The organism is Acinetobacter sp. NyZ410, from assembly GCF_022828975.1.
GTDB classification, from domain to species: Bacteria; Pseudomonadota; Gammaproteobacteria; order Pseudomonadales; family Moraxellaceae; genus Acinetobacter; species Acinetobacter guillouiae.
In genome coordinates this window covers 3515445-3573115 of the sequence record NZ_CP094620.1, presented here as the reverse complement: position 1 = coordinate 3573115, position 57671 = coordinate 3515445, and the positions used below count along the sequence as shown (strand labels likewise).

Here is a 57671-nt window from a genome sequence, read left to right as displayed (position 1 = left end):
GTATTCAACAAGGCGCGTGTATGGTGCGTGCACATGATGTAAAAGCAATGTCGGATGCAATTAAAGTATGGCAAGCCATGCGCTCTGCAATTTAATGATGAATGATCAATAGTTCCTGATACTGTTTGATCTTTTTTAAAATTTAGATCATCTACATCTGAAAAATTAATCAGTTAAATTGCTCGATCAATTTGGTGAATTGTATGGTTTGTGTTATATAAGCGCGTGAATTGCTGTTTTATTTTAGGTTGCAATGTTTAACGATCTACTTCTCCCAATGTTCGATGATGAATATTATCCAGATATTCTAGTTGCTGAGGTTAAGCAACTTATTGAAAATTTTGCTAAAAAAGTGGCAAAAACCAGCTTTAGTGATGCAGAAATTTATTCTATGGCAAAACTGACTGTGACTGAAATTAATGAAATGAAGCCACAGTTTGAGGATCTTGATTCTTCTTTGGATGGTACTGCAGCTGATTATATTGCTGAAGCAATGATGATGGTGGTACAAGACCAAGGGTATCTCGATATTGAAATGGAAGAGCTTGTTGCAAATAGAGAGTGGTAAGCCACTCTCTTTTTTTTGCTATCGATTTTTAGAGATAAATAGGGGAGAGAGCTTAATTCCTTACTTATTTATGCTGCTTATTAAGCTGATTTTTTCGATAAAAACATAAATATGTATTAAATTTAAACATTTAAATATCAATTGCTTAAAGTATGAGCATTGGTGTGTTTGAATGCTTGACGTAGGGTAGATAACTTTAGATAATGCGCACACAGTTTATGGCTATGTAGCTCAGTTGGTTAGAGCACCGCACTCATAATGCGGGGGTCACAGGTTCAAGTCCCGTCATAGCCACCATTTTTATAGACCATGCTCACTGCATGGTCTCTTTTTTTGTGCATCATCAAAAGATCACTAGATACAGATAAAAATTATCATCGTGCTATGAATATTTAGAATACTGAAAAAATCCAGTGGAATGTTTGATTAAGCTTTTTCTGCTAAATAATTTTCTATAAATCTTTGTGTTTGCGTGTCAAGGTAGAATGGCGCAATCAAGGATTGAATGATCTCATCCAATAAGCCATGCTGATCTAAAGCACCTAGTGTATGTGGAATAAAGCGATCTGCTTCGATAAATAAATCGTTTTGATCTAACCCAACCGAGTGTAGTAATTCTTGTAAGCTATATTCGCCAAAGTATTCATAAAATGCTTCGACAACATTTAAAATAACCTGTTGCATATATTCTGTTTGACGTAATTCTTTCCAAGTTTCATAAACAAGAATAAAGAATTCTTCAAAATCAATCGATTGAACTTGAGAGAAAGCCTCTTTTAATGAGCGTTGCTTAACTTCATTCCAAACATGTGTAGCGATATCTGCCAGGTCTTCATTAGGCAGTAGAATGATATTGCTGAGTTGGCTACGGATAGCAGTTGCAAGTTGCTGTTCTAATTTAAGCTCAATATTGTGTTGCTGATCTTGAATAAAGTTAATGACTTTCGCGCCAATACGGTTGTGTTTAACGGTGTATTGACGCAGCTGGTTGAGCCAAGGCGTGTTGCTTTCTAAAATCTGGTTGGCAAGCTGTAGGCTAACCTGTTGAATCTGCGGGTTGTGCTGTAAGTTTTCTTGAATATAGTCTCTTAATTGTTCTAATTCTAAGATTTTAAACATCCACAGTTCAAAAGACTCATCTGAGAGTAGATCATTGAAAATGGTTTGACTATGAATGGCATATTGATGAATTTTTTGAGCGACGACACCGATAAATTCAAGAATATCTGCGCCTAAATTCAATTCAAAAGCATATTTTTGCACTACAGACTGCAGTTGCTCAAGTTGAATCACATTTTTTAAAAGGATTTTGTCTGCATTTTGATAGGTTTGGGAAATAAAATTTTGAATAAATTGCGGATTTTTTTGATCTAAGAGTTGTTTTTTAATAAAGCGAACTTGCTCAAGCAAGAGTGCTTGAGCAAGTTCCTGAGCAAAGCTCGAAGGTGGAGGTGAATTATTCACATTCACGAGGCTTATACACCTGCTTTCCAGCCATTTACAATCGGATAACGGCGTTCACGGCTAAATGCGCGTGAGCTGATACGTGGTCCAATTGAACCTTGACGACGCTTGTATTCGTTGCGGTCGACAAGCTGAATGACTTTTTCGACGATTGCACGTTCAAAACCTTTGGCAATGATGTCTTCTTGGCTTTGTTCTTCCTCAATATATGCATATAGAATGGCATCAAGTACATCATAAGCAGGTAAAGAGTCTTGGTCTTTTTGATCAGGACGAAGTTCTGCTGATGGTGGACGAGAAATAACCCGTTCAGGAATCACCGGCGTTTCAGAAATACTGTTACGGTACTTAGCCAATTCAAAAACAATGGTTTTATAAACATCTTTGAGTACAGCAAAACCACCTACCATATCGCCATACAGTGTGCAGTAACCGACAGAAAGCTCAGACTTATTGCCTGTTGCAAGCACAAGGTTACCAAACTTGTTGGATAAGCCCATAAGCAATGTACCACGTGCACGCGCTTGAAGGTTTTCTTCAGTTGTATCCGCAGGTGAGTTACCAAAGAATGGGAACAAGGTCTGCATAAAGCTATTTACGATAGGATGAATTTCGGCAATACCAAAAGTAACACCCATACGTTTTGCTTGTTCAGTGGCATCTTCCACACTAATTTGTGATGTGTAGGTATAAGGCATCATCACGGCTTGAACTTTATCTGCGCCAATCGCATCAACTGCAATTGCCAAGGTTAAAGCTGAGTCGATACCGCCTGATAGGCCTAAAATCACACCTGGGAAACCTGAGCGTTGTACATAGTCGCGTGTTGCTAAAACCAACGCTTGATAGATCTCAGCCATAGTGTTTAATGCTGGCGCAGCTTCAACCACTTGATAGGCTTTGTTTTCTATTTGGTAGTTAGCAAAGTAGAGATCTTCTTTAAAGCTTGGTGCTTGTAACGCAACTTCACCTGAATGGTTAATGACAAAACTGGTCCCATCAAAAATGAGATCATCTTGACCGCCCACTTGGTTGATATAAACCACATTGAGGTGGAGCTGTTTTGCCAACTCTTTTAATGTTTCAATACGATGTTGCGGTTTGCCGACTTCATAAGGTGAAGCATTCAAGACCAAAACACTTTCCACATTGAGTTGAGCAAGCTGTTGAACTGTATTTAAAGACCATACATCTTCGCAAATCAGGACTCCGAACTTATGACCTAAGTACTCAAATACAAGATGTTGATGTCCTTCATTAAAATAACGCTTTTCATCAAAAACGCTGTAATTAGGAAGATTTTGTTTGTTGTAAACCCCTAAAACTTGTCCATCTTTCATCACTGCAGCAGCATTGTAGCGTTGACCATCGTCAGTAAGATTGGCAAAACCAAATACCATCACGATGTCTTTAACAGTAGACAGTTTCTCGAAAGCTTGTGCAGTACGCTTTGCTAGGCTTGGGCGTAAAAGCAAATCTTCGGCAGGGTAACCGATTATAGAAAGTTCAGGGAAAACAACAATTTCAGCATTCTGTTTTTTTGCATCATTGGCTTGTTCAATCATTTTTTGAACGTTCGACTCAATATCACCAATGAATGGAGAGAATTGCGCGAGAGCAATTTTAAAACTTTTCATTTAAACCAAATCCTATTCCAATAGGGTAATTTATATACAAATTGTTGATTTTTAAAATGTAGTTATTCAACATATGTATATAGATATCACAGAAATTGCCAAAGGGCGAAACTATAAAATCATTAAAAATCATCAAAAATCTTTATTTTCTTGCAAGGCAAAAATTTCAGACATTGAGTATTTTAACTAAAAAAACGTCAGAAGCTAGTGATTCATTAAGTTTATTCAGTACACCATCAATGACCTCATGAATTTAGTGTATTTTTTTTATAGAAACTAGTGATTTTTCATTATTTTTTGGATTTTATATTGGAAAAAATCAGCTTTAAATATTTTTTGTGAAATGTATCACTTAATTTGTATAAGTTAGCATCAAAATAAAGCGCTTAAATTGAAGGATTGACTGAATTTTTATCCAGAATAATATTTTCAATTCGATTTAAATAAATATCTTTGGCGATATCACCTTGTTGCTCAATATTGTAATCGAAATAAGCTTTTCCTTGAATGAGGGTGTAGCGATAAGGGTTATATTTACCCAAACTCAGGTAAAGTGCGGACTGTAAAATCGCCCCCTTAAGTAATACATTCTCATGACGCTGATATTGATAAACATGGGCCATTTCATGAATAAAAACAGCTTGATAACCCAAGCTCATACAGGAGAAGTCTTCACAATAGTCTGCATCTTTTAAGTGGATATAACCATTGGGCGCCATCAAAATACCAACAGGCTGCCACGGTAAATAAGGATGATTCATCACCTTGACTTGGCTGTAGTCAATTAAATCTCCAAATACACTTTGGCTAATACGAATTTCGCCATCTGTCAATTTACGATATTTGAATTGATCCAATCGAAGAAGTTGTACAAAGCGCCAAATGAAATTGAACATTGTTTTATTTTGTGCTGTGTAAAAAGTACATCCATAAGTTTAGCACTGATTCAGTTTGACCCAAAGATTAACTGTGACCCAGATACACCACGATAAAAAAACTGTCTATTGTATATATGCTGACATGAAACTTTTCTTGTTGCCTGATTTCAGTTATGTAGCGTATCCGTAGTTAGGGTTCGGTACACCCAAAAATTAAATCATGATTTAAGTAAGCCAAAGCTAATGACTTGTCCGCAAAGGTCATTATTTATCAGTAGAGGCAAGCTCAGCCCTTATTTGTCAGACACTTTATTGAATAGTCATAAATTGCCAATGGATTGACCTGAAATGTCAGTGGTATTTGAATCCAGATGGCTTACTTTTCCAACATAAATAGGATTTTTTACTTGAAATGTGAATTTGAACTGGTTTTCAGTCAAATCCTTGATCCCTAAATAAACAATAGGTGCTTCATATGTTACTTGCTAAGCCTGTCAAAAAAGTGTTTGCAAAAGCTTTTCCAAGTCGATTGCCTAATTTAAAAGATCAGATTGCGAATATCCCGATTCGTCACTTCAATTTTAAATTTAGTCCAGATGAGTTGGATGTTAAATTTTTTATGCAAAAAGAGTGGGCGACTGCTTATTTTGCCGCATTGTCAATTTTTTTAACCTATGGTGAAGAATTGGTGATCGAAACCGCACGACATCATCGTGATCAAATACAAGACCCAGTTTTAAAACAGCGTTTAACCAGTTTGATTGGACAAGAGGCAATTCACTCCAAAGTCCACGAAGAATACAATGAAACCATGATTCCAAATAATTTGCCTGTGCAGTTGTATCGGTTTTTAGCAGGACAAGTTTTTAACCATACTTTTTTAAAATTCCCACAGCCTTTAAAGCTTTCAATGATGGCTGGGATTGAGCATTTCACCGCTGTCTTTGCTCAATATGCCATGACGCATCAAGATATCTTTAATCATTCTCTTGATGAAAAGACACGTGCTTTATGGTTATGGCATATGCTGGAAGAGTCTGAGCATAAAGATATTGCTTATGATACTTATCAAGTGCTTTCTGCAAATTATCCATTACGAATTTCAGGATTCTTTATTGCGTTGATTACTTTGGGTTTAGGCGTGGGTGCTGGCGCATTGATGTTGCCATTTTTACGACGTCCAATGAATACTTTTAGTCTAAGTTTTTGGAAAGAGGCAAAGGGCAGTTGGGATTTATTATTTAGTCGAGACAATGGTGTTTTTGGTAGCAGTTTAGGTCATATTTTTGATTATTTGCGCCCAGACTTTCATCCTAATGATCATGATACAGCTGAGCTTTTAGACTATTTCAAAAAAGAATTACTTGATCCTGAAACAGGCACACTCACCCCTTATTTTGTTAAAGCGTTTACCCCTGCTTTACGGATGTAATTTTATTCAATCTTAGCGTTCAAGTTTTCTATTCAATATAAAAACGATGTTGTAGATCGATACTGAGCTTTTCCATCAATTTTTTGAAGGAAAAGCTTTTTTTAAAGCTGTGATTTTAACCAAGCACTTTATAAAAATTGTTTTTAAGGGACATTCTTTATCAGTGGAGGCAACTCTTAAAAGTGATTGTCTGACAATTATCTAAGGTTGTCATAATTTGCAAACCGAATGAATGCATGTGCCAATGGTAATTGACAAAGCATGTCGTAATTTTTAGCCATCAAAGTAGAGTTTTTACTCAAAAGGCGATCTGTAGCTCATCAGCGTAAAGACGATGAAATGGATTGCCATATTAAATGAATAAAGAGTACCAGCTATGTTCGCTAAGCCAATTAAGAAAGCCGTTGCTAAAGTTTTTGCTGCGGCGCCATTCAGTCTGGAAAATCAAACGCCGATTATTCCAATTCGACATATGAAGTTTGATTTTGACCCAGCGCAAGTAGATCACCGATTTTATATGGATGCAGAATTGGCAAGTGCATATTTTGCCTCACTGTCGATTTTCTTAACACGTGGTGAAGATCTTGTGATTGATACTGCTCGTTATCATCGTGATTTCATTACCGATCCATTATTGAAGCAACGTGTCACTTCATTGATTGGTCAAGAGGCGATTCATTCAAAAATGCATGAAGAGTTAAATGACGCTTATTTAATTCGTGATTTGCCAGTAAAGCTGTTTCGTACTTGGGCTGGCTGGGCTTTTGAATATGGGTTTGAGCGTCTTCCACAACCGATGAAATTGTCGTTGATGGCTGGTATCGAACATTTTACTGCGGTACTTGCAGAATACATGATGAATCATGAAGAAGTGTTCTTCCGTTCGCAAGATGAAAAACAACGGGCAATCTGGATGTGGCATATGCTTGAAGAATCAGAGCATAAGGATATTGCTTTCGATGTGTTTCAAGAATTATCCAATAACTATTTATTACGTATTGCTGGATTCTTTCCCGCATTAATCACGATTTTGGTGCTGATTTCAGCTGCATCATTTTTAGTTCCTTTTTATCGCAATCCTAAGAACCTGATTAGCTTACGTTATTGGAAAGAGATTCCATATAATTTTCGCCTGATCTTTGGCTTAAAAGATGGTGTTTACGGCAGTAGCTTTAAACATATTTTTGATTATCTTCGTCCCGATTTTCATCCAAATGATCATGATACATCTGAATTTTTGGACTATTACAAAGAGAAACTACTGAATCCAAAGACAGGTCTTCTTACGCCATATTTGACGAAAGAATTTTATCCTGCATTGCGTTCATAAAAACCTAAAAGAGATGGATTTAAAGTTTATGGGTATTTTTTCTAAAAAAGTTAAGCCGAGCCAAAATGCTTATGCGGTCGTGACTGGCGCAGGCAGTGGCATTGGACGTAGTTTTGCAATGGAACTTGCAAAACGTGGAGGAACAATTGTTTGTGCTGACATAAATCTGGATGCAGCCAAAGAAACTGTCAGTTTGATTGAATCACAAACTTCAGCTAAAGCATTTGCTGTGCAATGTGATGTGGGTGAGAAAGAGCAAGTAAAAGCACTTTCAGAACAAGCCGAAAAATTAATGAATCATCCTGTAAGCTTGATCATTAATAATGCGGGTGTAGGGCTGGGCGGTAAGTTTGATGAAGTGTCACTGGAAGATTGGCAATGGTGTATGCATGTCAACCTCTGGGGGGTTATTCATGGTTGTCATTATTTTGTTCCTCAGTTTAAGCAACAAGGTTATGGAGCAATTATCAATGTTGCTTCAGCTGCGGGCTATACAGCAGCTCCCGAAATGACTGCTTATAACGTAACAAAATCCAGTGTGCTGGCATTGTCAGAAACCCTTTCAGCAGAGCTTCGCGGTGACAACATTCGAGTGAATGTGCTGTGTCCAACATTAGTGCCTACAAATATTATGAAAAATGGTCGTTTGCCTGGTCATTATGCGGGTTTAGCAGATGATTTACTGATGAATCATGCATTTACCACCAGTGATCAGGTGGTGATTAAAACCTTAAATAACTTAGATGCAGGCAAGCTTTACACCATTCCTCAGCCAGATGCAAAACTGTTTTGGATATTAAAACGTGCGTCACCCACCTTATATGCCAAAGCGCTGGGTATCGGATATCCATTATTTAACAAATACATCAAATAAGCTGCGAGTAGATCAATATGACAACAGAAACAACTTTAGCTACGCTGCCTAAAGAGAAAAGCGTAGAGCAAAACTCAACCCAAACTACAGTCGAAGACATTAAACAGGTGACTCAACAGAATACTTTGCAAGACAAATCGCTTGAAGCAAAACAGCTTAAAGAAAAAGTACTTGTAGATAAGCAAGTTGAGGCAAAGACTGTTACAAAGCCAGCGAAAGCAAATCACCCTAAAGCTGAAGTCCAAACTCCAGCTAAAGCTAAAAATAAGCCTGAGGTAAAAGTTGAAACACAAATAAGCGCTCAATCTAAAAAGCTTGAACAATCGGCTGAAGAAAAAGCGCCAAAGACTCAGCACAAAGAAGCTGTGCACATCTATGACACCATTGTGGTTGGTGCGGGTGTTTCAGGGATTGCTGCTGCTTATAAAATGAATCAAGCAGGCTATAACGATTATGTGGTCCTTGAAAAAGCCAGTCGTGTGGGAGGAACATGGCGCGACAATAATTATCCGGGCTGCGGTTGTGATGTACCCTCAGCACTTTATTCATTTTCTTTCTCACCAAGCCATAAGTGGAGTCATTTATTTGCCAAGCAACCAGAAATTCTAAGCTATTTAGAAGAAGTGGTGGAAAAATATGATCTTGGTGAGAAAATTGAATTTAATAATGAATTGATCAGTGCCAAATGGGATGAAGCACAACATATTTGGCACTTAGAAACATCAAAAGGTCAATATCAAGCCAAGACGGTGATCTTTACGACAGGACCGATTACTGAACCTGCTTTGCCGAAATTAAAAGGAATTGAAAGTTTTAAAGGTGAAATGTTCCATTCAGCACGTTGGAATCATGATTATGATTTAACGGGTAAGCGTGTTGCAGTGATTGGTACAGGGGCTTCTGCAATTCAGTTTATCCCACAAGTACAACCTTTAGCGAAACAGCTGATCGTATTCCAGCGTACAGCACCGTGGGTACTACCCAAGGCGGATATGGAGTTAAACGAAACGGCTAAAGGGATCATTTCTCGATTCCCAATCATTCAGCAAACTTGGCGTAATAGCATTGCACAGATTTTAAATGGGATTAACTTTGGATTGCGTAATCCTAAAGTATTGGAACCCGTGAATTTCCTAAGTAAGCAATTACTCAAACTACAAATTAAAGATGAAACCTTGCGTAAAGCAGTGACACCGAACTTTACCATTGGATGTAAGCGCTTATTGTTTGCAAACAATTATTATCCAGCACTACAACAAGATAATGTGAATCTGATTGCACATGGTTTGGTTGAAATTGATGGAAATACAGTGGTTGCAGCAAATGGTGAACGTCATGAAGTGGATGTGATTATTTGGGGAACAGGCTTTGAAGTTTCACATCCTCCGATTGGTAAACGGGTTTATGATAGCAATGGTCAAGTCCTTGCTGAGCGTTGGAAAAATAGTTCACCTGAAGCATATTTGGGCGCCAGTATTGAACATGTACCGAATGCGTTCTTGGTCCTCGGTCCAAACATTCTGGTCTATGATTCATTTATTGGTATCGCGGAAGCACAAGTCGGCTATATTGTTGATGGCTTGTTAAAAATGCGTGAGCAAAAATTCACTCGCTTTGAAATCAAAGCGGATGTGCTTGCCCAGCATAATAAACGTCTGCAGAAACATTTAAAAACCACTGTATTTAATGCGGGTGGGTGTAAGTCTTATTATCTGGATGAAAATGGTCGTAACTTTGCAGCATGGCCATGGTCATTGCAACAATTACGCAACCAATTAAAACAACTAGATTTAAACCATTATAGCGTGAGTAAAAAATAAGTTTAGCATTCAATTGCTGAACACTTTTTATGAGAGCCCTAAATTAATTTAGGGCTCTTATTTTTTGTCTTGTGCGACGATGTAATCGAATAATAATGATTTCAGCTAGGATTAAATTGACCACCCAACCTAACCAAGATTCTAACTGATAGATGTGAATTGGGGTTAACCAATCAAAATAAGGTTGTAACTGATAAAGCACGATTTTCCATGTCCTTAAGCTCAGCGCTGAAAGACTGAGTACAAAACTACGGATCATCCAGTCACGATGTAAAATCCAGCGCTTTTTCAATAAAAAGTACAAAGCGGATAGGGTGGTGATCGCCCAGAGTGAACTTAATAAGACAAAGCTGATTTGTGTGGATAACCCTCCAGCCGCTGAAAAAGCTAAAATTAAGCCACTGGGTAAAGACAGCCCCAAAATGGTGGTGATGTAGAGCCAACCACTCCAGCGATGAATTCGGGGATAACGCGTGCGAAAGACACGGAAAAACTGTGTAAATCCAGCGATGAGTACAAAACTACTGCTGATCACATGGACTTTAAAAGCCGCCTGCCAAGGTTGAGTATTGACTACATCTTGCTTTAACAAGAGAAAATGCTGATCAGTTTGCCATGGGAAATATTGCAAACATATTGCGACCATGAGATAGCATAAATAAGCATAGATCACGAGTGAAATTAGACTCAAGCTTGAATATGCCAAGGCGGTTTTTGTTTTGTTCATCACTGCTTATAATGGAATGGTGATTGAGAAATTATAGTGGAAGATAGGCTGAGACAGCATATTTATGTTTGGGTATGGCATAGATTTTAAAATAAACCACAGAGAATCCTGATTTATTTATCTTAAAGTAGATCACAAAGCAAACAATTTAATCTAAAATCAATGTGAAAATGCATCCAATATCTTCATAACAAATAGGTATAACAATGAATAAAAGTTTAATCGCACTTGTCGGATTAGGAATGATTGGTTTCCAGAATAGCTATGCACTGGATATTCAACAGTTGCAAAAATCTTGGTCTGGAAAATATGATGAGCAGAAAATTGCTGTTTTCATCCAATCTATCGATCGTAATCAGGTCAAAGGCTATAGTGTTCTCGGTAAAAATAAACAAAATTTCTCAGGGAAAGTACAGACAACTTCACAAGGCTATAAAATTACCGCAACAGAAAGTGGTGCTAAAGCAAGTAGTGGTGTGTTTACGTTTACTGTAAAACAGAATCAGCCGAATGTGTTGGAGTCTAGTTGGGAATCTACAACGGCTAAGGTTAAACCAAAATATTTTGACTTAACGCCGCAACAGTGTCGCTATCAAAAAGATGTCGGTGATTATCCAGTTGCATCACAACGTTTATTAAAAGATGAGGATCTACAAATTCCTCCTGAAGAACTGGACTGGATGCGTAATGAAATTTATGCGCGTCATGGTTATTCATTTGCCAATAAAGAGATTGCCTCTCAATTTGCTAACGATAATTGGTATATGCCATGCAGTACCAATGTTGAAAATCAATTAACTCAGATTGAAAAGACCAATATCCAACGTATTAAAAAAATTCGTCCGTATATGGCGAAAATGGAATGGGGTCGTTGATCCATATTTTGATTATATCTGGTTTAAATGATAGCTAAAGCAAAAGCATTTTAATTTGATTTATATCATTATTTTTGCTTTAAAAAGCCCAAAGTCAGGTACTTTGAGCTTTTTAAATTTTACGGAAAATGTTAAATAGCTTGGGTATTTTCATTTAGCCAGTTTAAAACATCACCTTCTAAGTGAGGTGCTAATCGCTCTCTGACTGTTTGATGGTACTGATTCAACCATGCTTTTTCATCATGACTGAGTAGGTCTAAAACGATACACGTCAGGTTAATCGGGCACAGTGTTAGTGTTTCAAATTCTAAAAATTGACCATAGGTCGTATCTTCAAAATGCTTAATTTTGTTGACGACAAGATTCTCAATTCGAATGCCGTACTTGCCTTGATGGTATAAGCCTGGTTCATTAGAGGTAATCATCCCTTCACGCATCTTGGTGGATGGTGTGACTGGGGCATAATATGAAATCACTTGTGGGCCTTCATGAACATTCAATGCATAGCCGACACCGTGACCTGTACCATGACGATAATCCAAACCATATTTCCACAGGGTTTGACGTGTGATCGAATCTAAAAGAGGTGATGCAATGCCTTCAGGGAAAACGCTTTGTGCAAGCGCAATATGACATTTTAATACAAGTGTATAATCGCGCTTTTGTTCAACGCTTGCGGTGCCTATGGGAACAACACGGGTAATATCTGTGGTTCCTTCATCATATTGTGCGCCTGAATCAATCAGCAGCAAACCATCACCACTAATCTCGCTAAAGCTTTCTTCTGTAGCGCGATAGTGTGGTAATGCACCGTTTGCATTAAAGCCTGCAATTGTCGAGAAGCTTAATCCAATAAAACCTGCTTGTTGTGCGCGAAAGCCTGAAATTTTTTCGTCGATGGTGAGTTCATTGATCGATTCTTTATCAGCCAATGCGTTATCTAGCCAATGAAAGAAATGACATAGGGCAACACCATCTTTGGTCATCGCACTGCGCACATGTGCAATTTCTGAAGGATGTTTACATGATTTAAATAAACTGCTTGGATTAATGTCTTGGACTAAATGACTTTGCTGCTCAATGGCCTGTGCAGATGAAATTGAGACTTTAGCAGGATCAATTAAAATATTTTGTTTAAGTTCGAGTAAAAACTCGATGCTTGCGTTATAAGCTAAGATTTCAATGTTATCCAAAGCAAATCTTTGCTGCATTTCAGTTGAGAGCTTTGCATCATCAATAAAAAGCACAGTTCGAGAATGGTCAATATATAAGTGTGCTAAGAACACGGGGTTATATTCAACATCACGCCCCCTACAATTCAAAATCCAAGCAATATCATCAAGTGCAGAAATAAAATGCCCCGTTGCTTTTTTCTGAATAAGTTTGTGACGGATCGCAGTTATTTTTTCTAAGCGTGTTTGCGCATTTAAATCATCTGCCATTTGCCAAATGGGTTGTAGGGGCAGTGCTGGGCGTTCAGTCCAAATTTCATCAATTAAATCTAAGTCTGTTCGGATTTCAAATTGCTGGGATTGAGCAACTTGACTTAGCGCATCAAACTGTAATGCGGAAATGGTGTGTCCATTGACTGAAATTTTTGCATCTTTGGCTAAATGTTGTGAAAGCCAAGCCAAATGTGTTGATGATTCATCAGGTGTCTGCTTTTGTAAAACGTAACCTGTATTTTCCAGTTGCTGTTCAGCTTGTACCCAATATCGACCATCTACCCATAAACCTGCGAAGTTTTGAGTGACTACAATTGTGCCGACTGAACCTGTAAAGCCTGTTAGCCATTGACGTATTTTCCAATAATCAGGTAGATATTCTGACATATGTGGATCTGCACTCATGGCGATAAAGGCATCCTGCTGATATTTCTTCATAATTGTACGAAGGTTTTCTAATTTGTTGGCAGGTGACAAACTGTTCATACTTTTTCCAATTGCATATCAATAGATTTTGAGAGGGGGTCGATGTTTGATTGAGTAATTTACGAATCGGTTTTCTCATTAACCATAGAACGAGTGCGCCAAGAAGTAAAGCGATGACACATCGCACAAATAGCAAGGGTAATTGGTCAACTTCATGGATAGAAACATGACCACCGATTAAACCTGCCATTAAGTTTCCTAAAGCAGATGCTGTAAACCAAAGCCCCATCACTTGTCCACGAATGATGGTTGGAGCAAGTTTAGTCATCGTTGAAAGACCAACAGGGCTTAAGCATAATTCACCTAGTGTTAAAAGCAGGAGGCTTGATGCGATCCACAATGCAGAAACAGTTCCACCATTTTGGGTGATCAAGTAACTGGCAATGCTCATCACGAGAAAACCACCCGCAGCGAGAAGTAAAGCAATAATGAATTTGGTGATATAGCTAGGGTCACGATTTTGTTTGCCTAATTTAACCCAAAGCCATGCGATGATCGGTGCGAAAATAATAATGAAAAGCGGGTTAATCGATTGAAACCAAACTGCGGGTATTTCAAAGCCAAAGAATTGGCGATCTGTAAAGTCTTGGGCGAAAAGATTGAAAGATGTTGGTTTTTGTTCAAATGCTGACCAGAAAAGTGCAGCGGTGATGAGTAAAATAAAACAGATGATGATTTGTTTTTTCTCAGTATTATTCAAACCAGCAAAGAGCAATAGATAGCTGAAATATAAGGCAATACAAATACAGATTGTGATCGTGAAATATGTGGCAATCTGAATTGGATTGATGTTAACTATCCCAAGAGAAACTAGACCGATAATCAAGCCAACAACGGCAATAAAACCTATGATCATTTGAGGTGCTTTAGGATTGTAATGTACAAGACGAGCCCAGTTATTTTCATTGCCTTGCACATGATTAAATTGTTTTAATTGAGGCACAGTTATTAACTTAAAAATCAGTAAGGCGATTAACATTCCAACGCCACCGATTCCGAATCCCCAGTGCCAACCATGTTCTTTAACCAATAAACCAGTCAATAGTGGGGCAATCAACGAACCTAGATTAATTCCCATATAAAAAATGGAAAATCCTGCATCACGCCGTGAATCTTGAGCCTGATATAAAGTGCCAACAATGACGGAAATACAGGTTTTAAATAAACCAGAACCGATCACAATCAAAACTAAACCAAAATAAAAAAAGAAATGTCCAAATAAAGCTGCCAATGCAATGGATAAATGTCCGAGTGCGATGATCAGTGAGCCGTACCACACAGCGCGCTCCTGACCGAGATAATTGTCAGCAACCCAACCACCCAATACAGTCATTAAATACATACTGCCTGCAAATAAGCCGACAATTGCTGATGCTGTTGGGCGATCTAAACCGAGACCGCCATCAGCAACTAAAGCCGCCATATAGAGGATTAATAAAGGGCGAATACCATAATAGGAAAAACGTTCCCAAAGCTCGGTAAAAAATAAGCCTTTTAATGGTTGGGGGTGACCAAGAAAAGCTTGATCTGGGTCGTGTACTTGTTTGGATAAATGTTGAGGCATCTTCAAGTCCTTTGAAAATGTATGATTAAAAATTTTTAAACAATATATAAAATAAAGTTATTTGTTAGGTATTTTTTAAAGTAGTGATTTGTAAGTTTTATCGTAAAAATATAAATTTCAGTCTTCTATGTCTATATTGGTATTGTTATGTTTTGATTTTAAATGAATTTTAAAATAAATAGATTATACCAATTGGTATGAAAATTGGTATGAATATGTAATAAAAAACCACCCCAAAGGGTGGTCTCTTGTTCGATCTGAACGCGTAACGAATTAACGTTTGATATCGCGTTGAGTTTCGCCAGTATAAAGCTGACGAGGACGACCGATTTTGTACGGGCCGCTGTGCATTTCTAACCAGTGGCTGATCCAACCAACTGTACGTGCAAGCGCAAAGATTACCGTAAACATTTCTGTTGGGATACCAATCGCTTTAAGGATGATACCTGAATAGAAGTCTACGTTAGGATAAAGTTTACGTTCGATGAAGTACGGATCGCTTAATGCAATACGTTCAAGTTCCATTGCAAGCGCAAGTTGTGGATCATTGATACCAAGTGCACTTAACACTTCGTCACAAGTCTCTTTCATTACTTTTGCACGTGGATCGAAGTTTTTATAAACTCGGTGACCGAAGCCCATAAGTTTAACTTCTTTCGTTTTTACTTTTTCCATGAACGGTGCAACATTTTCTACAGAGCCGATTTCATCGAGCATCTTAAGAACAGCTTCGTTTGCACCACCATGCGCAGGTCCCCAAAGTGCAGCAATACCCGCAGCGATACATGCATAAGGGTTAGCGCCTGTAGAACCAGCTAAACGTACTGTAGACGTTGATGCATTTTGTTCATGGTCAGCATGAAGCGTAAAGATACGATCCATTGCTTTAGCAAGAATAGGGTTAACTTTGTAATCACGATCTGCTGGAGTAGCAAACATCATGTACAAGAAGTTTTCAGCATAGCTTAAATCGTTACGTGGATATACGAACGGTTGACCGATTGTATATTTGTAAGTCCAAGCAGCTAGAGTAGGAATTTTAGCAACTAAACGAACTGCAGTGATTTCACGGTGGTCTACGTTTTCAACGTCAAAACCGTTGTGATAGAACGCAGATAACGCACCCACTACACCACACATAACCGCCATAGGATGAGCATCACGACGGAAACCATTGAAGAAACGGCTAACTTGATCGTGAACCATTGTGTGGTTGCGGACTTTGTTTTCGAAGTCTGTTTTTTGTTCAGCAGTTGGAAGCTCACCGCTTAACAATAAATAGCAAGTTTCTAAGTAAGAAGCTTGAGTTGCAAGTTGAGCAATCGGATAACCACGGTGTAAAAGAACGCCTTTATCACCATCAATGAAAGTGATTTTAGACTCGCAAGAAGCTGTCGCCATAAAACCAGGATCAAAAGTAAAGTGACCTGAAGCCAACACATCCTTAACGTCGATTACATCTGGGCCCAATGTGCCGCTGTAAATTGGTAATTCAATTTTTTTGCCATCAAGCTCTAGAACGGCTTTCTTGCCAGTTGCTGCAGACATTCAATAGATCTCCTGTCCTGGTGGATATTTTATCTAACTTGCTGAGTCATCTTGTAATGTACAAGTCAGACGGATCAAAAATTGCTATTTAGCTTAGTGAGTACTGAAATTTTGTCAATTATACTTATGGATGAAAAAACAATGTTTTCATCAGTAGTTAGTCTAACTTTAACCAGTAAGATTGATCATTAAATTTCAGAGTCGGTCAGTATAATAAGGTAAATTCTAAAGAAGGTGCAGAAAAATAATTGTGATTGCTAGACAGGAAATGGCATTTTTGACCAATATTTTGTGGCTTTTGTAAGTTGCGAAATGCATTGTTGCTGTTTTAAAACCATCTGAATTTCACGACTTACATAGCTTTTGCCATTATTTTTGTGTAAAAAACACCCAAATGAGTTGATGAAATATTTATTTTCATTTTAATGCTTAATTGATTAAAAAATAGTTTTTATTGAAGCTTTTAAAGGATAAAAAATAATCGAATCAGTATAAAAATAGGCATTTAGTTGCCTTAGGAATAATCAAATACCATAAAATCTTGCAGCTAAATTATGAATTATTCACAAACTAAGTCTTTCTTTCTTATTATAAAGCTTTCAGTCAAATCACTGAATTAAATGGCACCCATTTAAAATAGGAATAAAGGACTATTTTAAAATAACATGTTGGGTATCTACTAAAGCTTAACCAGCTGATGAAAAATAAAACAGCAGGGAGAAATCAACCACAGGACGATTTTGTCCGTAATGTTGTGCTTTAGTCTAAATTTATAAAAATAATATAAGTCGTAATTATGTGTAAAAGTAATATGTTTAAATGTCATAAAAAATAACGAGATAGCCTTGAAAAACAGAGGTGGGGGATCTGCTTTATTTTTCAAATGGGTGTAAATGATTCTTATTTGAGTGATTTTTAAAGAAAAAGCCAATTTCGATGGTTTGTATTTTGACAGTGCACGTTTTATAATTCAGTGTCGTTTAAAGTTCAGGCAATTAAATTTGTCTGACAATGCTAGCTTTCCTTCGAATTAATTCCAACAAACTCCGGATGGAGTTTTTACTTACAGGATGCCCGCTGTGAAAAGCAACAGACCTGTCAATTTGTCCATGGGTCAAGTTTTAGATGTAAACTTAAAATCCCCTGTGGCTATTGCATCAATTCTACACCGTCTATCAGGTGTCATCGTATTTTTACTCGTACCGGTACTTTTGTGGCTTTTAGACAAGTCTTTGTCTTCGCCTGAAGGCTTTGCTCAAGTTCAAGCAATCTTTGGTGGCTTCATTGTACGTTTTATCGTATGGGTATTTGTCGCTGGTTTATTATTCCATTTCATTATGGGTATTAAGCACTTACTTGCTGACCTAGGCTTTGCTGAAGAGTTGCAAAGCGGTCGCGTAGCAGCAACTATTGCATTAATCTTGGCTGCGATATCAGTTATCGCTTCATTTGTATGGATCGTTCTCTAATGAAAAGTGCTACAGGTTTAACGGGTTCAGGTTCTCGTGATTGGTATATCCAACGCGTAAGTGCTGTAGTTCTAGCTGTTTATACTGTTGTGGTATTAGGTTGGATTCTGTGCAATGGCGGATTTAACTATGAGCAATGGTTTGGCTTTATGATGACACTTCCGATGAAGATTTTATCTTTATTGGCAGTCTTATCTCTTGTTGCGCATGCTTGGATTGGTATGTGGCAAGTATTCACTGACTATGTGACTACTCGTCAGATGGGTCCTTCAGCTTCAGGTTTACGCATCGTGTTAACTTCAGCAGTGATTATTGCTGTTATTGCATATGCGATCTGGGCAATCCAGATTTTTTGGGCGAATTGATAGGAAAATGTCATGGGCGCTTTAACCCCTAAAGAAGATTATTCAAATATTCCAAGCCAGTTCTTCGATGCAGTCATCGTTGGTGGTGGTGGTTCAGGTATGCGTGCTTCATATCAACTTGCTCAAGCAGGTTTGAAAGTTGCAGTGCTAACTAAAGTATTCCCAACACGTTCTCACACTGTTGCGGCTCAAGGTGGTATTGGTGCATCGCTTGGTAACATGCAAGACGATAACTGGCACTATCATTTCTATGACACGGTAAAAGGTTCTGACTGGTTAGGTGACCAAGATGCAATCGAATTTATGTGTCGTGAGGCGCCTAAAGTTGTTTATGAGCTTGAACACTTAGGTATGCCATTTGACCGTAATGCTGACGGTACAATTTATCAACGTCCATTTGGTGGTCACTCTGCGAACTATGGTGAAAAACCAGTTCCGCGTGCTTGTGCTGCTGCCGACCGTACAGGTCATGCGCTTCTTCATACGCTTTATCAAAGTAACGTGAAAATGGGTACTCAATTCTTCGTTGAATGGATTGCATTAGACTTAATCCGTAACGAAGCAGGTGATGTACTCGGTGTAACAGCAATTGACCAAGAAACAGGCAAAATTGCTGTATTCCAAGCCAAAGCAACATTGTTTGCTACAGGTGGTGCTGGTCGTGTTTACCGTGCATCTACCAATGCTTATATCAATACTGGTGATGGTCTTGGTATGGCTGCTCGTGCGGGTATTCCATTACAAGATATGGAATTCTGGCAATTCCACCCAACGGGTGTTGCTGGCGCAGGCGTATTGTTAACGGAAGGTTGTCGTGGTGAAGGTGCAATCCTTCGTAACAAAGATGGCGAACCGTTCATGGAACGTTATGCTCCAACTTTGAAAGATTTGGCTCCACGTGACTTCGTATCACGTTCTATGGACCAAGAGATCAAAGAAGGTCGTGGTTGTGGTCCTAAAGGTGATTATATCCTACTTGATATGACTCACTTGGGTGCAGATACCATCATGAAGCGTTTACCATCTGTATTTGAGATTGGTAAGAAATTCGCAAACGTGGATATCACCAAAGAACCAATTCCAGTTGTACCAACAATCCATTATCAAATGGGTGGTATTCCGACCAATATTCATGGTCAAGTGGTTATTCCTGAAACAGCGAAAAATGCAGCAGATTTCTATGCAGGTTTTGATAAAGCTGCAAACGAATACACAACCAACGGTACAATGAATTATACAGTGCCTGTAAAAGGGTTCTATGCAATTGGTGAGTGTTCTTGCGTGTCTGTACATGGTGCAAACCGTTTAGGTACAAACTCATTACTTGACTTGGTTGTATTTGGTAAAGCTGCTGGTGAACACATCATCGATTACGTGACTAAACATCACGGTGATGAATACCAACCACTTCCAAATGATGTACTTGTGAACACTTTGAAACGTATCAATCATTTAGATGATTCTACTTCTGGTGAAAATGCACAAGAAGTTGCGGATGCGATTCGTGATATCGTTCAAGACCACGCGGGTGTATTCCGTACTCAAGCCTTGCTTGATGAGGGTGTTAAGCAGATTCTTGCGATTGAACCACGTGTGCGTAACATTCATTTAAAAGACAAATCTAAAGTATTTAATACTGCACGTATTGAAGCTTTGGAAGTTGAAAACTTATACGAAGTAGCGAAAGCAACATTGATTTCTGCTGCTGCACGTAAAGAATGTCGTGGTGCACATACTGTTGTAGATTATGAATTGCCTGCTGATGATGAGCACTATTCATATGGTCGTCGTGACGATGAGTGGATGAAACATACTTTATGGTATTCAGCGGATAATCATCTTGAATACAAGCCAGTACGTTACAGCCCATTGTCTGTAGACCCAATTGAACCTAAACCACGTACATTCTAATCGGGAGAAATAAGATGAGTAGAGGTACACGTACATTCGAAATCTACCGCTATGATCCTGATAAGGATAAAGCACCGTATATGCAGACTTTTAAACTAGAGTTGACGGATAAGCATCGTATGTTGCTTGACGCGCTTTTAGCATTAAAAGTTCAAGACGAATCATTAACATTCCGTCGTTCTTGCCGTGAAGGTATTTGCGGTTCAGATGGTGTGAATATCAATGGTAAAAATGGTCTTGCGTGTTTATGGAACTTGAACGATTTGCCTGAAAAAATCGTCATTCGTCCATTACCTGGTCTGCCAGTAGTGAAAGATTTAGTTGTGGATATGAATCAGTTCTACGATCAGTATGACAAAATTCATCCATTCTTAATCAATAATCAACCTGTACCACCAAAAGAGCGTTTACAATCTCCAGAAGAGCGTGAGCACTTAAATGGTTTGTATGAATGTATTCTTTGTGCATGTTGTTCAACATCATGCCCATCATTCTGGTGGAACCCGGATAAATTCTTGGGTCCTTCAGCATTGTTGAATGCATACCGTTTCATTATTGATTCTCGTGATACTGCGACACAAGATCGTTTATCACGTCTTGATGACCCATTCTCATTATTCCGTTGTAAAGGGATTATGAACTGTGTGTCTGTATGTCCGAAAGGTTTGAATCCAACAAAAGCGATCGGTCATATCCGTAGCATGTTGCTCGATCAAGCGGGTTAATACGATGTGAAAAAAGGGCGTACATCTTGGGATGTACGCTCTTTTTTTATTGGATTTTTAATGAGATGGTTGTTTTTTGTTCGAGTGAATGGGATCTAAGCTTTAAGCATTGAAAAAGTATCAACAGACCCGATATAAATGGATGGATAATAATAGATTATTTCTTGTATGTATTTCGCTAATTTATAGGTGGTATGTGTCAAAAAAATCAATTGAAGTGACAGATCATGTTACGATTTAACAAACCACTATATGTGAAAAACACACCATGTTTTTGGTACATTTTTTCTACATAAGTGTGATCCAGATCAGTTTATAAATAATTTTATAAGCAAAGATTAGAACCGCTTTAGAAAAAGCAAAAAAGCCTTTGTTTTTTCTAAGTCGATTTGCAAAAAATTGCTCAGCTTCGGTTGAGTATATAAGTGAGTGATGATGCCATTGAGGGCGTTATGATTCATTGTATGCATTAGTAAAAGCTAATGTTTATAACGCCCCTTGGTCATGAGTATCTGATGGGTGAATGTCAATTTACCGATTTGGCATTATCAATCATGGGAGTGCTTAAAAAGCACCCTCTAATGTTTTTGCAATAGGAAATGGGTCCACAAATGCAAGAAGTTGCTGACGCATTGCGTCTTGATACTGAACTTTCCGCTGATAGTGCAGCGTATATTGAAGAGCTTTACGAACAGTACCTTTCTTCTCCAACCTCAGTAGGTGAGGATTGGCGTCAATATTTCGATAAATTCCCTAAAGGTGACCAACCACACGGAAACATTCGTGAGCAATTCTTATTATTAGGTCGTAATTCAAGTCGTGTTCAGCCTGTTGTACAAAGTGAAGTAAGTACTGAGCATGAACGTCGTCAAATCGGTGTTTTGCAACTGATTGCAGCATACCGTAACCGTGGTCATCAAAAAGCGAAGCTTGATCCACTAGGTTTGGCTAAACGTGAAGATGTGCCAGATTTAGATCTTGCTGCACATGGTTTAACCAAGTCTGACCTAGATACAGTTTTCAATGCTGGAAATTTGGCGATTGGTAAAACTGAAGCAACTTTAGGTGAGATGGTTAGCGCAATGGAGGCAACATACTGTGCTTCTATTGGTGCTGAATATATGCACATTGTTGACACCAAAGAAAAACGCTGGATTCAACAACGTCTTGAAGGTGCACGCGGTCAGTTCGGTTTCTCGGCAGATCAAAAGAAACACGTACTTGAACGTTTAACTGCTGCTGAAGGCTTAGAAAAATTCCTCGGTAATAAGTATGTTGGTGCGAAGCGTTTTGGTGTAGAGGGTGGTGAATCTTTCATTCCAATGGTAAACGAACTTATTCAACGTGCAGGTTCTGTAGGTTGTAAAGAAGTCGTAATTGGGATGCCACACCGTGGTCGTTTAAACTTACTTGTAAACATCATGGGTAAAAACCCAGCTGATTTGTTTGGTGAGTTTGAAGGTAAAACTTTAGCTAAAAAAGGTTCAGGTGACGTTAAGTATCACCAAGGTTTCTCATCAAATGTGATGACACCTGGTGGTGAAGTTCACTTGGCTTTGGCATTTAACCCATCGCATTTAGAAATTGTTGGTCCTGTGGTTGAAGGTTCAGTTCGTGCACGCCAAGTACGTCGTAAAGACATTGGTGGTGATGACGTATTGCCTGTAATCGTACATGGTGATGCTGCATTTGCTGGTCAAGGTGTTAACCAAGAAACCTTCCAAATGTCACAAACGCGTGGTTATACCGTAGGTGGTACGGTTCATATCGTAGTCAACAACCAAGTTGGTTTTACTACATCTGATCCACGTGATGCACGTTCTACCGAATACTGTACTGACATTGCAAAAATGATTCAGGCGCCAATTTTCCATGTCAATGGTGATGACCCAGAATCTGTATTGTTTGTTGCGCAATTGGCACATGATTTCCGTCATACATTCCGTAAAGATGTTGTGATTGACATGTTCTGTTATCGTCGTCGTGGTCATAACGAAGCAGATGAGCCAGCAGCAACACAACCAATGATGTATCAAGTGATCAATAAAAAAGCGACTACACGTACGCTTTATGCGGATCAATTGGTACAAGAAAAAGTATTAGATCGTTCTGATGCAGATGCTTTAGTTGAAAAATATCGTGAAGATCTTGAAGCAGGTAACCATGTTGCCAATGCTTTAGTGCTTGAACCAAATGATAAAATGTTTGTGGACTGGAAACCGTATCTAGGCCATGAATATACAGATGTTTGGGATACGACTTTCCCAATCGAACGCTTAAAAGAAATTGGTACAAAAATGCGCGAATTACCGGAAGGTTTCGTGATGCAACGCCAAGTGTCTAAAGTGATCGATGAACGTTTGAAAATGCAAACTGGTGAAATGCCATTAAACTGGGGTGCAGCAGAAACTTTAGCTTATGCTTCTATCCTTGATGATGGTTTCTTGGTGCGTTTGACTGGTGAAGATGTTGGTCGTGGTACATTCTCACACCGTCATGCCAAGCTACATAACCAAGTTGATGGTTCGGTTTATATTCCACTGTGTCATATCAAAGAAAACCAGCCACGTACTGCAATTTATGACTCATTATTGTCAGAAATGGCTGTGCTTGCATTTGAATATGGTTATGCAACAACATTGCCAAAAAGCTTGGTAATCTGGGAAGCTCAGTTCGGTGACTTTGCAAACTGTGCCCAAGTGGTTATTGATCAGTTCATCTCATCTGGTGAAACCAAATGGGAACGTGTGTGTGGTTTAACATTGCTTCTTCCACATGGTTATGAAGGTCAAGGTCCTGAGCATTCATCTGCACGTCTTGAGCGTTTCTTACAGTTATGTGCTGAAGAAAACATGCAAGTGATTACACCAACGACACCTGCACAGATTTTCCATGCAATGCGTCGTCAGGCAATTCGCCCAATTCGTAAGCCAATGATCGTGACTTCACCGAAGTCATTGCTTCGTCATAAACTTGCAACTTCAACTTTGGAAGAGCTTGCAACTGGTACATTCCAGACTGTGATTGATGAAGTGGATCAAATCAACAAACAAGATGTAACACGTGTTGTACTTTGTGGTGGTAAAGTTTATTACGACTTACTTGAAAAACGTCGTGAAGAAAACTTGAACATTGCGGTGGTACGTGTTGAACAATTGTACCCATACCCAGAAAAACGTCTTGCTGAAGTGCTTGCGACATATCCAAACATAAAAGAACTTGTTTGGTGTCAAGAAGAACCGAAGAACCAAGGCGCATGGTTATTCATTGCTCCTCGTTTATACGAAGGTGTAATGAAGTCTGCTCTACAAGTTCAAATTAGCTATGCAGGACGTGAAGCTTCAGCTGCACCTGCATGTGGCTCACCATATTTGCATGCAAAACAACAAGCTCAGCTCGTGAATGACGCACTTGCGATCGTAGCTGAACAATCAGGAGAATCTAAATAATGGCAACCGAAATTAAAGCACCGGTGTTCCCAGAGTCAGTTGCTGACGGAACAATTGCAACTTGGCACAAACAACCAGGTGAAGCGGTATCACGTGATGAAGTCATCTGTGATATTGAAACGGATAAAGTTGTTTTAGAAGTTGTTGCTCCTGCTGATGGTACTATCTCTGCAATCATCAAAAATGAAGGTGACACAGTTCTTTCTTCTGAAGTTATTGCAACATTTGAAGAAGGTGCTGTTTCTGGCGCTACTCAAACTCAAGCAGTTCAATCTGAAGAGAAAGTAGAACAAGCTGCGGCACAAACTCAAGCGGGTAATGCACCTGTTGTTGAACGTGCTCAAGTACAAGATCAAGCACCGGCAGTGCGTAAAGCTTTAACTGAAACAGGTATTGCTGCTGCGGATGTAGATGGTACTGGTCGTGGTGGTCGTATCACCAAAGAAGATGTTGCAAATCATCAAACTAAACCAGCTGCTGCAGCTGTAACACCATTAAGCGTTGCTGTTGGTGAGCGTATCGAGAAACGTGTTCCAATGACACGTTTACGTAAGCGTGTTGCTGAACGTCTTCTTGCTGCTACACAGCAAACTGCAATGTTGACTACGTTTAACGAAGTCAACATGAAACCTGTGATGGAAATGCGTAAGCAATATAAAGATGCTTTCGAAAAACGTCATGGTGCACGTTTAGGCTTTATGTCATTCTTCGTTAAAGCTGTAACTGAAGCACTTAAACGCTATCCTGCGGTAAATGCTTCAATCGACGGTGATGATATTGTTTATCATGGTTACTATGATATCGGTGTTGCGGTTTCTTCTGATCGTGGTTTAGTGGTTCCAGTATTACGTAATACTGACCGTATGAACTATGCTGAAGTTGAATCAGGTATTGGTGCATATGCTGCAAAAGCACGTGAAGGTAAATTAGCAATTGAAGATATGACTGGTGGTACTTTCACAATTACCAACGGTGGTACTTTCGGTTCACTACTTTCAACACCTATTTTGAACCAACCACAAACTGCTATTTTAGGTATGCACAAAATCCAAGAGCGTCCTATGGCTGTAAATGGTCAAGTTGAAATTCTTCCAATGATGTACTTAGCGCTTTCTTATGACCATCGTATGATTGATGGTAAAGAAGCAGTAGGTTTCTTGGTAACTGTTAAAGAGTTACTTGAAGAGCCAGCTAAACTAATCCTTGACCTTTAATTCTTTAGAATAACAACACGAGTTTAGAGTGATCCTTTAAACTCGTTTTTGGAGATAAGCATGTCTCAGTTTGATTTAGTGGTAATCGGCGGTGGGCCAGGTGGTTATGAAGCGGCAATTCGTGCTGCTCAACTTGGTTTCAAAGTTGCGTGTATCGAAAAACGTGTACACAAAGGTAAGCCATCTTTAGGTGGTACTTGCTTAAACGTAGGTTGTATTCCTTCTAAAGCACTTTTGGATTCTTCTCATCACTATGAAGACACTCTTCATGGCTTAGATGTTCACGGTATTACAGTTGAAAATGTCCAACTTGATCTTCAAAAGCTTCTTGCTCGTAAAGACAAAGTTGTAGATAACTTAACTGGCGGTGTTGCTCAATTGCTGAAAGGCAATGGTATCGAGTGGTTACAAGGTACAGGTAAATTACTTGCTGGTAAAAAAGTTGAATTCACACCATTAGAAGGTGGCGATGTTCAAGTTTTAGAACCTAAATTCGTAATTCTTGCAACTGGTTCTGTACCTGTAAATATTCCTGTAGCAAAAGTTGATGAAGACCTTATCGTTGATTCAACAGGTGCGTTAGAATTCCAAGAAGTGCCTAAACGTTTAGGTGTAATTGGTGCAGGCGTAATTGGACTAGAACTTGGTTCAGTATGGCGTCGTCTTGGCTCTGAAGTTGTTGTGTTTGAAGCATTAGATGCATTCTTACCAATGGCGGATAAAGCGTTGGCAAAAGATTATCAAAAACTTTTAACAAAACAAGGTTTAGATATTCGTATTGGCGCTAAAGTTTCAGGTACTGAAGTGAATGGTCGTGAAGTGACTGTTCAATATAACCAAGCAGGCGAAGATAAAACTCAAACTTTTGATAAATTAATCGTTTGTGTTGGCCGTAAAGCCTATGCAGAAGGTTTATTGGCTGAAGATTCAGGCATTAAATTAACTGAACGTGGTTTGGTTGAAGTGAACGATTGGTGTGCAACGTCTGTTGACGGTGTATATGCAATTGGTGACTTGGTACGTGGTCCAATGCTTGCGCATAAAGCAATGGAAGAAGGTGTAATGGCAGTTGAGCGTATGCATGGTCATGCTGCTCAAGTGAATTATGACACTATTATTTCAGTGATTTATACACACCCTGAAGCTGCGTGGGTAGGTTTGACTGAAGAGCAAGCTAAAGAGAAAGGTCACGACGTTAAAACCGGTCAATTCCCATTTGCGGTAAATGGTCGTGCTTTAGCTGCCAATGAATCTGCTGGATTTGTGAAGTTTGTTGCAGATGCAAAAACTGATCGTTTATTGGGTATGCATATCATTGGTCCAGGTGCTTCTGATATTGTTCACCAAGGTATGATTGCACTTGAATTTGTATCTTCAGTTGAAGATTTACAATTGATGACTTTCGGTCACCCAACTTATTCTGAAGTCGTTCATGAAGCAGCGCTTGCTGTTGATGGGCGTGCGATTCACGCGATTCAGCGTAAACGTAAATAACACAAAAAAGAGCGGTTTCGACCGCTCTTTTTACTTTTGATGGTTGTTTTTAATTGAATAATCATCTAAAAATAAAAGAACAAACTTTAATAAATGCCGATAGTTATTGCGATGGAAGTCTAATTATTGGTGTGTCATAACAATGTGAAAAGTAGTAAAAGGTAAAACATGAATCTACATGAGTATCAAGCGAAAACGCTGTTAAAAAAATATGGTATGCCAGTTCAAGAAGGCATTTTAATCACTACGCCCGAAGAAGCATCTGCTGCCTTTGAGCAAATTAGTGGCAAATTCGCTGTGATGAAGGCCCAAGTCCATGCAGGTGGTCGTGGTAAAGCGGGTGGCGTAAAAGTTGTTAAGTCAAAAGAAGAAGCAGCTGAATATGCAAAAAGCCTATTAGGTACTCGTTTAGTCACGTATCAGACGGATGCCAATGGTCAGCCGGTAAATAGTATCCTTGTTTGTGAAGATGTTTATCCTGTAGAACGTGAATTGTATTTAGGTGCAGTGGTTGACCGTTCTAGTCGTCGTGTGACATTCATGGCGTCTACAGAGGGTGGTGTAGAAATTGAAAAAGTTGCTGAAGAAACACCTGAAAAAATTATTAAAGTCGAAGTAGATCCATTGGTCGGTTTACTGCCATTCCAAGCGCGTGATGTTGGCTTCCAATTGGGTTTAAAAGATAAGCAAATCAGCCAATTTGTAACCATCATGACAGGCGCGTACAAAGCATTTGTTGAAAATGACTTTGCACTATTTGAAATTAACCCACTTTCAGTTCGTGAAAATGGCGAAATCTTATGTGTAGATGCCAAAGTCGGTATTGACTCAAATGCACTTTATCGTTTGCCTGAAATTGCAGCGATGCGTGATAAATCTCAAGAAAATGAGCGTGAGTTAAAAGCATCTGAATTTGACCTTAACTATGTTGCTTTAGAAGGTAATATTGGTTGTATGGTGAATGGTGCTGGTCTTGCGATGGCAACAATGGACATCATCAAACTGTATGGTGGTCAGCCAGCAAACTTCCTTGATGTTGGTGGCGGTGCGACTAAAGATCGCGTCATTGAAGCATTTAAAATTATTCTTTCAGATTCATCTGTACAAGGTGTATTGATCAATATTTTTGGTGGTATCGTACGTTGTGACATGATTGCTGAAGCGATTATTGCAGCGGTTCAAGAAGTAAATGTAACCGTACCTGTAGTTGTTCGTTTAGAAGGGAACAATGCAGAATTAGGTGCTAAATTACTTGATGAATCAGGTCTAAAATTAATTTCTGCGAACGGCTTAGCTGATGCTGCAGAAAAAGTTGTTGCTGCTGTGAAAGCGTAAGGAGTATCAATCATGAGCGTATTAGTTAATAAAGACACAAAAGTATTGGTACAAGGCTTTACAGGTAAGAATGGTACATTCCATTCTGAGCAATCAATTGCATACGGTACAAAAGTAGTTGGTGGGGTAACACCGGGTAAAGGTGGTCAAACTCATATTGGTCTACCTGTTTTCAATACAATGCGTGAAGCAGTAAAAGAAACGGGTGCAAATGCAACATCAATTTATGTGCCTGCACCATTTGTACTGGATTCAATTGTTGAAGCAGTCGATTCTGGTATTGAGTTAATCGTGGTGATCACCGAAGGTGTTCCAACCTTAGACATGTTAAAAGCGAAACGTTACCTTGAAACTTATGGTAATAATGCACGTTTAATCGGTCCAAACTGCCCAGGTATTATTACACCGGGCGAATGTAAAATTGGAATTATGCCAGGCCATATCCATCAACCAGGTAAAATCGGGATCATTTCTCGTTCTGGTACATTGACTTATGAAGCAGTTGCTCAAACGACTAAGCTTGGTTTAGGTCAGTCTACGTGTATTGGTATCGGTGGTGACCCAATTCCGGGTATGAACCAAATTGACTGCTTAAAACTTTTCCAAGAAGACCCACAAACAGAAGCAATCATCATGATTGGTGAAATTGGTGGTAGTGCGGAAGAAGAAGCTGCTGAGTATATTCAATCTAATGTGACTAAACCTGTTGTTGGTTATATTGCGGGTGTAACAGCGCCTAAAGGTAAGCGTATGGGGCACGCAGGAGCGATTATCTCTGGCGGTAAAGGTACTGCTGAAGAGAAGTTTGCTGCATTTGAAAAAGCGGGTATGGCATATACGCGTAGCCCAGCTGAACTTGGTTCAACTATGTTTGATGTCTTAAAAAAGAAAGGCTTAGTTTAATTCAAAGTTTAAATTTTTAAGCTAAAAAATGGGAGCCAATCGGCTCCCATTTTTATTGGTTGTAGAGTATTGGTTGTCGCTTCTTGATGGTTAGTGTTTAATCTTGTGATCAAGATAAAGGAGATTTATATAAGATGGGTGATCTGTGATTAGCCTTTGACTAAACCACCATCCACAATCAAATTTTGTCCTGTTACAGCGCGTGACCACGGTGATAAAAACATCAGCACGGCATCTGCAAACTGCTCAGGTGTGGTGACTTCTTGCAAGGGCGTAGAGGCAGCGATCAAATCAAACACTTGATCAGGTGTTGCACTGCTGGCATCAGTCTTGCGTAATAGACCACCTGAAAGCATATTTACATTAATGCCATACTGACCTAAATCGTGTGACGTTGTGCGGGTAAAGGCCAAAAGTGCTGCTTTAGCCGCAGTATAATCATGATAGGGAACCACAGGATTCTGCACAAGATTGGTTCCAATATTGATGATTCGACCAAAATGATCTTTTTTCATATCTTCTAATGCAGCTTGGGTGGTGTTTAAAGCGGCTTTAACTGCACTGTCCAATTGCTGTTGCATACTGTGCCAGCTCAACGTTTCAACTTTTGGACGTAGATCACCATCAAATTTAAATGCCAATAGCGCATTATTAATCACTGAGGTGATTGCATGTCCATAATGCAGTTTTGCTTTTTTAAACATCGTGTTGACTTGATCTGCATTAGTTACATCTGCTTTGTAAATAAAAACCTGTTCGGCATGTTCCTTGGCAAGTTGTTGAGCGGATTCTTCACTATTGAAATAATTCACCACAACTCTTGCGCCTTCACGAATCAAAGCATGGGTAATTGCAAGTCCTAAACCACGTGCGCCACCAGTCACTAAAATAATTTGATCTCGTATTTCCATGTTCAAATCAACTCATTTGATATCAATTTAATTTTAGCACTTTTATTGATCAGACTCTTCGATTGAGAGATGAGTTACAAAGTTTATCAATTGCACCGATGCAAAATTAAAAATATAAAAAACTTCTAGAGGAATTTAAGCATCTTAGTGCATTAATTACATATGAATATTCAAATAATTAAACTTTTTAAATCCTATCGATGAAATGATGGCTCAGAATGATGGTTGATTGGTTTAACATATTGATCATATTATTTATAATTCAAACAAAGCACATTTGATATTGGATGTGCTTCAGCCATTTTGATCTATATGTAGGCTACAATTAGACGGATCATTTAAATTACTTATAAACAAATAGAGGAGACAACCATCTTGTTTTTTGATTGGTATAACTCCGATAAAAATGATGAATTGATTAGCCCAAACATGCGACCAATTTACCTGCTCAATTTAATGGTCATGTATATATTTTTTATAAATTCAAATGTTTATGCTTATGATGATCTGGCACTTATGCCAGAAGAGGCACAAAATCAAGTTGTAGAATATCAAGATGAATTATTAGGACAACCAGATCAATTGCAAGATGAGCAATTATTTAAAATTGAAAATCAAGAAAATAGCCTAAGTAATACTGAAATGATCACTGAGCGAAATGATATTTTTTTTGAACAAGATCAATTGCAAAAAAAGTTAGCAGAACAGCATGAGCATGAATTGGCAGATTATTCAATTTTAACCAATAAATTTTATGAAAATGAGCGTATTCGTGTGTTTAATTATACTGCTTATAATGTACAACAATTAAAGACCTCATTGCTCAATCCTTCAAATGATAATCCTGCGTCAAGTGAGCTTTATCTTTCTTTTGGTTATGGTATTGAATTTAAGATCAATGCTTTAAACAAAGTGGGTTATGAATACATCTCTAGTTTTCCTTATGATCGTGGTCAATTATTGCGTCTGTTTTGGATTAGAACGCTGACCTATTAACTATAAATATCTTATCGATCATTTTTATTACAATGAAGAAATCATGGTGGAAATACTACAACTTGAAACATAAGCTTGTTTAGCACTACACATTAAAAGACTAACTTAAACAAAATGAGATGAAGAGGTGAGTCATCATGTTAAACAAAGTTATTGTGTTGGGTGTAGTTGCTATTTCATTAACTGGCTGTATTGTTGCACCATTTGATGATGGTCATCGCGGTGGTCATGGTCGTTATGATCAGCGACATGATTCGGATCATCGCTGGGATCAGCGTCGTGATGGTCGTTATGACCGAGATCGCAATGATCGTGACTGGAATTGGAAAGGGCGTTAATTCTTTATCTTCAATATAAAAATGGGCAATGTATGCCCATTTTTTTTAATTTGTTGTTTGAAAATATATGAATGAAGTAACTGATATCATTTCATAAAAACTAATTTATATCTTTGTAGGGTGGCACTGTTGCACTTTACATTGAAAGTTTAAATATATTTGTGTAGGCAATACTATCCTTTTTTGTAGGGGATGCCACACGAAAGCAATACCCTAGATTATTTTTTTAAATAAACCTGCTTGTACTACACCAGCTTTGGTTTGTTTCTGTAATTGCCATGTTGAGGGTAAATTCAGTTGATTTAAGCCACGATCTGCTTCTACATAAATCAATGCTTGATCAGATAAGTATTGATCCGCTTTTTGAGCCAATTCATCCCATAAATTTAAACTATAGGGTGGATCTAAAAACATTAAATCAAACTGTTCATTTAAATTAGATAAGGCTTGTTGTGCTGTTTGAATTTTCAGCTGACAGTTGTCAGCTTTAAGCAACTGAATATTGTCTTTTAAAAATTTAGCTTGCGTGGCATTGGGTTCAATCATGATGACATGACGTGCACCACGTGAAAGTGCTTCAAATCCTAAAGCACCTGAACCAGCACAAAGATCTAAGACTTTGGCATTTTGAATATCCCACATCAGCCAGTTAAACAATGTTTCACGAACTCGATCAGGGGTAGGACGTAAACCATCGATATCAGCAAAAGGAAGAACTCGACGTTTCCATTCTCCACCAATAATACGTAATTGGTTTTTCACTTTATTATTCACTGATATCAGCCTCAGGTACAGGTGGAGGAGTGGGTTGAGCTGTGGTCGTATTATGACCTTGAGCTGGTATACGGTTTTGGCTAGCCGTATTGGACTGTGTATTTGGCTTCGGTTTAGGCAAGGCATTTGGATCTGCTGCAAGTGAAACATCACCACTTGGCAGTTCACCCGGTTTGATGCCTGCTGTCATTAAGCCACCACTGACTTGATGGTTAAGCGGTACAATTGGATTTTTTTTGCGAGTCAGCAACCAGTAATCAAACACAGGACGAGCAATCTTAGCGGCAGAACCACCATGCTTACCATTTTCCCAAATCACGGCAATGGCAATTTCAGGGTTTTCAGCAGGTGCAAAGCCAACAAATAAACCGTGGTCTAACTGGCGTGCTGAAAGTGCAGCTTCATTATAGCGTTTGCCTTGGGCAATACTCTTGACCTGTGCTGTACCGGTTTTACCTGCGATTTGGTACATTGGTGTACGGATACCACGACCTGTACCTGTTTGAATAACATCAACCATTGCATCACGCATTTTAATCCAGTCTTCATCTGTACCACTGAAGTTGATTTTTCCTGTCGGGGCATTGAGTACTTCATGCTTTTTTGCCCCTTTGGATTCACGTAATACATGCGGTGTGACATGTGCACCATGGTTGGCGGTAATTGCTGTTGCCATCGCCAGTTGTAATGGAGTCGCGGTAAACGCACCTTGACCGATACTGACAGAAATGGTTTCACCTTTAAGCCATTTACTTTTTCGGGTACGCATTTTCCATTCAGGACTTGGATATAGACCTGTACTTTCGCTTGGTAAATCTACTCCGGTTTTTTCACCGAAACCAAATTGGCGCATCCATTCATTCATGCGATCTATACCCATCTGGTAAGACAAGATATAGAAGTAAGTATCACAAGAAACCACAATGGATTTATGTAAGTTGACTGAGCCATGTCCAGTCTTTTTCCAGTCACGGAATTTATGTGAATCACCGGGTAAATGGAAATAGCCTGGATCGGAAATTGCAGTTCCCCAATCCACCGTTTTAAAGTGAATACCGCCTAAGCCTTCCATCGGCTTAATGGTAGAGCCGGGAGGGTAAGTTCCTTGGACCGCACGGTTATAGAGCGGTTGATCTAGGTTGTCACGCAAGGCTGTATAGTCTGCATGTCCAATACCTGTTACAAATAAGTTCGGGTTAAAACTTGGGCTTGAAACCAGTGCTAATATTTCACCAGTACGTGGGTCAATTGCCACGATTGCACCACGACGATCTTTAAGCTGTTCTGCTGCAATGGTTTGCAGACCATAATCGAGTGAAAGATATAAATCATTGCCTCGAGTCGACTCTTTACGGCCTAAATGACGTAAGACATTACCATGTGCATCGGCTTCAATCGATTCATAACCAGGAACACCATGTAGTAAATCTTCATAGGATTTTTCTACACCAATTTTCCCGATCAGGTTCGTTCCAGCATAACTATCTTTATCAATTGCTTTGAGTTCTTTATCGTTAATACGACCCACATAGCCAATAACATGGGCAAATAGCTCACCATGTGGATAATAGCGGGTCATTTGTGTTTCGATATCAACGCCCGGAAATTGAAACTTGACTTCACTAAAGCGCGCAATATCTTGTTCTGTTAGGTTTAGCTTTAAGGTGACTCGTTCTGTTTTTTTAGAGGCTTTAATTCGGCTATTAAAACGGTCAATATCTTCTTGATTGAGATTTAAAATTGGAATTAAACGCTTAACCGTATCATCTATATCTTCGACATCGGCCTTGCTGAGGGTTGCAGTAAAAACAGGGTAGTTATCTGCCAGTAAAATCCCATTACGATCATAAATATAGCCACGTGCTGGTGCGATAGGCTGGAGTCGAATACGGTTTTTATCTGATGCTTCACTAAATTCTTGGTGATGAAAAATTTGCAGATAAGCATAACGTGCAACCAGAAGGCACATAAAAAATGAAACTATACCAATCGCAAAAAAGACACGACTACGAAAGATGCGTTTTTCTTGTTGGACATTTTTTAGAGGAAACTGCTGCTTCATACGTCGTCGGCTTTAGTACTTAAAGATGGGTGAATTTAGGGGTCAAACATTTTACCCCAGATTGAGTCTTAAAAATTAAAAAACACAAATAACTCATCAAAATATATTTTAACTCAGTCTCTGCAACAAATTTGTTATGCCTTATACAGGTCCGTTGACATTTCACCTGAAAAATACGCATCGTTGTAAACATAGAGGAATTGTCAACAAAGCCTATATGGATTTGACCTTAGCGACATTAAATTTATAGCGTTTTGTATATGAGTGCCAAAATAATTCTGTTAAAGTCGAGCCTTAAGGATAAATAGATTCGACCTAAGTTAAGATTAGGGATAATGGAGAAAATAATGAAAAAAATCTTTCCCTTATTAATGTTAGTAGCTGTCGGAAATTTCGCGCATGCTGATGTTAAAGATTATTTGCCAGATATGAAGGGAATTTTACCAGAGGCAAAGTTTAAGCCTGAAGATGCTTCTAAATGGAATATCGGTGCGGGTGTAACGCAACAGATGGTCCATGCGAATGGCGAATGGGTAAATCCTTATGGAATTGCGTATACTAAATTAGGTGTTTTTTATAATGGCGACCATGAATTTGCTGGTCAAGTCGGCTATAGAATTCCTGTAGTATTAAATGGTAAAGATAAAAATGGATTCTATCTTGGGGTCTATGGCGGAACACTTAAAAGTAAAAAAGTGGACGGAAGTGATGAAGTCCAATATGGTGGTGGTGCCGATTTATCTTATGTTTTATTGAATAAAGAGCGTATAAGTACATTTAGTGTGGGGATGGGTGCAGGTAGTGAACTTCATAATAAAAATGGAGATATGGTCCTGGAAACTCGTCCACAAATACAATTTGCTTATACCTTAAGTGTCGGGTTCTAAAGTTTTTATGATTTTATCCATATCCTTCGACCGCAAATAGAAATAAATACGAGAGTCATGCATGTTGGAATACGTTAATGGTTTGTGGCACGCTTTTACAGCTCGACCTGATCATCTTGCCATTTTAAGTATCATCCCAGTGACAGCCTTTGTAACGTGGGCACACGTTTGGATGGCACTGAAAATGGTATTTTATCCAATCACGTTTTGGGGATTTCATATTGGTCCCTTACCCGTGGGTTGGCAAGGGATTGTGCCACGCAAAGCTGGGCGAATTTCAGGCATCATCACAGACAATACATTATCCAAACTGGGTTCTTTGCGTGAATTTTTAGATGCAATGGACCCTGAAGATATGGCTCGGATTATCGGTGAACAAGTTGGTTTTGAGCTTGAGCATTTGATTGATGAGGTGATGTTAGATCGTAATGCTGTTTTGTGGGAAAACTTACCTTATTCGATTAAACGACGAATTTATGGTCAAGCGCATAAACAATTGCCGGGTGTCTTAAGAGAACTCGTGACCGAACTGACCATGAACGTCGAGTCACTGGTCAATATGCGGGATATGGTCGTGACTCAAATGGAAGGCGATCGCCGTTTGATGGTCCGTATGTTTTTAAAAGTTGGGCAAAAAGAAATTAACTTTATTTGGCATATTAGTGCTGTAATCGGGAGTTTCTTTGGTATTTTCCAAATGTTTGTGTATGTCTTTGTACCACAACATTGGACTGTACCTTTCTTTGCAGCCGTTTGGGGCTTTTTAACCAACTGGATTGCAATCTGGATGGTTTTCAACCCAGTAGAGCCACATTACGTACGCTATCCCCAATTTTTTGAACGTACAAAAGATCGAAAATTTCCATGGATTAAACCTGTTATTCCAAGAATTGGCACTTATAATGTTCAGGGTGCGTTTATGAAACGCCAAGAAGAAGTGTCAGATGTTTTTGCAAGTGTCGTGACTGAAGATTTGATTACGTTAAAATCAATCATGACTGAAATGATGTATGGTCCTAAGAAAGAAAAAACCCGTCGTATTGTAAAGCGTCATATTAACGAAATTATGGAAACTCCATTGGTTCGGACCTCTTTACAATTGTCTTTAGGACTAAAAGAGTATGCAAAACTCAAGACAGACTTGATTGATCGGTCAATTGAAATTACGATGGTGCCTGTTTGCGACCCTGCGTTTAATGCGAGCCGTGCACAGAAAATTTTTCAGATGTTTAAAGAGCGGATTAGAGAGTTAACCCCAAAAGAGTTTCAAAACCTGTTACGTCCTGCATTTCAGGAAGACGAATGGATTTTGATTGTACTCGGTGGTGTGACTGGATTTTTTGCTGGTCTAATACATTTATTTGTGGCTTTCTTATAAATTTGATGCCATTACGATGATAAGTTTTAATTTGTCATGGCAAACGGTATCATACATATTGTTTTAAATGAGGATGTTTTTTTATGCGCATTATATTACTCGGACCACCTGGAGCAGGTAAAGGTACACAAGCTCAGTTGATCTGTAAGCGCTACAATGTCCCACAAATTTCAACCGGTGATATGCTCCGTGCTGCAATTCGTGAAGGTACTGAATTAGGTCTTAAAGCTAAAAGTGTAATGGAATCAGGTGGTTTAGTATCTGATGAGCTTATTATCGGTTTAGTGAAAGAACGTATTGCACAACCTGATTGTGTAAATGGTTGTATTTTCGATGGTTTCCCACGTACGATTCCTCAAGCTGAGGCTTTAGAGAACGAAGGGATTAGCATTGACCATGTAATCGAAATTGAAGTACCAGACGAAGAAATCGTAAAACGTCTTTCTGGTCGTCGTCAGCACCCAGCATCTGGTCGTGTTTATCACACGATTTATAACCCACCGAAAGTGGAAGGTAAAGATGATGAAACTGGTGAAGATCTTGTGCAACGTCCAGATGACGAAGAAGCAACGATTCGTAAGCGTTTAGGCTCTTATCATAATGAAACTGAACAGCTTGTTGGTTTCTATCAAGGACGTGCAGCTTCTGGGGAAAATGCACCGACTTATAATAAATTGAACGGTTTACGTCCAATAGAAGATGTCCAAAAAGATTTATTTGCGATTTTAGATAAATAAGACCGCATTCAAAGCATTTTTTTAAGCTTTGACAATAACAGAGACCTGATTCATATTAGGTCTCTTTTTTTTGCAAGAGTGGCGTAGAGAGTGAAGTTTGTATTAATTGCCTTGGTCATTTTGAGTATATTGCTTCTTTTGGGCTTATTGTATATGAGCTTTAAATTGTTACGCAAAGCACAAAAAGAAGAGCTTCAGCAACGCCGTGAAATGAGAAAATCAGGCAATTACCAAGTGCATCCACAGGTGGCTGAAGAGTGGAAACGGCTTGAAAAGTTAAAGAAAGATTTGGAAAATAAAAAGTAAAATAATCAGGGAGATTCATGCTGAGGATAAATTAATCCTTATCTATTATCGAGCTTCATTCTTCCAAATTGATGAATTTAATTGATGAATTTGTATGATTGAGATGTGTAAGCAATTAATTCTAAGTGTTTTGTTTATCCATCTACATGCTAAATTCACAGCATTCATATTATAAGAAGACTGTCCAAATGAAATTGATTGCCATAGCAGCACATCGTAGCGAATATTTAGAGCCTATTCATTTTTCAAAGGGGACTTTGCTGAACATAGGCGAAAAGTATCAAGGCTCGGAGAATTGGGACAATTGGTATTTCTGCACAGTCGACAATGGATTAGAGGGGTGGGTTCCTACTCAAATCATTGAATGGATCAATAAGCATCAAGGCTATGCAATCGCAGATTATACAGCGAAAGAACTTAATGTAGATCATGGCGAACTATTGCTTGGAGAAGAACAACTAAATGGCTGGATTTGGTGTAGCAGATTATCTGATGATCAGTCTGGTTGGGTGCCCTTAGAGGTGTTAAGTCAGATTTGATTGAGAACTATTTTAAGATGCTAGCTGTTTCTTCAGAAAATAACTTCCTTAGAAAAATGACAAAGCATGATCTTAATTAAACGATGATTATGCTTTGCTAAAATCTCTTGTTTATTCGCTACTTTGTTTTGACTTCGCGTGCAGCGCCAAACTCATATTTATCAGGCCAATTACAAACATCTGACACAATACATTCATTGCATTTGGGTTTACGTGCAATACAGCAGTAGCGGCCATGTAAAATTAACCAATGATGCGAGTCTATAATAAATTCTTTTGGAATCACTTTAATTAAACGATGTTCGACCTCAAGCACGTTTTTACCTACTGCCAGTCCAGTGCGATTGCCAAGACGGAAGATATGCGTATCTACAGCCATTGTAGGCTGACCAAAGGCGGTATTCAGTACAACATTGGCAGTTTTACGACCTACGCCAGGTAAAGCTTCTAAATCAGCACGATTGTCTGGAACTTGGCTATTGTGCTTCTCAATTAAAATCTTACAAGCTTTAATCACATTTTCAGCTTTGGCATTATATAAACCGATGGTTTTAATATATTGCTTTAAACCGTCTACACCCAATGCATAAATCTGTTCAGGAGTATTGGCGATAGGGAATAACTTATCAGTGGCTTTATTGACACTTACATCTGTGGCTTGAGCCGATAAGGTAACGGCAACAAGTAACTCAAACGGGTTTGAATAATTGAGTTCTGTTTTAGGATTTGGGCGTTGCTCACGTAATCGTTCAAAGAAAATCTGAATCTGCTTTTTGGTCATATTCTTTACAGTCATGATGCATCCTCTTGCAAAACAGATAACTGTTGAATCAATTCATTTAATTGATGTTGCTTATTTTCATCTGCTCGAACACTCAATTGTTTTTCTAGTTTTTTAATTTGAGTCCGCAGCTTAGCCAATTCAATGGTGGTTTTCGCATCTGTAACAATTGGATTTTTTATTGTGGGTTGGTTGATTTCAATGGTAGGTAAAGCCTGACTTTGCTGTGTTATTTGTGCAAAGAGTTCAGTGTCAATTTCTGCACGAACCACAGGACCTTTACGATGGATGCGTTGCTTTTCTTCACGTTGAATATGTGCATAGTAACGACCACGTAAGTCATTTTGTTCTAAGAGACGTTGTTCGTCATTTGGAATAGGCTGAATGTCTTCAACTAAATCAATGCAATCTACTGGACAGGGAGCAATGCATAGTTCACAGCCAGTGCATAGATCTGTAAGTACAGTATGCATCAGTTTTCCAGAACCAATAATGGCATCTACAGGGCAAGCACTGATGCATTTGGTACAACCAATACATTCATCTTCACGAATAATGGCTTTCATGCGTTGTGGACGGCCATCGCTTTGAATTGGCCAGACACTTGGTTCAGCAATGAGTTTATTACGATTGAGTATATCCGCAAGCGCATCTGCAACAGGTTGCCCACCTGGCACACATTTATTGGCTTCTTCGCCTTTTTCTACAATAGATTTTGCATAAGGTAGACACCCATCACGGTGACCACAGAGTCCACATTGTGTTTGTGGCAAAATGGCATCTATTTGCTGAATGAAGGAAAGCGATGAATTCATGTGAATAAAACTTTAAAGAAAAATGAACAAATGCTTGGTAAAAGCGAAGAATATTTTGCAATTTTAGCATGTTTTGTAGTGAAAATCTTTGCTCTAATTTGGCGCTAAAAATGCGCTAATTTAGATCAAAATATCGAATATTTTTTGGTTAAAAACGCCAACAAATTGACATTTTATTTGAGGGTGATTAGAAATTATCATATTGAATTTAAATATTATTTGAAAAAACATTTGAAAAAAGGTTGTGGATTATATACAAAAGGGATTAAATACTTTGCGCCAAAATTTATCATTTTATTAAAAGGGTTGACCTTTTTTGTATCATTTTCTGCTGAGGAATGAGCGTTGAAATATAATAGCCTGAATGACTTTTTAAATTACGTTAAAGCACGTGATCCAAATCAACCAGAGTTTTTACAAGCTGTGGAAGAAGTTATGACCAGTTTGTGGCCATTTATTGAGAAAAACCCAGAGTATGCTGAGCACGGTTTGCTTGAACGTCTTGTTGAGCCAGAACGAGCGATTCAATTCCGTGTTTCATGGGTAGATGACAAGGGTCAAACTCAAGTTAACCGTGCTTTTCGTGTTCAATATAATTCTGCTATTGGTCCATTTAAAGGCGGCATGCGGTTTCACCCATCTGTAAATCTCTCTATTTTAAAATTTTTAGGTTTTGAGCAGACGTTTAAAAATGCCTTGACCACACTGCCTATGGGCGGTGGTAAAGGTGGTTCTGATTTCGATCCGAAAGGCAAGTCAGACGGCGAGATCATGCGTTTTTGCCAAGCATTAATCATCGAACTTTACCGTCACCTTGGTTCTAATACTGATATTCCAGCAGGGGATATTGGTGTGGGTGGTCGTGAAGTAGGTTACATGGCGGGTATGATGAAAAAGCTCAGTAATGACACTTCATGTGTATTTACGGGTAAAGGTTCATCATTCGGTGGTTCTTTGGCTCGCCCAGAAGCAACAGGTTTTGGTACAGTTTATTTTGCTGAAGAAATGCTAAAAACTCGTGGTGAAAGCTTCAAAGATAAAATTGTGGTGATTTCAGGTTCGGGCAATGTGGCGCAGTTTGCTGCAGAAAAAGCCATGTACTTAGGTGCGAAAGTGGTTTCATTGTCTGACTCAAACGGTACAGTACATGTAAAAAATGGCTTTACCAATGAGCTTCTTGCTGAAGTGATGGAACTTAAAAACGTAAAACGTGGACGTATTTCTGAGTTTGCTTCAAAACACGGGTTTGAATATTTAGAAGGTCAACGCCCTTGGTCAATTCAGTGTGATATTGCATTGCCATGCGCAACGCAAAATGAATTAAATGAAGAAGATGCAGATGTACTGCTTGCCAATGGTGTAATCTGTGTTGCTGAAGGTGCCAATATGCCTTCAACACTAGAAGCTGTAGAAAAATTTGTAGAAGCAAAAATTCTTTATGCACCTGGTAAAGCATCTAATGCAGGTGGTGTTGCCACTTCTGGTCTTGAAATGTCACAAAATTCGATTCGTTTGGGGTGGACATTTGAAGAAGTGGATGAGCGCCTACATGCAATTATGAAAGAAATTCATCGTAACTGTGTGAAATACGGTACTCAAGCTGATGGCACAGTGAACTATGTAAATGGTGCAAATATTGCTGGTTTTGTTAAAGTTGCCGATGCAATGTTAGCGCAAGGCGTGTTCTAATCTCAGTTTGATTTTGAACTTAAAACCGATGCTTTTGCATCGGTTTTTTATTTGAGCGATTTAAAAAACAGCGACAAGCTTATTTGCTCGGAATGGTTTCAACAATTGAGTCGAGTTCATATTGGTATTGAGACTGATCAGCTGCAGGATTGGCAATTTCTGTGCGTTTGACCTTAATAATTTGAGTAGACTTTGAATTATGGGTAAAGCCGTCAATAGAGTCATAAAAATAACTCGCTTCTTTCTCAGTATAATTCTTTTGACCAGTTTCGCTCAATGTTAATTCACGGACTAAAAGACAGGTTTGTGGTGCAACACCAGTACAAGGTCGAGTTTCAGGACTGACCTCTAAAAAAATAATTTGTGGTTGAGTTGCTGTATTTGAAACTTGGGTCTCTATAGATGCAGGCGTTGGAACTTTTTGAGTTGTGGATTCTTGGCTACATGCCATGACGAGCAACGGTAAGAGTAGTGCAATGCTTAATTTGTGATTCATGATTTTACCTTTATCGATCTTGCTGTATTAAAAAATGAGCTTTGCTGCAATCACTATGGATTGTTAAGTTTCTATTATTGAGTGTATATATTCACTGCTTTTTTTAATTATTGTTGAATATTAGATGTTCTGCATCGATTAAAATAAAGATGCAAAGTTTAAGATAGAAATGTTTTGATAGTCTGATTGAAAAAGCATAAAACTGATTTAAATCTAGGTGTTTATAAATAGTTAAACAAAGAAAAGCTGAAGTTAAACTTCAGCTTTTCTATACAATTATTTTACAGTTTCACGTTCGATAATCATGTCTTGTACATAAGCGTATTTAGACTGATCAGCAGCAGGGTTTTTAATCTCATAACGTTTTACACGAACCACTTGGCGCTCAGCAGGGCTATGAGTAAAGCCTTCGATTTGGTCATAGAAATATGTCCAATCTTTATCTACTTGGGTTTTTACACCATTGTCAGCATATTTGATTTCGCGTACTTGTAAACACTGCATTTTTCTTACACCAGCAGAACATTCTTTAGTTTCTGGGCTGATTTCTAAGAAAATTGTTTCACCTTGGCTTTGGTATTTAGTTTCAGGTGTCATTTTACCTGTAAATACAACTTTACCACCTGTCGCGTTTACCAAAGTAAGCGTTGGGCTTTCAGTGTTTGCTGTATCGAGTACAAATGCTGTTTTATTTGATTGGAACAATGCCGCAGCAAAACTTTCTTGTTTCATTAATTCAGGAGAACACATCATATTGGTTGATGCGATATTGCCAGTAACCAATAAACCGTTTTCAACTTTTGCACTGGTCATTAGTCGGTTACAGCCAGTCGCAACACTTAGACGTTGGTCTGCAAAATTAAGTACGATAGGTTGTTTGGTATCTGCTGGTTGATAAGACCATTGATAAGCATTTAATGTTTGCTCTGCATTACCTTGTTGTTGTAATACTTTCACAGCGGTATCACCCAATTTTTGAATATCGCCAGATTGGCAAGCCGCTAGGGCTAAAGGAAGTACAGCTAATGCTAAATATTTGAATTTCATATTCTATTCACGTTTTAAAAAACTATGCATAGGATAAACCATGAAACACTAAAAGATATGGATACAATTTATTAATTCGGTTTCAATATGTATCCATATAACTAAAAGTTAAACAATAATTAACAAATTGTTATCATTTCTGCTGAATTTTGATCAATCAGGTTCTTTAGTCAAAACGATAAATATCCATACCTAGCGCACCCATTGAAAAACTACTGTGCACAATACTAAAGCGATGACCCGTACCCATTGCAAAGAAAAGAGGCGCAAAGTGCTCAAGTGTTGGGTGATTTTTCTGTAGATAAGGAATGCTATCCCATTCCAATACTGCATCATAATTACTATGGTTGAGTTTGCTCACCACATAATTTCTAAATGTAGATGCCCATTCAGGCACATTCTCATCTTTGCCGTTCCATGACAATTCTCTTAAATTGTGAGTGATGCTGCCTGAACCAATCAATAAAATTTGTTTTTCACGGAGTGGGGCAAGTGCTTGACCAATTTGGTAGATTTGATCAGCATGCATATTCATCGGTAAAGAAATTTCAATGACTGGAATATCTGCCTCAGGATACATATGTAATAAAGGCATCCATACACCATGATCACGAGGTCGAGTACTATTTGCATGTGCAGGGAGGTGAGCTTCAGCCAAGAGATGTAGAATTTCTTCCGCCAATTCAGGATTTCCTGGTGCGGGATAGCGAATCTCATACAACGCTTGAGGAAAACCACGAAAGTCATGCCATGTTTCAGGGCGTACACCTGTATTGACTTCTAAAGCCTCACTTTCCCAGTGGGCAGACATCACCACGATGGCTTGTGGTTTTGGCAAATTTAGACCAAGACGATGTAGTGCAGGACCGACTTGTTCAGGATCTAGCGCAAGCATGGGAGAGCCATGTGAAATGAATAAACCTGGGAGTGTTTGTAAGTTCATATCTTTGTGCCTAAATGATCATTAAATACAGCGTGAATTGCCCATTCTAGCTAAAATGCATGCTCTCAATAAGCCTTTTATTTCAACAGACTGTTTCAACAATGCAACTTTTGCCCAATTATATGACTAGCCAGCACGATGATACGGATGATTATGGTTAATACTCATCGCACGATAAAGTTGTTCAATCAGCATAACCCGAACCAATGGATGGGGCAGAGTCAGTTTTGACAGTGACCAGTGCCAAGCAGCAGCTTTTCGCACAGCTTCAGAATGCCCATCTGGTCCGCCAATGGCCAGTGCAACATCATAACCTTCAAGCATCCAACCTTTCATGGTTTCAGCCAGCTTTTCAGTACTAAATTCACGTCCGCCTACTTCAAGTGCAATCAATACTTCATTGTGTTTCAGTTGGCTGAGAATACTATCGCCCTCAATTTGGCGATATTTTAAAATATCTGCTTCGGAATCATTTTTGCCACGCTTTGCCATCGGGAGTTCAATAATTTGCGTCTGTACAAAAGGTTGGATTCTTTTGAAGTAATCCTCAAAACCAGTTAATACCCAAGCAGGCATTTTTTGACCAATGGTCAGAATACGGATTTTCATATTAACAATTTCTAACGTGGTAATTGCATCATTATAGCGTGATATTGGTTATTCTCAGGCGTACAACAAGAACTGAATGTCTAATTGCTGTTTTTTTAAATTATAGCTATACCAACACGCTTTTAAATTGGATTTATACATGCAAATAGCTTATCCAAATTTTTTAAATTTAAACTATCTTTTCATTATATTGCTCAGCTGTGGGCTTTCAACATGGAGTGTCGCTGCAGAACAATATGATCAGCAAGCTGAACCTGATCGTTTAAACAGTTATTTACAACAAGTGATTCACCCACAAGCGTTTCGAAATTATCAAAATATTCAAGAGCTCGATCGAGTTGCGGCATTCATTAAACAACAACTTGAACAGTTTGCGATTCCTTGTGAATACCAGCCTTATCAAGTCAAAGGCAAAACCTATCGAAATGTAATCTGTCACTTACAAATGGGTCATGCCAAAAAAGTGATTGTTGGTGCTCATTATGATGTTTATGGAAATTTCAAAGGTGCTGATGATAATGCTTCTGGTGTGGTAGGGTTAATAGAGATCGCACGAATTTTAGCAGCCAATAAAGCCAGTCTTAAACAGAATGTTGATTTTGTCTTTTATACTTTGGAAGAACCTCCGTATTTCCGTACTGAACATATGGGGAGTTATATTCATGCACAATCCATTTTAAAACAAAAAGATCAAATTCAAGCGGTGTATATTTTGGAAATGATTGGATATTTTGACCATAAAAATGTTCAGGATTATCCATCGGGATTAGCTTTGTTTTATCCCAAACATGGAAATTTTATTGGCGCAGTGAGTAATTTCACTTCACGTGGTTTGGGCGAAAAATATTGTGATGCCATGAAAGCGTTAAAGCGCCTTGATTGTCAAAGATTGATAGCGCCATCATTTGTACAAGGCGTGGATTTCTCAGATCATTTGAATTATTGGCGCTTCGATATCCCTGCTATTATGATCACAGATACGGCTTTTTTTAGAAATAAGCATTATCATACCCAAGAGGATACTGTTGAAAAACTCAATTTAAATAAGATGGCGGAAGTCATCAATGGTGTGGTGTATACAGTTTTACAAGACTGATATTTTTCAATCTGGTTATATCATTTGCTATTTTGATCAAAGGAGAGCTTATGCAATACGGTGCAATGCAATTGCTCTCGATGTGGATTAAGGATCGGAAAATACAGAATCAATCGGTACATACCTTAGATGCTTATTTTCGAGATGTATCCAACTTTATTGATTTTTGTTATGACAAGCAGATTGAGTTAAAACAAGTCGAAGCTGCTGATTTAAGAGAGTATGTAGCTTATCGTGTCGAAAAAGATCAGCTTTCGACCAGTAGTTTACAACGACATTTAACTTCAATTCGTCAGTTTATGAAGTGGGCCAAACAAGGTGGTTATTTAGAAATCAATGCCGCGGATGATTTTCAGATAAAGCGGCAAACTCGACCATTACCAGGGATGATCGATATTGAAACGGTTAATCAAATCATGGATCAGCCTGAACCTGAAAAGCCAATCGAGAAGCAATTGTGGTTACGAGATAAGGCTATTCTCGAGTTGCTCTATTCCAGTGGTCTACGCTTGGCGGAAGTGCAAAGTTTAACTATACGAGATATTGATTTTACCCGTCATTTATTGCGTATCACGGGTAAAGGGAATAAGACTCGAATCGTACCTTTCGGCTCTAAAGCGAGAGAGAGTCTGATTGAATGGTTAAAAATCTATCGAATCTGGCAGGGGGAGTTTAGCCCTGAATCTTTGGTATTTATTACTCAACGCGGCACAAGTATTAGCCCACGTCAGATTGAAAATCGAGTCAAATACCAAGCACTACGTGCAGGGGTAAATGTTGATTTACACCCACATTTATTACGTCACTGCTTTGCCAGTCATATGTTATCCAATAGTGGCGATCTGCGTGCAGTGCAAGAAATGCTAGGACATAGCAATTTAACCACAACACAGATTTATACCCATGTCGATTTTGATCATCTGGCACAAGTCTATGATCAAGCGCATCCAAGAGCTGCTGCATCGAAAATAAAAAATTGACCTTAAATATAAGGCTTTATTAAGCGTTGATTTTTGTATTTTGTAGCGAATAGACCTGTTGAGAAGCACTGTTGGTTTTTTAATAAAATGCACAGTGCTTAAACACATTTAGCACAGAAAAAAGTCGAATAGATAATTGTTTTTAAAAATGCTCTCATGTATATCTAGGTTTGGTATTTATTCAATACATTTCTATTGATTCAATTTTGCAAAAAAATTAGGTCTTTCAATGATCCCTGAACTTGAACAAAAATATAAGCAACTGACTGACGCTCAAAAAGAAATTTTTAAGGGCTATGGCTTACGTCAAATTAAACATTTTGTAGAATTCAGCCTCCCCAAAATTGAGGCAACCTTACCGCAAGAAGGAAAAGTATTGGGTATCAATGCTGAAGGTAAAGTTCAAGCTGTAAATACCGCAACCAATCAGACCTATTTATGGATATCAGACCAACAATGGCAAGCGGCTCAAACAGTGTCTAATCATATTGACTTAAAAGAAGACTTTATTGAGATTTGGCAAGTGCTGGAGCTCAAAAATCAAGATTTGATTGATTTAAGCCATATTCATCGCGATTTTTTAGCAAGCATGGCGAAATAGTTCAATACTCAAATTGAAAATCTTGTTTTTGAATTCGATAGAGCTTCTCTTCATGTAGTGGATGGTGCTCATCAAAATCAGGATGTAGAAAGTCATGAGAAAAGCTCATTCCAATTTTTTTCATGACATTTTGCGAAGCAAGATTATGTTTAGCTGTAAATGCAACAATCTCTTGAAAATTCAGTTCTTCAAATGCAAATCTTAGACATGCTTGAGCTGCCTCAGTTGCATAGCCTTTATTCCAAAATTTTGGATCAAGCCGCCAGCCAATTTCTATACATGGTGAAAATTCAAATTTTGAGGGTTGTTGATGTAGTCCCACACACCCAATAAACTCTTGGGTTTCAATCAACTCAACGGCCCAAAGTCCCCAGCCTTTGATTTCGATTAAATATTTAATCTGATTTACCAGTTCGTCACTTTGCTCACGATTTAAAATTTTGGGGAAAAATTGCATCACTTCAGGGTTTGCTGTGATTTTTGCAAATGCATCGTAATCAGAAGCTTGCCATTGTCGAAGTAAAAGACGATCTGTACATAATTCATAAATCATTTTTATTAAACATCCTGATCAAAGCACTGCTTAGATAGAAAAGGGCGATAATTGTTAACGCATTGCCTCAGTCATATTTGGTTCGATATGCAGATCTTTGTTTTACGATATAAAATTTTGCATCGCCTAAGATAACCCGCATATTGACCAGCGTTACAGCTTTGGATTTTGTATACGATAAAGTACATGTTCAGCCAAAGCATGGTTTTTGTCTAAAGCGGGATGCATAAAGTTTTCAACATAATCCATACCAAGTCGTTGCATCACTTTTTCCGAAGCTTGATTCAGTACTGATGTGAAAGAAACAACCTGTTCTAAAGCTAATTTTTCAAATGCAAATGCCAAACATTGCTGAGCGGCTTCCGTTGCATAGCCCTGATGCCAATATTGTTGTGCAAATCGCCAACCAATTTCAACACAAGGAGAGAAAGCATATCTTTCCGCTTGATTGGCTAGACCCACAATACCGATAAATTGCTGATTTTCTTTTAACTCAACCGCCCAAAATCCCCAACCATATTTGGTAATTGAGTCTTGAAATCGATGTGCCAAAAGGTCACTTTCGTTTTTTGACAAGGTCGTTGGAAAATACCGCATAATGTCTGGATCAGCATTTAAATCTGCAAAAGCTTCAAAATCAGGAGCTTGCCATTGTCTAAGCATAAGTCTAGGCGTTTCTAATTGAACGGGGGGATTAAATGTTTTCATATTCACCAAATACGTATTTTTGAATTACAGATCTTCAAGAGGTAGCTGAAAGCTTTGTTTAATAATTTGACTTGGGACATCCGTTTTTACACTGGTAATACCATTTTTTTTGGTCAAATGTGTCGACTGAAATTTACGATAGCTTTCTAAATCAGGTACCACCACTTTTAACATCGCATCACATTCACCCAGAATAATATAACACTCCATGACCTGAGGCAGTTCTTTCATTGCTTCAATAAAGGTATCAATGGTTTCAGCATCTTGCCCTAACAACCAGATTCTTGAGAATAGCATCAATTGAAAGCCAATTTTTTGTGGATCCACCACTGTTGTATAGTTTTGGATAACTTTGGCTTCTTCTAAGAGTCGAACTCGTCTTAGGCATGATGAAGGCGAGAGCCCAATCTCACGAGCCAGATCATTATTTTGGATTCGACCATTGGCTTGTAAAGCACGAATGATATTTTTATCAATACGGTCTAGCTTGATTAGAATAGTCTTAGATGAAATTTTCATAAATTAGAATTTAATTTGAAAAATAATCATCATTATAGAATATTTGAAATCCTATTTTAAGCATTTTAAAAGATACTGTTTTCTTCTCGTAGTCAAACTTCAGAAAGGGAAAAGAGATGTCTGTATTTGTACTTTTTGCCTTAACGGTACTTCCGTTAATTTTCACACCAGGACCAGATATGTTATTTATCCTGTCACAAGTGATAGGTAAAGATGCGAAAGCAGGCATGATGGCGACAATCGGTATTTGTTCTGGCTATCTGGTTCATTCGATTTTGGTTGCGCTTGGCATTGCCGCAATTATTGTTTCATTCCCAGTATTGTTTGAGACGATTCGATATTTGGGGATCGCCTATTTATTGTATTTAGCATTTCATTTGATTAAATCAGTATTTAGCCAAAAGACATTACGTATTGAGCAGAAAGCGGTTTCAAATCCTATTCGCAAAGGCTTTGTTACGGCATTGTTGAATCCAAAAGGCATGTTGATCTATTTTGCGATTTTGCCACAATTCATCGATAAATCAGGTAACACCGTGTTTCAAGGCTTAGCCTTGTCAGCAATTTTTATTGCTTTGATATTCTTGGTGTATTGTGGTTTGAGCCTTTTGATTGCTCAATTGACCAAAGAGCAGCACATCAATGAACGTAAGCAAAAATGGATTGATGGCGGTTCAGGAGCTTTGTTGACTATTGCAGCCGCATGGTTATTGGCAAATTAATCCAAGCAGAAACAAACGGGTGATTCTGAAAAGAAGCCCGTTTTTGCATATTTAGTATTTTGTTACAAGTTTAATGCCAAAAAGTTCACAAATTTAATCAATAAACATACTTAGAAAAATTGCTGAATCTGTCTAAAATGACAGAGCGTAACAGTACCGATGAAAGGCTAGTGTCATCCCTTTGATTGATTGATAATTTATCTTAATTCTTTTGATTATTTATACAGAATCAATACAAATAATGTTATTTATCAATATATAAATATTGTCGAAATAGTAGCCTTACGTGTCTAAGTTAAATTATTTAGAAAAAATGTGAACTGCACGTTCAAGCTTTTTTATGACTTTTTACAGTAGTTTTGCGAATTGTGACTTGACCGAAATGCCAATCACATTGCAAGATAGGACACCTAAATAATTTTAAATGAAGCGTTATTATAACTCTTCTTAACATTTACTTTTGCTAAAACAGCCGAGGATTACATGAAGGCTCTTGTTGCTGTAAAACGTGTGGTTGATGCCAACGTTAAAGTTCGCGTTAAACCGGACAATAGTGGGGTAGACCTTACTAACGTTAAAATGTCAATTAACCCATTCGATGAAATCGCAGTTGAAGAAGCGGTTCGCTTAAAAGAAAAAGGAACAGTTTCAGAAATCGTTGTTGTTTCTATTGGACCAAAAGAAGCGCAAGAACAAATTCGTTCTGCTATGGCGCTTGGTGCAGACCGCGGTATTTTAGTTGAGGCTGATGACAGTCAACTTGGCGCTTTAGAAGTTGCTAAAATCCTAAAAGCTGTTGTTGAACAAGAACAACCACAACTTGTGCTTTTAGGTAAGCAAGCAATTGATGACGACTCTAACCAAGTTGGTCAGATGTTGGGTGCTTTACTTGGCGCTGGTCAAGGTACATTTGCTTCTGTAGTAACAGTAAATGGCGATAAAGTTCAAGTAACTCGTGAAGTTGATGGTGGTTTACAAACTGTTGAGTTAAATACTCCAGCGATCATCACTACTGACTTACGTTTGAATGAGCCACGTTATGCTGCGCTTCCAAACATTATGAAAGCACGTAAAAAGCCACTTGATACGAAAACTCCTGCAGATTTCGGTGTTACAGCAACTTCTAAACTTAAAACAGTTAAAGTTGAACCACCTGCAGAGCGTAAAGCTGGTGTACAAGTGAAGTCTGTAGACGAGCTTGTTGAAAAACTTAAAAATGAAGCGAAAGTGATCTAATACAGAAGGATAAAATCATGAGTATTTTAGTTATCGCTGAGCACGACAATAAGACACTTAACGGTGCAACTTTAAACGTTGTTGCTGCGGCTCAAAAAATCGGTGGTGATATCACTGTATTGGTTGCAGGTTCTGGTGCTCAAGCAGTTGCAGATGCTGCTGCGAAAGTTGCTGGTGTAAGCAAAGTTTTGCTTGCTGATGATGCAGCTTATGCAAACCAATTGGCTGAAAATGTAGCGAAACTTGTTGCTGAATTAGGTAAAGGTTATTCACATATCCTTGCTGCTTCAACAACAACAGGTAAGAACATCTTGCCACGCGCTGCTGCACTTTTAGACTCAAGCATGATTACTGACATCATTGCTGTTGAAGGTCCTAAAACTTTCAAACGTCCAATTTATGCAGGTAATGCCATTGCTACAGTTCAATCTGACGAAGCAATTGTTCTTGCAACTGTACGTGGTACAGCTTTTGATCCTGTTGCTGCTGAAGGCGGTTCTGCTGCAGTTGAATCAGCGGCTTCTACAGGTGATGCAGGTATTTCTAAGTTCATTTCTGAAGAAATTGTGAAATCAGAACGTCCTGAATTAACTGCTGCGCGTATCGTTGTATCGGGTGGTCGTGGTGTTGGTTCTGGTGAGAACTATCATAAAGTACTTGATCCTCTTGCTGACAAGCTTAGTGCTGCTCAAGGTGCTTCACGTGCTGCGGTTGATGCTGGCTTCGTTCCTAACGATATGCAAGTTGGTCAAACTGGTAAAATCGTTGCGCCTGATCTCTACATCGCTGTAGGTATTTCTGGTGCGATCCAGCATTTGGCAGGTATGAAAGATTCTAAAGTGATTGTTGCAATCAACAAAGATGAAGAAGCACCAATCAATGCTGTAGCTGACTACTGGTTAGTTGGTGATTTGAATACTGTTGTTCCAGAATTAGTTTCTAAACTTTAATTCTCGAATTAAGTTTCAAAAAAACGCGCTTAGGATTTCCTAAGTGCGTTTTTTTATTTTAGAAATTTATTGAATAAATAGATGGATGGTGTGCACGGATAAATAAAGTCGTGATGGTGGGTTATTCTCTATTCGAATAAAGAAACTCTGAGTAGCTTCTCTCATCAGTCCTTTTTATAGTCTAAATCAACTTAAAAGTTCCTTTATCGTCATTTTCTCCCATAGGGATAAGGAACCTTGCAAAATTCATATGATTCGCGCTACACGATCTTTTTTTGATTTATAAAAGTGGTTTTAAACATAAGCTGTCATAAAATAAAAATAGTGATCAAAAATGCTATTTTCATTTTTTCGGATCTTAATTTTTATGTTTAAGATGCTGTATCTTGAGTGATTATTTTATCAATAAGTAATTGATGTAACGAGATCAATGCTTTGGCGAAAAGAACAAGAGAGAAACAGTGGATAAATACCTTGAAGTCCAATTTTAAACCCGATAAGATCAAAGCATAAACACAATTAAATTTTCCATCGTATACTGGCGACATACAGAAAATTCCAGTGTAAATCAGCTGTTACAGGCATAACATTGTATTTAATCCTGTAGTGTCTCTTGACCATTCTTTTAATTCTATACTTGTTGGCGCGTTAGACTGGCTGATTCTGTCGTTTTAAATCCTTGCGTTTTTCCATTATTGCTCAATTCCTTATCATCTCACCTAGAATAGCTATAAATATGAAGTGTCCTAAATGTTACGCTGAGAATATCAATGAAGCCATGAAATGTGGTATTTGTGGTACTCGTTTAAAACAGGTTAAACAGACCAACAATTTAACAGGCAATAGCAATGTTGAATTTTCTGTACGTCGTGAAAATAAGCAAGAGCAGTCAAATCCCACGCATAATATAAAACCTCGTCAGACTCCGCCGAACAATGAAACCGAGAGCAATCAGCATGCTTCTGTAGGTGATAAGGCGAGTGCGTTACTTGAATCGTGGCAGCAGAGAGTCGCAAATACTCAAAGAGAGTCGCAAAATCAGCCTAAAAAGAAAAATTTTAAAATTGTCTGGATACTTTTAGCTGTATTTATGTTTGGTCCCGCAGTGCTTGGGGTTATTTCAAGTGTAGTTATTCCTATCGTAATGTCTGTTATTGGGTCATCCAATCAAGATGAGGCCGCTACAACAGATGAAGCACTACCCGCAAGCGAAGAGGTGGTGTCTAATGAATACCAAGCACGTTATTTTGATATGCAAGCTTATCAAGCACGCTTAGCACAGTATTATGATGCCAAGCATCGTTTTGCGACGAGCCTAAAAGATATTGAAAAGTTTGAACAGACCCAGTTTAGTGATTTTATTTTTGATCAAATTGAAATTACACAGCAAGGGATTTTAGTGGGTAAATTCACTGATGCACCTGCAAGTCGAATATATATGGTTCCACAGCTTGAAAATAATCAAATTCGTGATTGGCAGTGTTATCGCGTAGCAATCAGTGATGATTTGCTGCAACACTGTGAATTGCTTCAGTCAGATCCATATAAATTATAGAAATTTACAACACTCTATATTTGGAAGTGTTTAGATTTTTTTGATCAGTGGGGTGGACTTAGTATCACTTTCTCATATTTTTTGCCATATCGGATTTTATATGGCAATTTTCATGTTTGAGTTGTTTTAATCGATCCGAAATAAAACTGTTTGATGTGATTTATTTTTACTGATAAACATCGCAAAAATAGTGAATGAAGCACACCATTGAGTATGATTGGATAGATAAAAATAGGTCAGGTTTTGAGATAAAAATACCTAATCATTTATAAATTTAGCGATGCTTAATTGAGCGCCCAATCAGGCGATTTTTTATTGTCAATAAATCGTTAAAATTGTTTAAAAATACTACAAAAAATCATGATTATAGTGTGGTCGGATAGGCACAAAATCGCTTGGTTTTATGCTATACTGTGCGACTGAATTTTAGATTTTGGCTCAACGCTTTTTGAGCTAAATTTTGACTAGCTAGATTATATAAATGAGCAGTTGCTGCTTGCACTGTTTGTAATAAGGAGTATGCATGAGCGTATCGGAAATTAGACCGATTGCCATTGAGGATGAACTAAAAAGCTCATATCTCGATTATGCCATGAGTGTTATTGTATCTCGTGCATTACCAGACGTGAGAGATGGTTTAAAACCTGTTCATCGTCGTGTGCTGTTCGCTATGCACGAGTTAGGCAACGACTATAACAAAGCCTATAAAAAATCTGCACGTGTTGTTGGTGACGTAATCGGTAAATATCACCCACATGGTGATTCAGCTGTTTATGAAACAATTGTTCGTATGGCTCAAGATTTTAGTCTACGTTATCAATTGGTTGATGGTCAGGGTAACTTTGGTTCTGTCGATGGTGACAGCGCAGCAGCAATGCGTTATACCGAAGTCCGTATGCGTAAGCTCACCCATGAAATGTTGGCTGACTTAGAAAAAGATACAGTCGAGTGGGAAGATAACTACGATGGCTCTGAGCGTATTCCTCAGGTTATGCCAACACGTATTCCTAACTTATTGATCAATGGTGTGACAGGTATTGCTGTCGGTATGGCGACCAACATGGCGCCACACAACATGACAGAAGTAGTTAATGCATGTTTGGCTTATGCAAATAATCCGAACATCTCAATTGAAGGATTGATGGAATATATTTCTGGTCCAGATTTCCCTACAGGTGGCATTATCTATGGTAAATCAGGAATTGTAGATGCTTACCGTACAGGTAAAGGTCGTTTACATATTCGTGGTAAATACCATTTTGAAGAAGACCAAAAAACTGGTCGTACGACGATTGTTTTCACTGAAATTCCTTATCAGGTCAATAAAGCAAGAACCATTGAACGTATTGCTGAATTGGTCAAAGAGAAAAAACTTGAAGGTATTTCAGAACTTCGAGACGAATCTGATAAAGATGGGATGCGTATTGCAATTGACTTAAAGCGTGGTGAAAACGCTGAAGTTATTGTCAATAACTTATTTTTAAATACTCAACTTGAAAATTCATTCAGTATCAACATGGTTTGCCTAGACAATGGCCAACCTAAACTGATGAATTTAAAAGACATCATTGCGGCATTTATTCGTCACCGTCAAGAAGTAGTGACACGCCGTACCATGTTTGAATTACGTAAAGCGCGTGAGCGTGGTCATATCTTAGAAGGTTTGACTGTTGCTTTAGCTAATATTGATGAAATCATCGAAACCATTAAGACTTCTGCGAATCCAGCTGAAGCACGTGAGCGTTTACTTGCTGGCGAATGGGCGGGTGGAAATGTTGTTGCATTGCTAGAAAAAGCGGGTGCAATTTCAGTTCGTCCGGATGAGATCGAAGGTGAAGATCCAAGTCGTCCATTTGGTTTGGATGGTCAGCTTTATCGTTTATCTCCAGCTCAGGTTGGTGCAATTTTAGAATTACGTTTACATCGTTTAACCGGTCTTGAACAAGATAAGTTACAAGCTGAATATTCTGAAATTTTAGCTCAAATTGCTGAACTTACAGCAATTTTAAATGACTTCAATCTTTTGATGAATGTGATTCGTGAAGAACTTGCATTGGTTCTTCAACAGTATGGCGATGCACGTAAAACGGATATTGTTGAATCACGTATTGATTTTTCTCGTGAAGATTTAATCCCAGAAGAGCAAGTTGTTTTAACTGTTTCAAAAACAGGTTATGCAAAAACTCAACCATTGTCTGATTATGCTGCACAGCGCCGTGGTGGACGTGGTAAATCTGCAACTTCGATGAAAGAAGACGATTATATTCAACATTTAATCGTGACATCGAACCATGCAACTGTATTATGCTTTACCAATGTAGGTAAAGTTTATCGCTTAAGAGTATTTGAAGTACCTCAAGCGTCACGTGGTGCAAAAGGCCGCCCAATGGTGAACTTATTACCACTGGATGCAGAAGAGACCATTACAGCGATTCTTCCTGTAATTGATGCTCCGAAGAAATTTACTGAGCGTTTAACTGAGTTTAGAACTTTTGTCCGTGCCAACGTTGCTCAACTGCGTGAAAACACAATTATCGACTCACATTACGAAGCACTAAAAGCTGCGTTTGCAGAGCTTGGTGAGAATCCAGATGACTTATCAGATGCTTTACGTAAGCAACTCAAAGAAATTGGTATTGAGCTTTCTGCTTCTGATCTTGATGATGAATTAATTGCTGAATTTGCTGAACGTGTAGAAAGTGTGCGTAAAAACTTCTATGTATTTATGGCAACAGCATCAGGTACAGTAAAACGTGTTGAATTAGAGCAGTTTGGTAATGTTCGTTCAAATGGTTTACGTGCCATTGAGTTGAAAGAAGAAGATACTTTAATTGGTGTTGCAATTACTGATGGTGAACAGCAAATCATGTTGTTCTCAAATGAAGGTAAAGCAATTCGTTTCTCTGAAACTGATGCTCGTGTGATGGGTCGTACTGCGAAAGGTGTTCGTGGTATGCGTGTGGCATTGGCTGCGGCACAAACAGAAGAAGATGTTGAAGTTGATGTAGATTCAGATGATGAAGATACTGCAGATTCAAATACCAATGTGGTTAGCCGAATCGTTTCGTTAGTTGTTGTACCAGAAACTGGCGAAGTGTTATGTGCTTCTGCAAATGGTTATGGTAAACGTACACCAGTAGATGACTTCCCAACTAAAAAACGTGGTGGTAAAGGTGTTATTGCCATTAAAACATCTGAACGTAATGGTGAGTTAGTGGGCGCTGTTGCCATCGATGAATCTAAAGAATTGATGTTGATTTCTGATGGTGGAACACTGGTTCGTACCCGTGCTTCTGAAGTAGCGCGAACTGGTCGTAATGCCCAAGGTGTCCGTTTGATCCGCTTAGGTAATGAAGAAGTCTTGGTCGGTGTGGTTGCAGTTGAAGCTGTCGAAGCTGATGATGAGATTATCGATCAGTTAGACGCGATCGAAGGCGAGACTGCTTTAGATTCAGAGAATTTAATTGATTCTGAAAAATTAGTTGATGATGAAACTGTTATGGATGAAGGTGAAACTGAGTCTGATAGTACTGAATCTGACGAGTAATTTTTAGAGAAATAAGAAGAGCGCTTAGGCGCTCTTTTTTTTGTATTCTGTCAAGCTTATAAAATCTAAAGTTCTGATTAAATCTTATGAATTGAGCTAACGATACATAGCTTTTTTCTAACGAAACCAAATAAAAAATAAGTAAAAGTAAATATGAACAAAGCTATAATCGAGTTTTTGAATATAAAATAATATGCTTAAACTGATCTACTATGTTCCAGAATCACACCTTGAAGCAACCAAACTTGCAATTTTTCAAGCAGGAGCGGGTGGTATTGGTGATTATGAACATTGCGCTTGGCAAGTGTTAGGAACAGGGCAATTTAAACCGTTAAGCGGTGCAAAGCCTTTTATTGGTGAGTTAGATCATTTAGAGCAATTGC

Annotated in this window: 51 protein-coding genes, 1 tRNA gene and 2 pseudogenes (2 of these 54 cut by a window edge); 35 read left to right on the top strand and 19 right to left on the bottom strand. The window is 38.4% G+C overall.

The window, feature by feature from the left end; translation table 11 throughout:
• The 3 genes from folP to MTO68_RS16955 all read left to right on the top strand — a co-directional run.
• Positions 1 to 95: the 3' portion of a dihydropteroate synthase gene (gene folP / locus MTO68_RS16965; protein WP_244013564.1), read on the top strand. It extends 760 nt beyond the left edge of the window; only the last 95 of its 855 coding nucleotides appear in the window; its start codon lies beyond the left edge, outside the window; it ends in the stop codon at positions 93 to 95.
• A 158-nt stretch (positions 96 to 253) separates the two neighbouring features.
• Positions 254 to 568 carry a DUF5713 family protein gene (locus MTO68_RS16960; RefSeq protein WP_004717317.1) on the top strand — a complete coding sequence of 105 codons (315 nt, stop codon included), beginning with the start codon at positions 254 to 256 and terminating at the stop codon, positions 566 to 568.
• A 220-nt stretch (positions 569 to 788) separates the two neighbouring features.
• Positions 789 to 865: transfer RNA gene (locus tag MTO68_RS16955), tRNA-Met, on the top strand.
• Between the two features lie 129 nt (positions 866 to 994).
• Here MTO68_RS16955 and MTO68_RS16950 read toward each other — a convergent pair.
• The 3 genes from MTO68_RS16950 to MTO68_RS16940 all read right to left on the bottom strand — a co-directional run bounded on the left by MTO68_RS16950 (position 995) and on the right by MTO68_RS16940 (position 4565).
• Positions 995 to 2038 carry a hypothetical protein gene (locus MTO68_RS16950; RefSeq protein WP_244013562.1) on the bottom strand — a complete coding sequence of 348 codons (1044 nt, stop codon included), beginning with the start codon at positions 2036 to 2038 and terminating at the stop codon, positions 995 to 997.
• A gap of 5 nt (positions 2039 to 2043) precedes the next feature.
• Positions 2044 to 3669: an NAD+ synthase gene (locus tag MTO68_RS16945; RefSeq protein WP_034612475.1), complete on the bottom strand. Its 1626-nt coding sequence runs from the start codon at positions 3667 to 3669 to the stop codon at positions 2044 to 2046.
• A gap of 386 nt (positions 3670 to 4055) precedes the next feature.
• Positions 4056 to 4565, bottom strand: a complete 510-nt coding sequence (locus MTO68_RS16940; protein ID WP_244013560.1) for a hypothetical protein — start codon at positions 4563 to 4565, stop codon at positions 4056 to 4058.
• A gap of 457 nt (positions 4566 to 5022) precedes the next feature.
• Here MTO68_RS16940 and MTO68_RS16935 point away from each other — a divergent pair, with 457 nt between their 5' ends.
• From MTO68_RS16935 to MTO68_RS16920, 4 genes are all read left to right on the top strand, one after another.
• Positions 5023 to 5979 (top strand): metal-dependent hydrolase, encoded by a 957-nt coding sequence (locus MTO68_RS16935; RefSeq protein WP_244013559.1) that lies wholly within the window; start codon positions 5023 to 5025, stop codon positions 5977 to 5979.
• 376 nt (positions 5980 to 6355) lie between these two features.
• The gene (locus tag MTO68_RS16930) at positions 6356 to 7309 is read left to right on the top strand and encodes a metal-dependent hydrolase (protein WP_004717305.1); all 954 of its coding nucleotides are present in this window, start codon (positions 6356 to 6358) and stop codon (positions 7307 to 7309) included.
• Positions 7310 to 7337: 28 nt separating this feature from the next.
• Positions 7338 to 8183: an SDR family NAD(P)-dependent oxidoreductase gene (locus MTO68_RS16925; RefSeq protein WP_096734807.1), complete on the top strand. Its 846-nt coding sequence runs from the start codon at positions 7338 to 7340 to the stop codon at positions 8181 to 8183.
• 293 nt (positions 8184 to 8476) lie between these two features.
• Positions 8477 to 10003 carry an NAD(P)/FAD-dependent oxidoreductase gene (locus MTO68_RS16920; RefSeq protein ID WP_244015991.1) on the top strand — a complete coding sequence of 509 codons (1527 nt, stop codon included), beginning with the start codon at positions 8477 to 8479 and terminating at the stop codon, positions 10001 to 10003.
• A 43-nt stretch (positions 10004 to 10046) separates the two neighbouring features.
• On the opposite strand, the gene MTO68_RS16915 is transcribed toward MTO68_RS16920, so the two are convergent.
• Positions 10047 to 10649 carry a DUF2306 domain-containing protein gene (locus MTO68_RS16915; RefSeq protein WP_244015990.1) on the bottom strand — a complete coding sequence of 201 codons (603 nt, stop codon included), beginning with the start codon at positions 10647 to 10649 and terminating at the stop codon, positions 10047 to 10049.
• Positions 10650 to 10936: 287 nt separating this feature from the next.
• Here MTO68_RS16915 and MTO68_RS16910 point away from each other — a divergent pair, with 287 nt between their 5' ends.
• On the top strand, positions 10937 to 11605 hold the full coding sequence (locus MTO68_RS16910; RefSeq protein ID WP_004823198.1) for a YARHG domain-containing protein: 669 nt from the start codon (positions 10937 to 10939) through the stop codon (positions 11603 to 11605).
• Positions 11606 to 11736: 131 nt separating this feature from the next.
• Here the strand turns inward: MTO68_RS16910 and MTO68_RS16905 are convergent, their stop codons facing one another.
• From MTO68_RS16905 to gltA, 3 genes and pseudogenes are all read right to left on the bottom strand, one after another.
• Complete coding sequence (locus MTO68_RS16905) at positions 11737 to 13536, bottom strand: aminopeptidase P family protein (RefSeq protein ID WP_244013557.1); 1800 nt, start codon at positions 13534 to 13536, stop codon at positions 11737 to 11739.
• Positions 13533 to 15100 (bottom strand): annotated as a pseudogene (locus MTO68_RS16900) (peptide MFS transporter). The gene MTO68_RS16905 and the pseudogene MTO68_RS16900 overlap by 4 nt, the downstream one beginning before the upstream one ends.
• A 273-nt stretch (positions 15101 to 15373) precedes the next feature.
• A complete protein-coding gene (gene gltA / locus MTO68_RS16895) occupies positions 15374 to 16648 on the bottom strand; it encodes a citrate synthase (protein ID WP_004717293.1) in 1275 nt (424 codons plus the stop codon).
• A gap of 1070 nt (positions 16649 to 17718) precedes the next feature.
• Here gltA and sdhC point away from each other — a divergent pair.
• The 10 genes and pseudogenes from sdhC (at position 17719) to sucD (ending at position 29513) form a co-directional block, all read left to right on the top strand.
• Positions 17719 to 18117: a succinate dehydrogenase, cytochrome b556 subunit gene (gene sdhC / locus MTO68_RS16890; RefSeq protein ID WP_126606943.1), complete on the top strand. Its 399-nt coding sequence runs from the start codon at positions 17719 to 17721 to the stop codon at positions 18115 to 18117.
• Complete coding sequence (gene sdhD, locus MTO68_RS16885) at positions 18117 to 18482, top strand: succinate dehydrogenase, hydrophobic membrane anchor protein (protein ID WP_004717289.1); 366 nt, start codon at positions 18117 to 18119, stop codon at positions 18480 to 18482. Before sdhC ends, sdhD begins: the two co-directional genes overlap by 1 nt.
• A gap of 12 nt (positions 18483 to 18494) precedes the next feature.
• Complete coding sequence (locus MTO68_RS16880; protein WP_004717286.1) at positions 18495 to 20393, top strand: FAD-dependent oxidoreductase; 1899 nt, start codon at positions 18495 to 18497, stop codon at positions 20391 to 20393.
• Positions 20394 to 20407: 14 nt separating this feature from the next.
• Positions 20408 to 21118 (top strand): succinate dehydrogenase iron-sulfur subunit, encoded by a 711-nt coding sequence (locus tag MTO68_RS16875; RefSeq protein ID WP_244013555.1) that lies wholly within the window; start codon positions 20408 to 20410, stop codon positions 21116 to 21118.
• A gap of 370 nt (positions 21119 to 21488) precedes the next feature.
• Positions 21489 to 21591, top strand: a pseudogene (locus MTO68_RS16870) (hypothetical protein); the annotation flags it as partial.
• 138 nt (positions 21592 to 21729) lie between these two features.
• Positions 21730 to 24567 carry a 2-oxoglutarate dehydrogenase E1 component gene (locus MTO68_RS16865; protein WP_004717282.1) on the top strand — a complete coding sequence of 946 codons (2838 nt, stop codon included), beginning with the start codon at positions 21730 to 21732 and terminating at the stop codon, positions 24565 to 24567.
• The gene (gene odhB / locus MTO68_RS16860; protein ID WP_004717280.1) at positions 24567 to 25781 is read left to right on the top strand and encodes a 2-oxoglutarate dehydrogenase complex dihydrolipoyllysine-residue succinyltransferase; all 1215 of its coding nucleotides are present in this window, start codon (positions 24567 to 24569) and stop codon (positions 25779 to 25781) included. Before MTO68_RS16865 ends, odhB begins: the two co-directional genes overlap by 1 nt.
• 60 nt (positions 25782 to 25841) lie before the next feature.
• Positions 25842 to 27275 carry a dihydrolipoyl dehydrogenase gene (gene lpdA / locus MTO68_RS16855; protein ID WP_004717278.1) on the top strand — a complete coding sequence of 478 codons (1434 nt, stop codon included), beginning with the start codon at positions 25842 to 25844 and terminating at the stop codon, positions 27273 to 27275.
• 168 nt (positions 27276 to 27443) lie between these two features.
• A complete protein-coding gene (gene sucC, locus MTO68_RS16850) occupies positions 27444 to 28610 on the top strand; it encodes an ADP-forming succinate--CoA ligase subunit beta (RefSeq protein ID WP_004717276.1) in 1167 nt (388 codons plus the stop codon).
• Between the two features lie 12 nt (positions 28611 to 28622).
• Positions 28623 to 29513 (top strand): succinate--CoA ligase subunit alpha, encoded by an 891-nt coding sequence (gene sucD / locus MTO68_RS16845; protein ID WP_004717274.1) that lies wholly within the window; start codon positions 28623 to 28625, stop codon positions 29511 to 29513.
• 149 nt (positions 29514 to 29662) lie between these two features.
• Here the strand turns inward: sucD and MTO68_RS16840 are convergent, their stop codons facing one another.
• Complete coding sequence (locus tag MTO68_RS16840; RefSeq protein WP_239045196.1) at positions 29663 to 30424, bottom strand: 3-oxoacyl-ACP reductase; 762 nt, start codon at positions 30422 to 30424, stop codon at positions 29663 to 29665.
• Positions 30425 to 30799: 375 nt separating this feature from the next.
• On the opposite strand from MTO68_RS16840, the gene MTO68_RS16835 reads away from it, so the two are divergent.
• Together MTO68_RS16835 and MTO68_RS16830 are read left to right on the top strand one after the other, a co-directional pair.
• Entirely contained in the window at positions 30800 to 31420 is a 621-nt protein-coding gene (locus MTO68_RS16835; RefSeq protein WP_081407368.1) for a hypothetical protein, read from the top strand.
• A 137-nt stretch (positions 31421 to 31557) separates the two neighbouring features.
• On the top strand, positions 31558 to 31758 hold the full coding sequence (locus tag MTO68_RS16830; RefSeq protein ID WP_004823192.1) for a hypothetical protein: 201 nt from the start codon (positions 31558 to 31560) through the stop codon (positions 31756 to 31758).
• 213 nt (positions 31759 to 31971) lie between these two features.
• Here the strand turns inward: MTO68_RS16830 and rsmD are convergent, their stop codons facing one another.
• Both rsmD and mrdA read right to left on the bottom strand, forming a co-directional pair.
• Positions 31972 to 32520 (bottom strand): 16S rRNA (guanine(966)-N(2))-methyltransferase RsmD, encoded by a 549-nt coding sequence (gene rsmD, locus MTO68_RS16825; RefSeq protein ID WP_244013553.1) that lies wholly within the window; start codon positions 32518 to 32520, stop codon positions 31972 to 31974.
• A 4-nt stretch (positions 32521 to 32524) separates the two neighbouring features.
• Positions 32525 to 34594: a penicillin-binding protein 2 gene (gene mrdA, locus MTO68_RS16820; RefSeq protein ID WP_034612504.1), complete on the bottom strand. Its 2070-nt coding sequence runs from the start codon at positions 34592 to 34594 to the stop codon at positions 32525 to 32527.
• Between the two features lie 347 nt (positions 34595 to 34941).
• Here mrdA and MTO68_RS16815 point away from each other — a divergent pair, with 347 nt between their 5' ends.
• The 5 genes from MTO68_RS16815 (at position 34942) to MTO68_RS16795 (ending at position 38441) form a co-directional block, all read left to right on the top strand.
• On the top strand, positions 34942 to 35481 hold the full coding sequence (locus MTO68_RS16815; protein WP_004823189.1) for a hypothetical protein: 540 nt from the start codon (positions 34942 to 34944) through the stop codon (positions 35479 to 35481).
• Between the two features lie 61 nt (positions 35482 to 35542).
• Entirely contained in the window at positions 35543 to 36859 is a 1317-nt protein-coding gene (locus tag MTO68_RS16810) for a hypothetical protein (protein WP_004717262.1), read from the top strand.
• Positions 36860 to 36942: 83 nt separating this feature from the next.
• Entirely contained in the window at positions 36943 to 37596 is a 654-nt protein-coding gene (adk, locus tag MTO68_RS16805) for an adenylate kinase (RefSeq protein WP_004717260.1), read from the top strand.
• A gap of 90 nt (positions 37597 to 37686) precedes the next feature.
• The gene (locus tag MTO68_RS16800) at positions 37687 to 37902 is read left to right on the top strand and encodes a hypothetical protein (RefSeq protein ID WP_004823188.1); all 216 of its coding nucleotides are present in this window, start codon (positions 37687 to 37689) and stop codon (positions 37900 to 37902) included.
• A gap of 188 nt (positions 37903 to 38090) precedes the next feature.
• Positions 38091 to 38441: an SH3 domain-containing protein gene (locus tag MTO68_RS16795; protein WP_004823187.1), complete on the top strand. Its 351-nt coding sequence runs from the start codon at positions 38091 to 38093 to the stop codon at positions 38439 to 38441.
• Between the two features lie 118 nt (positions 38442 to 38559).
• Here MTO68_RS16795 and nth read toward each other — a convergent pair whose 3' ends face one another.
• Together nth and MTO68_RS16785 are read right to left on the bottom strand one after the other, a co-directional pair.
• On the bottom strand, positions 38560 to 39237 hold the full coding sequence (nth, locus tag MTO68_RS16790; protein WP_004823185.1) for an endonuclease III: 678 nt from the start codon (positions 39235 to 39237) through the stop codon (positions 38560 to 38562).
• Positions 39234 to 40037, bottom strand: coding sequence for an RnfABCDGE type electron transport complex subunit B (locus MTO68_RS16785; RefSeq protein ID WP_004823183.1), 804 nt, complete (start codon positions 40035 to 40037; stop codon positions 39234 to 39236). Before MTO68_RS16785 ends, nth begins: the two co-directional genes overlap by 4 nt.
• A gap of 345 nt (positions 40038 to 40382) precedes the next feature.
• Between MTO68_RS16785 and gdhA the strand changes: the two genes are divergently transcribed.
• Positions 40383 to 41726 carry an NADP-specific glutamate dehydrogenase gene (gene gdhA / locus MTO68_RS16780; RefSeq protein WP_004823182.1) on the top strand — a complete coding sequence of 448 codons (1344 nt, stop codon included), beginning with the start codon at positions 40383 to 40385 and terminating at the stop codon, positions 41724 to 41726.
• 79 nt (positions 41727 to 41805) lie between these two features.
• Here gdhA and MTO68_RS16775 read toward each other — a convergent pair whose 3' ends face one another.
• The 4 genes from MTO68_RS16775 to rlmH form a co-directional block, all read right to left on the bottom strand.
• Positions 41806 to 42222 carry a DUF4377 domain-containing protein gene (locus MTO68_RS16775; protein ID WP_004823181.1) on the bottom strand — a complete coding sequence of 139 codons (417 nt, stop codon included), beginning with the start codon at positions 42220 to 42222 and terminating at the stop codon, positions 41806 to 41808.
• 276 nt (positions 42223 to 42498) lie between these two features.
• A complete protein-coding gene (locus MTO68_RS16770) occupies positions 42499 to 43269 on the bottom strand; it encodes an META and DUF4377 domain-containing protein (RefSeq protein ID WP_004717248.1) in 771 nt (256 codons plus the stop codon).
• A 166-nt stretch (positions 43270 to 43435) separates the two neighbouring features.
• Positions 43436 to 44212 carry a class III extradiol ring-cleavage dioxygenase gene (locus MTO68_RS16765; protein ID WP_004717246.1) on the bottom strand — a complete coding sequence of 259 codons (777 nt, stop codon included), beginning with the start codon at positions 44210 to 44212 and terminating at the stop codon, positions 43436 to 43438.
• Between the two features lie 126 nt (positions 44213 to 44338).
• Positions 44339 to 44821: a 23S rRNA (pseudouridine(1915)-N(3))-methyltransferase RlmH gene (rlmH, locus tag MTO68_RS16760; protein WP_004717243.1), complete on the bottom strand. Its 483-nt coding sequence runs from the start codon at positions 44819 to 44821 to the stop codon at positions 44339 to 44341.
• Positions 44822 to 44960: 139 nt separating this feature from the next.
• Here rlmH and MTO68_RS16755 point away from each other — a divergent pair, with 139 nt between their 5' ends.
• The 3 genes from MTO68_RS16755 to MTO68_RS16745 all read left to right on the top strand — a co-directional run bounded on the left by MTO68_RS16755 (position 44961) and on the right by MTO68_RS16745 (position 47498).
• On the top strand, positions 44961 to 45917 hold the full coding sequence (locus MTO68_RS16755; RefSeq protein ID WP_234623255.1) for a M28 family peptidase: 957 nt from the start codon (positions 44961 to 44963) through the stop codon (positions 45915 to 45917).
• 80 nt (positions 45918 to 45997) lie between these two features.
• Positions 45998 to 46897, top strand: a complete 900-nt coding sequence (locus MTO68_RS16750) for a tyrosine recombinase XerC (RefSeq protein ID WP_244015989.1) — start codon at positions 45998 to 46000, stop codon at positions 46895 to 46897.
• Between the two features lie 229 nt (positions 46898 to 47126).
• Positions 47127 to 47498 (top strand): hypothetical protein, encoded by a 372-nt coding sequence (locus tag MTO68_RS16745; protein WP_004717237.1) that lies wholly within the window; start codon positions 47127 to 47129, stop codon positions 47496 to 47498.
• A gap of 1 nt (position 47499) precedes the next feature.
• On the opposite strand, the gene MTO68_RS16740 is transcribed toward MTO68_RS16745, so the two are convergent.
• From MTO68_RS16740 to MTO68_RS16730, 3 genes are all read right to left on the bottom strand, one after another.
• Entirely contained in the window at positions 47500 to 48051 is a 552-nt protein-coding gene (locus tag MTO68_RS16740) for a GNAT family N-acetyltransferase (protein WP_004823179.1), read from the bottom strand.
• A 153-nt stretch (positions 48052 to 48204) separates the two neighbouring features.
• Entirely contained in the window at positions 48205 to 48759 is a 555-nt protein-coding gene (locus MTO68_RS16735) for a GNAT family N-acetyltransferase (protein ID WP_244013551.1), read from the bottom strand.
• A gap of 24 nt (positions 48760 to 48783) precedes the next feature.
• Positions 48784 to 49278, bottom strand: a complete 495-nt coding sequence (locus MTO68_RS16730) for an Lrp/AsnC family transcriptional regulator (protein WP_004717233.1) — start codon at positions 49276 to 49278, stop codon at positions 48784 to 48786.
• Positions 49279 to 49394: 116 nt separating this feature from the next.
• Between MTO68_RS16730 and MTO68_RS16725 the strand changes: the two genes are divergently transcribed.
• The 6 genes from MTO68_RS16725 to MTO68_RS16700 all read left to right on the top strand — a co-directional run.
• Entirely contained in the window at positions 49395 to 50000 is a 606-nt protein-coding gene (locus tag MTO68_RS16725; RefSeq protein WP_034612532.1) for a LysE family translocator, read from the top strand.
• A gap of 483 nt (positions 50001 to 50483) precedes the next feature.
• Positions 50484 to 51236: an electron transfer flavoprotein subunit beta/FixA family protein gene (locus MTO68_RS16720; protein WP_004823176.1), complete on the top strand. Its 753-nt coding sequence runs from the start codon at positions 50484 to 50486 to the stop codon at positions 51234 to 51236.
• A 17-nt stretch (positions 51237 to 51253) separates the two neighbouring features.
• The gene (locus MTO68_RS16715; protein ID WP_004717227.1) at positions 51254 to 52186 is read left to right on the top strand and encodes an FAD-binding protein; all 933 of its coding nucleotides are present in this window, start codon (positions 51254 to 51256) and stop codon (positions 52184 to 52186) included.
• A 736-nt stretch (positions 52187 to 52922) separates the two neighbouring features.
• Positions 52923 to 53741 (top strand): zinc ribbon domain-containing protein, encoded by an 819-nt coding sequence (locus MTO68_RS16710; protein WP_227504219.1) that lies wholly within the window; start codon positions 52923 to 52925, stop codon positions 53739 to 53741.
• 523 nt (positions 53742 to 54264) lie between these two features.
• Positions 54265 to 57288 carry a DNA gyrase subunit A gene (gene gyrA / locus MTO68_RS16705; RefSeq protein WP_034612537.1) on the top strand — a complete coding sequence of 1008 codons (3024 nt, stop codon included), beginning with the start codon at positions 54265 to 54267 and terminating at the stop codon, positions 57286 to 57288.
• Positions 57289 to 57481: 193 nt separating this feature from the next.
• On the top strand, positions 57482 to 57671 hold the 5' portion of the coding sequence (locus MTO68_RS16700) for a hypothetical protein (RefSeq protein ID WP_004823167.1). Its footprint extends 125 nt past the window's final position; only the first 190 of its 315 coding nucleotides appear in the window; it begins with the start codon at positions 57482 to 57484; its stop codon lies beyond the right edge, outside the window.

Excerpts from the sequence above, each read along its gene's own strand:
- MTO68_RS16960 (WP_004717317.1), top strand. The coding sequence starts at position 254 with ATGTTTAACGATCTACTTCTCCCAATGTTCGATGATGAATATTATCCA.
- MTO68_RS16945 (WP_034612475.1), bottom strand. The coding sequence starts at position 3,669 with ATGAAAAGTTTTAAAATTGCTCTCGCGCAATTCTCTCCATTCATTGGT.
- MTO68_RS16940 (WP_244013560.1), bottom strand. The coding sequence starts at position 4,565 with ATGTTCAATTTCATTTGGCGCTTTGTACAACTTCTTCGATTGGATCAA.
- MTO68_RS16935 (WP_244013559.1), top strand. The coding sequence starts at position 5,023 with ATGTTACTTGCTAAGCCTGTCAAAAAAGTGTTTGCAAAAGCTTTTCCA.
- MTO68_RS16930 (WP_004717305.1), top strand. The coding sequence starts at position 6,356 with ATGTTCGCTAAGCCAATTAAGAAAGCCGTTGCTAAAGTTTTTGCTGCG.
- MTO68_RS16925 (WP_096734807.1), top strand. The coding sequence starts at position 7,338 with ATGGGTATTTTTTCTAAAAAAGTTAAGCCGAGCCAAAATGCTTATGCG.
- MTO68_RS16915 (WP_244015990.1), bottom strand. The coding sequence starts at position 10,649 with ATGGTCGCAATATGTTTGCAATATTTCCCATGGCAAACTGATCAGCAT.
- MTO68_RS16910 (WP_004823198.1), top strand. The coding sequence starts at position 10,937 with ATGAATAAAAGTTTAATCGCACTTGTCGGATTAGGAATGATTGGTTTC.
- MTO68_RS16905 (WP_244013557.1), bottom strand. The coding sequence starts at position 13,536 with ATGAACAGTTTGTCACCTGCCAACAAATTAGAAAACCTTCGTACAATT.
- gltA (WP_004717293.1), bottom strand. The coding sequence starts at position 16,648 with ATGTCTGCAGCAACTGGCAAGAAAGCCGTTCTAGAGCTTGATGGCAAA.
- sdhC (WP_126606943.1), top strand. The coding sequence starts at position 17,719 with ATGCCCGCTGTGAAAAGCAACAGACCTGTCAATTTGTCCATGGGTCAA.
- sdhD (WP_004717289.1), top strand. The coding sequence starts at position 18,117 with ATGAAAAGTGCTACAGGTTTAACGGGTTCAGGTTCTCGTGATTGGTAT.
- MTO68_RS16880 (WP_004717286.1), top strand. The coding sequence starts at position 18,495 with ATGGGCGCTTTAACCCCTAAAGAAGATTATTCAAATATTCCAAGCCAG.
- MTO68_RS16875 (WP_244013555.1), top strand. The coding sequence starts at position 20,408 with ATGAGTAGAGGTACACGTACATTCGAAATCTACCGCTATGATCCTGAT.
- MTO68_RS16865 (WP_004717282.1), top strand. The coding sequence starts at position 21,730 with ATGCAAGAAGTTGCTGACGCATTGCGTCTTGATACTGAACTTTCCGCT.
- odhB (WP_004717280.1), top strand. The coding sequence starts at position 24,567 with ATGGCAACCGAAATTAAAGCACCGGTGTTCCCAGAGTCAGTTGCTGAC.
- lpdA (WP_004717278.1), top strand. The coding sequence starts at position 25,842 with ATGTCTCAGTTTGATTTAGTGGTAATCGGCGGTGGGCCAGGTGGTTAT.
- sucC (WP_004717276.1), top strand. The coding sequence starts at position 27,444 with ATGAATCTACATGAGTATCAAGCGAAAACGCTGTTAAAAAAATATGGT.
- sucD (WP_004717274.1), top strand. The coding sequence starts at position 28,623 with ATGAGCGTATTAGTTAATAAAGACACAAAAGTATTGGTACAAGGCTTT.
- MTO68_RS16840 (WP_239045196.1), bottom strand. The coding sequence starts at position 30,424 with ATGGAAATACGAGATCAAATTATTTTAGTGACTGGTGGCGCACGTGGT.
- MTO68_RS16830 (WP_004823192.1), top strand. The coding sequence starts at position 31,558 with ATGTTAAACAAAGTTATTGTGTTGGGTGTAGTTGCTATTTCATTAACT.
- mrdA (WP_034612504.1), bottom strand. The coding sequence starts at position 34,594 with ATGAAGCAGCAGTTTCCTCTAAAAAATGTCCAACAAGAAAAACGCATC.
- MTO68_RS16815 (WP_004823189.1), top strand. The coding sequence starts at position 34,942 with ATGAAAAAAATCTTTCCCTTATTAATGTTAGTAGCTGTCGGAAATTTC.
- MTO68_RS16810 (WP_004717262.1), top strand. The coding sequence starts at position 35,543 with ATGTTGGAATACGTTAATGGTTTGTGGCACGCTTTTACAGCTCGACCT.
- adk (WP_004717260.1), top strand. The coding sequence starts at position 36,943 with ATGCGCATTATATTACTCGGACCACCTGGAGCAGGTAAAGGTACACAA.
- MTO68_RS16795 (WP_004823187.1), top strand. The coding sequence starts at position 38,091 with ATGAAATTGATTGCCATAGCAGCACATCGTAGCGAATATTTAGAGCCT.
- nth (WP_004823185.1), bottom strand. The coding sequence starts at position 39,237 with ATGACTGTAAAGAATATGACCAAAAAGCAGATTCAGATTTTCTTTGAA.
- MTO68_RS16785 (WP_004823183.1), bottom strand. The coding sequence starts at position 40,037 with ATGAATTCATCGCTTTCCTTCATTCAGCAAATAGATGCCATTTTGCCA.
- MTO68_RS16775 (WP_004823181.1), bottom strand. The coding sequence starts at position 42,222 with ATGAATCACAAATTAAGCATTGCACTACTCTTACCGTTGCTCGTCATG.
- MTO68_RS16770 (WP_004717248.1), bottom strand. The coding sequence starts at position 43,269 with ATGAAATTCAAATATTTAGCATTAGCTGTACTTCCTTTAGCCCTAGCG.
- MTO68_RS16765 (WP_004717246.1), bottom strand. The coding sequence starts at position 44,212 with ATGAACTTACAAACACTCCCAGGTTTATTCATTTCACATGGCTCTCCC.
- rlmH (WP_004717243.1), bottom strand. The coding sequence starts at position 44,821 with ATGAAAATCCGTATTCTGACCATTGGTCAAAAAATGCCTGCTTGGGTA.
- MTO68_RS16755 (WP_234623255.1), top strand. The coding sequence starts at position 44,961 with ATGCAAATAGCTTATCCAAATTTTTTAAATTTAAACTATCTTTTCATT.
- MTO68_RS16750 (WP_244015989.1), top strand. The coding sequence starts at position 45,998 with ATGTGGATTAAGGATCGGAAAATACAGAATCAATCGGTACATACCTTA.
- MTO68_RS16745 (WP_004717237.1), top strand. The coding sequence starts at position 47,127 with ATGATCCCTGAACTTGAACAAAAATATAAGCAACTGACTGACGCTCAA.
- MTO68_RS16740 (WP_004823179.1), bottom strand. The coding sequence starts at position 48,051 with ATGATTTATGAATTATGTACAGATCGTCTTTTACTTCGACAATGGCAA.
- MTO68_RS16735 (WP_244013551.1), bottom strand. The coding sequence starts at position 48,759 with ATGAAAACATTTAATCCCCCCGTTCAATTAGAAACGCCTAGACTTATG.
- MTO68_RS16730 (WP_004717233.1), bottom strand. The coding sequence starts at position 49,278 with ATGAAAATTTCATCTAAGACTATTCTAATCAAGCTAGACCGTATTGAT.
- MTO68_RS16725 (WP_034612532.1), top strand. The coding sequence starts at position 49,395 with ATGTCTGTATTTGTACTTTTTGCCTTAACGGTACTTCCGTTAATTTTC.
- MTO68_RS16720 (WP_004823176.1), top strand. The coding sequence starts at position 50,484 with ATGAAGGCTCTTGTTGCTGTAAAACGTGTGGTTGATGCCAACGTTAAA.
- MTO68_RS16715 (WP_004717227.1), top strand. The coding sequence starts at position 51,254 with ATGAGTATTTTAGTTATCGCTGAGCACGACAATAAGACACTTAACGGT.
- MTO68_RS16710 (WP_227504219.1), top strand. The coding sequence starts at position 52,923 with ATGAAGTGTCCTAAATGTTACGCTGAGAATATCAATGAAGCCATGAAA.
- gyrA (WP_034612537.1), top strand. The coding sequence starts at position 54,265 with ATGAGCGTATCGGAAATTAGACCGATTGCCATTGAGGATGAACTAAAA.